This window comes from Pseudomonas sp. NFR02, assembly GCF_900119375.1.
GTDB lineage: Bacteria > Pseudomonadota > Gammaproteobacteria > Pseudomonadales > Pseudomonadaceae > Aquipseudomonas > Aquipseudomonas paracarnis.
Genome location: NZ_FPJJ01000005.1, coordinates 1 through 57671, shown reverse-complemented (window position 1 = coordinate 57671; position 57671 = coordinate 1). Strand labels below are relative to the sequence as shown.

Below are 57671 nucleotides of genomic sequence, written 5' to 3'. Positions count from 1 at the left end.
CACAATGGCGACATGGCCCACGCCGACACTGTGGGTCATGACGACAGCCTCGCTTCACATCACCCTCATTACCGAAACCTTCCCGCCGGAAATCAACGGGGTGGCCAATACCCTTGGCCGCCTGTGCGAGGGTTTGCGCTCACGCGGCCATCAGGTCGAACTGGTGCGCCCACGTCAGAACACCGATAAGAGCCGATCAAGTGACGATCAACTGCTGCTGTGCCGCGGCTGGCCATTACCCGGTTACCCAGGGCTGCAATGGGGCCAATCGTCGATGCGAAAACTGCTCCGACGCTGGAGCCGGCAGCGCCCGGATGTGTTGTATATCGCCACCGAAGGGCCGCTGGGATTGTCCGCTTTGCGGGCGGCGCGGCGGTTGGGAATCAGCGTCGTCAGCGGCTTTCATACCAACTTTCAGCAGTATTCGAACCAGTACGGCTTGAGCCTGCTCAGTCGCGTGGTCACCCATTACCTGCGCTGGTTTCACAACCGCTCGAGCCTGACCCTGGTACCGAGCGCCAGTCAGCGTCTGGAACTGGAGCGTCGGCATTTTGAGCGCTTGGGGATGTTGGCCAGAGGCGTCGACAGCCAACTGTTCCACCCCGCCAAACGCGACAGCACTCTGCGCGAACGCTGGGCATTGAATAATGAGCAAATCGCAGTACTGCATGTAGGACGACTGGCTCAGGAAAAGAACCTGGGACTGCTCAAGCGCTGTTTCGAGACCTTGCAAGACAGATACCCACTGCGTCAGATGAAACTGATCATCGTTGGTGATGGGCCGCAACGAGCCATGCTGGAGAAAGACCTTCCCGACGCCATTTTCTGCGGTGCTTTGCGCGGTGAAGAACTGGCTCGTCATTACGCATCCGGTGATGTGTTCCTGTTCCCCAGCCTGACCGAAACATTCGGTAATGTGGTTTTGGAGGCCATGGCTTCAGGACTGGGAGTTGTGGCCTACGACCAGGCAGCCGCCACCCAGCATATTCGTCATGGCTATAACGGGGTGCTGGCGATGCCGGGGGATGAAAATGCGTTTTGCGATGCCGCCAATTGGCTGCTGGAGGACGCAGAAGGTTTACGCCGTATGCGCCTCAATGCCCGTCAACACGCAAGCCGCCAAGGCTGGCCAGCGATTGTCGAGCAATTCGAGCATCAGTTACGTGGGGTGTGCGGGGAGAGTTTTGACCTTCCAACGCAACCTTACGTGCGCTGAACAATCGGTCAATGATCAAACGCATGGCCAGCCTGCTACCGGCCACTCAAGTTTTGCCTGGTATTTAAACCGGGAACCAACGGTTGCGTAACGCCAATCATAGAGACCTGCCGATCAAGCAGGCCCTTTGAATATGGAGATAATGAACAATGCCAATTTATGGAATGGGTGTACGCAATGGCGTCAACATGCCAACCGCGGAGTGGACACGCCAGCAACAATGGCTGGATCAATCCCGTGCAGAACCGCCAACCTACGGCCAGCCTGGGCACAAAGATGGGCTCAAGACTGATCATCACAAAGAGCTGAATAAGCGGCCAGAGTATTAATCACTAAAGCAACAGAACTCCCTGTGCCCCATCACAGGGAGTCCGAGTCCTTACACTAAGGTCGTCAACGCCTCACGACTGAAGGGCAGGATGTCGCCTTCACGCCCTTCGCGCACCTTCACCGCCCAATCCGGGTCCACCAGCAATGCACGGCCCACTGCCACGAGGTCGAACTCATCGTTGTTCAGGCGCTCCAGCAGTTTCTCCAGACTGGCAGGCTGGGCGACTTTGTCGGTGTTGACCATGAACTGCAGGAACTCGCCATCCAGGCCCACGCTGCCCACCGTGATGGTTGGCTTGCCGGTGAGCTGACGCGTCCAGCCGGCCAGGTTGAGGTCCGAGCCTTCAAATTCCGGCTCCCAGAAACGACGGGTGGAACAGTGGAAAATATCCACGCCAGCGTCAGACAATGGCTTGAGGAACTCACCCAACGCTTCAGGGCTTTGTACCAGGCGCGCGGTGTAGTCCTGCTGCTTCCACTGGGAGAAACGCAAGATGATCGGAAAATCCGGGCCGACAGCGGCGCGGGTCGCCTGGATCAGTTCGATGGCAAAGCGCGAGCGGTTGGCCAGGCTGCCACCGTATTCGTCGGTGCGCTGGTTGCTGCCTTCCCAGAAAAACTGGTCGACGAGGTAGCCGTGGGCACCGTGGATTTCCACGCCGTCCATGCCGATCGCCTGGGCATCCTTGGCCGCTTGGGCGAAGGCGTTGATCACCTGCGTGATGTCCTGTTTGGTCATGCCGTGCACAACGACATTGCCGTCCTTGAGCTTTTCCATCGGGCCATAAGCCGGCACGCTGGCGTCAGGTTCAGTGCCGATACGGCGCACACTGCCCACATGCCACAGTTGCGGGACAATCTTGCCGCCTTCGGCGTGGACTGCATCGACCACTTTCTTCCAGCCGGCCAAGGCGGCTTCACCGTAAAAATGCGGCACGTTGGGGTAGCCGTTGGAGGCTGGGTGCCCGACCACGGTGCCTTCAGTGATGATCAAGCCCACACCGGCAGCGGCACGGCGACGGTAGTACTCAATGACTTTCGAGTTGGGTACGCCACCTGGGGAGAACGAGCGGGTCATGGGCGCCATGACCACGCGGGTCGACAATTGCAATGCACCGAGCTGGAAGGGTTTGAACAAGGCTTGGACGGGCATGGAGCGCTCCACGGCTAAGAAATTTATGACGTGGATAATATGGAGAGCAGAGCGTCTCTCAAAGCACTATTGATCTAAATGATTAAGGTATAGAAGCGCCCGAATACCTGTAGGCGTCAACTCAGGGCTTTTTCGATGGCCTGGATGATGGAGGGATCTTCTGGGGGCGTACGGGGCGAGAAACGCGCAAGTACCCGGCCATCCTTACCCAACAGGAATTTCTCGAAGTTCCAGGTGATATCCCCAGGAAACTCAGCGCCCTCGCCCGCCAGCAAGCGGTACAGCTGGTGCCGATCAGGGCCGTTGACCTCGATCTTGCTGCCCAGTGGAAAGGTCACGCCGTAGTTCAGGCTGCAGAACTGCTGAATCTCCTGCTCGGTGCCGGGCTCCTGGCCTGCAAACTGGTTGCATGGCAAGCCGAGCACTGTGAACCCTTGGTCCCTGTACTGCTGGTAGAGGTTTTCCAGCGCCGCGTATTGCGGGGTCAAACCACATTTGGACGCCACATTCACCACCAGCACGACTTGGCCCTTGAAAGGCGCCAGCGGTAGCGCTTGTCCGTCCAAGGCTTTGAGTTTCAGATCGTGGAAAGCACTCATGACGAACTCCAGATATCCCATGTTCTTTGCATTGCAGCCCTTCGGAGCTTACAACCCGAAAGGCTGCAATCATAGACGCCGGTGACGAAACTCGCCTGCAGGTTACTGAGCGGTCGGCCAGGGCAAAATCGGGATCGCCGTCACCGCATTCTGCGGGCTGCCTTCGATCAAGCGGTCGCTGTAGACCAGATACACCAGGGTGTTGCGCTTCTTGTCGAGGAAACGCACCACCTGCATGGTCTTGAACACCAGCGAGGTGCGCTCCTTGAACACTTCGTCGCCGTCCTTGAGTTCACCCTTGAAGTGGATCGGGCCCACCTGGCGGCAAGCGATCGAGGCCTCGGCACGGTCTTCGGCCAGACCCAGCCCGCCCTTTACCCCGCCGGTCTTGGCGCGGGACAAGTAGCACGTCACGCCATCGACCTTGGGGTCGTCAAACGCTTCAACCACAATCCGGTCGTTGGGGCCGACGAACTTGAACACTGTCGACACCTGGCCGACTTCTTCGGCCGAAGCCAGCAGCGGCATGGCCAACAGCAGGCCGAGCAATCCCTTTATCACGCGCATCGTGTATTTCCTATGGTTAAACCAGGATCAGGTTGTCGCGGTGAACCAGTTCCGGTTCCGCCATATAACCCAAGAGTCCGACAATGGCGTCGGAGGATTGTCCAATAATCTTCTGTGCTTCCAGAGCGCTGTAGTTGGCCAGGCCGCGCGCGATCTCGCGACCGTCTGGCGCAACGCACACCACCATCTCGCCACGGCGGAAGCTGCCCTGTACCAACTTCACACCCACCGGCAGCAGGCTCTTGTTGCCCTGGGACAAGGCCGATACGGCTCCCGCGTCCAACACCAAGGTGCCACGGGTTTGCAGATGCCCGGCCAGCCACTGCTTGCGCGCGGCCAACATGCCGCGTTCCGGCGACAGCAGCGTACCAATGCGCTCACCGGCCTTGAGGCGATCCAGCACGCGCTCCAGGCGCCCGCCGACGATGATGGTGTGGGCACCGGAACGCGCGGCCAGGCGAGCGGCGCGCAGTTTGGTCTGCATGCCACCGCGGCCCAGGGCACCGCCGACACTGCCGGCGACCGCATCCAGCGCCGGGTCGTCGGCGCGGGCTTCGTAGATAAGCTGGGCATCGGGGTTGTTACGCGGGTCGGCGTCGAACATGCCATCGCGGTCGGTGAGGATCACCAGCAGGTCGGCCTCTACCAGATTGGCCACCAGGGCGGCCAGGGTGTCGTTGTCACCGAAGCGGATTTCGTCGGTGACCACGGTGTCGTTCTCGTTGATGACCGGGATGACCTTGAGCTCCACCAGCGCGCGCAAGGTGCTGCGGGCGTTGAGGTAGCGCTTGCGGTCGGACAGGTCGTCGTGGGTCAGCAGCACCTGCGCCGTGTGGCGACCGTGCTCGGCAAAGCTGGACTCCCAGGCTTGCACCAGGCCCATCTGGCCGATGGCGGCAGCGGCTTGCAGTTCGTGCATCGCGCTGGGTCGCGCGGTCCAGCCGAGACGGCTCATCCCGGCGGCAACCGCTCCGGACGACACCAATACCAACTCAACGCCTGCCTCATGCAAGGCCACCATCTGCTCGACCCAGACGCTCATGGCTGCGCGGTCCAGACCCTTGCCATCCGCCGTCAACAGCGCACTGCCGATTTTCACGACCCAGCGCTGCGCACCTGTCACTTTGCTCCGCATCATCTTCAACCTTAGAGTGAGGGCCGCGCGACCCAGCGCTGCCCATAACGTTATACCCGGATACCAAAACGCCGCTCCAGGGAGCGGCGTTCAAGTTTATCGCAACGGATCAGTCACGCACGTAAATGATTTCCGGGCCATCTTCATCATCCACGTCTTCTTCGTCCCAATCATCGTCGCCGATGTCGTGGACTGACTTCACGCCGCTGCGGCGCAGGGCGCGCTGGTCGTCCAGGGCCTGCAACTGGGCACGGGCTTCGTCTTCGATCTGCTGGTCGAGTTCGGCGAGTTCGGCCTTGTACACCGGGTCGGCCGCCAGGCGGTCGGCACGGTCTTCCAGGTAACGCATGATGTCGCGGGTCAGGCGCTCGGTGCCTTCTTTGGCGATGGCCGAGATGACGTAGACCGGGCCTTCCCACTCCAGGCGATCAACGATCTCCTTGACGCGCTCTTCGTGCTCTTCTTCAAGGATCTGGTCGCACTTGTTCAGTACCAACCAACGATCGCGCTCGGCCAGGGCCGGGCTGAACTTGGTCAGTTCGCTGACGATGACTTCGGCGGCATCGGCGGCACTGGTGTCATCCAGCGGTGCCATGTCGACGAGGTGCAGCAGCAAACGGGTACGGGACAAGTGCTTGAGGAAGCGAATACCCAGGCCCGCGCCGTCGGAAGCGCCTTCGATCAAGCCAGGAATGTCGGCGACTACGAAGCTTTTCCAGCGGTCTACGCTGACCACGCCCAGGTTTGGCACCAGGGTCGTGAACGGGTAGTCGGCCACTTTCGGCTTGGCGGCCGATACCGAACGAATGAAGGTACTTTTACCCGCGTTCGGCAGGCCCAGCAGGCCCACGTCCGCCAGTACTTTCATTTCCAGCTTCAGGTCGCGCTGCTCGCCCGGCTTGCCCGGCGTGGTCTGGCGTGGTGCACGGTTGGTACTGGACTTGAATCGGGTGTTACCCAAACCGTGCCAGCCGCCCTGCACAACCATCAGTTTCTGGCCGGCCTTGGTCAGGTCGCCAATCACTTCCTGGGTCGCGGAGTCGATGATCGTGGTGCCGACCGGTACGCGCAGTACCAGGTCTTCACCTTTTTTACCGGTGCAGTCGGTGCTGCCGCCGTTGGAGCCACGCTCGGCATCGAAGTGCCGGGTGTAACGGTAGTCGACCAGGGTGTTGAGGTTTTCGTCGGCCATCATGTAGATGGAACCGCCGTCACCGCCGTCACCGCCGTTCGGGCCACCGTTTTCGATGAATTTTTCGCGACGGAAACTCATGCAACCGTTACCGCCGTCGCCTGCTTTTACTCGGATGGAAACTTCATCAACGAACTTCATAACAAAACGCCTCTCGCCGCATGGACGAGCTTAAGAAACCAAGACATAAGACTCTTGCAAAAATGAGCGCAGCGACCTCAATCAGCGACCGCAAACCAGCGCCTGAGCTCATCACAGACAGCTTTGCAAGAGACTCACTCCACAAACGAAAAAGCCCCGTCGCAAGACAGGGCTTTTCCAGCGATCTCGCAATTAAGCTGCGACAACGCTCACGTAACGGCGGTTGAACGCGCCCTTTACTTCGAACTTGATCACGCCTTCGATTTTAGCGAAGAGGGTGTGATCTTTACCCATGCCAACACCGTAACCGGCGTGGAATTGGGTGCCGCGCTGACGCACGATGATGTTGCCCGGAATGATTTTCTGGCCGCCATACATCTTCACGCCAAGGCGTTTGGCTTCTGAGTCGCGACCGTTACGGGTACTACCACCAGCTTTTTTGTGTGCCATGAGTCAATTCTCCTAGTGAGGAATTAGGCTGAAATTAAGCCTGAATACCGGTGATTTTGATCTCGGTGTACCACTGGCGGTGGCCCATACGCTTCATGTGGTGCTTACGACGACGGAACTTGATGATGCGGACTTTATCGTGACGACCTTGGGAGATCACTTCAGCCACAACGGTAGCGCCAGCAACAACTGGAGCGCCGATGTTCACGTCATCGCCATTGGCGACCAACAGAACGCGATCAAAAGTAACGGATTCGCCAGTAGCGACTTCCAGTTTCTCGATCTTCAGGTATTCACCTGGGGCGACTTTGTATTGCTTGCCACCAGTAACAATTACTGCGTACGACATGGTATTTCTCCGATAATCCTGCTCACCCAGCGCTTTATAAGAAGAGGTATTGGCTGGCATGGCTGCATGGGATGGACGTCCCGAATGCAATTGCGTAAGGCAGGTGCTGCCCAGGAAGTTCAGGGTGCGCGATTGTACGCAAGCTATGGGAGGCTTGCAAGGGGCCGTCTATCGCGCCTTGACACCCGGGGGTCAGGGTCCTAGCATGCCGCGCAACCCTTCTGGAGCGACTGTCGCTGATGCAACCCCAAGCTTTCTACCGCGCGGTCGCGGACGATTTTAGCGCCGTCGACGGCATCATCAAACAGCAGCTGACGTCTAAAGTGCCGCTGGTCTCCAAAATTGGCGACTATATTACGTCGGCGGGCGGCAAACGCCTGCGTCCTTTATTAGTGTTGCTGTGCGGCAAGGCCCTGGGCCGCCAAGGCGATGACCTGCGCCTGCTGGCCGCCACGATCGAATTCCTGCACACCGCCACCTTGCTGCATGATGACGTGGTCGACATGTCCGGCATGCGCCGTGGTCGCGAGACTGCAAACGCGATGTGGGGCAATGCGCCCAGCGTGTTGGTGGGCGACTTCCTGTATTCGCGCTCGTTCGAAATGATGGTCGAGCTGGGCTCGATGCCGGTGATGAAGATTCTTTCACAGGCCACGCGCATCATCGCCGAAGGCGAAGTGTTGCAGCTGTCCAAGGTGCGCGACGCCAGCACCACCGAAGAAACCTATATGGAAGTAATTCGCGGCAAAACCGCGATGCTCTTCGAAGCCTCTACCCACAGTGCTGCCGCGCTGTGTGGCGCCACCGCCGAACAGGCCGAAGCCCTGCGTACCTTTGGTGATCATCTGGGCGTGGCGTTCCAACTGGTGGATGACCTGCTCGACTACAAGGGCGACGCCGAAACCCTGGGCAAGAACGTCGGTGACGACCTGGCCGAGGGCAAGCCGACCTTGCCGCTGATCTACACCATGCGCGAAGGCACGCCGGAACAGGCCGCCCTGGTGCGCAAGGCGATCCAGAAAGGCGGGATCGAAGACCTGGAAGCCATCCGTGCCGCTGTAGAAGCTTCGGGTTCCCTGGAGTACACGGCGCAACTGGCGCGTGACTACGTGGCGCGGGCGATCACATGCCTGCAAGCGCTGCCGGCCAGTGAATACCGGGATGCCCTGGTTGAGCTGAGTGAGTTTGCGGTCGCCCGTACTCACTGATTCCGCGCTGTTTGATGTGGGAGCTGGCTTGCCTGCGATGACTGGAGTGAACTCACTGCCGCTATCGCAGGCAAGCCAGCTCCCACATTAGGACGAGTCCAACCCCATCCGCGTTTAAAACCCTATATAATGTGCGACTTTTAGCCATCCCTGACTTTCTAGGAGCTTTAGTGAGCACGTTGCCTCCCTGCCCGAAATGCAATTCCGAATACACCTACGAAGACGGCGCCCAGCTGATCTGCCCGGAATGCGCCCATGAATGGTCCGCCACTGGCGAGGCCGAAGTGGCTGGTGATGAAACCGTGAAGAAAGACGCTGTGGGCAATGTCCTGCAGGACGGCGACACCATCACCGTGATCAAGGACCTCAAGGTCAAGGGCACTTCCCTGGTGGTCAAGGTCGGCACCAAGGTCAAGAACATCCGCCTGTGCGACGGCGACCACGATATCGACTGCAAGATCGACGGGATCGGCCCGATGAAACTCAAGTCCGAGTTCGTACGCAAAGTCTGATCCTGCTGCATTCCATCCCGCGCCCGCCGCGGGATGGCGTTTCGCCCTCTGCGTTGATCGAACGCAATACCCACACAGAAAAACCCAGAAACTGCCAATAGACGCTTGCTATTCTACGAATAAGAATTATTCTCATTGAAACCCATCAAGGAGAACGACCATGACTTATTTGATAGATGCCTGGCTGGATCGCCCCCACCCTTACCTGCGAATCCTGCATCGGGAAACCGGTGAAGTCTGTGCGGTGCTTGAGGAAGAAGCGCTGAACGAGCTACAGGACCAAGGCGATCTGGACGTGAATGGCCTGAGTTCCAGTGAGCCTGGGGTGCTGAAGGAGGTGGTAAGGAATCTGTTTCTGTTCTGCTATGCACGAGCGTTGCGCCCGGCGACCGACTTGAATGGCAAGTTCCATCCATGAAGAAACTGGCAAATGCCTGTTGGGGCGAACGCGTTCGTCCCAACAGGTAATCAGCAGGTCTTACAGAACGTCGAGCAGCTCGACGTCGAATACCAGAACGCTGTGCGGCGGGATGCTGCCAACGCCTTGAGCGCCGTAAGCCAGTTCGCTCGGCACGTACAGGCGCCATTTGCTGCCGGCATTCATCAGTTGCAGGGCTTCGGTCCAGCCGGCGATCACGCCACCCACCGGGAATTCCGCAGGTTGGCCGCGCTCGTAGGAGCTGTCGAACACAGTGCCGTCGATCAGGGTGCCGTGGTAGTGGGTGCGCACTTGGTCTTCACGGGTCGGCTTCGCGCCGGTACCGGCGGTCAGCACTTCAAATTGCAGGCCGGAAGCCAGGGTGGTGATGCCATCACGCTTGGCGTTTTCTGCCAGGAAAGCCAGGCCAGCGCCCGCAGCAGCTTCAGCCTTGGCAGCGGCTTCGGCTTGCATGATTTCGCGGATTACTTTGAAGCTGGCTGCCATTTGCTCTTGGTCAACACGGCTTGGCTGGCCTGCAAACGCGTCGGTCAGACCGGCCAGGATTGCGTCCAGGCTCACGCCCGGTGGCGGGTTGTCGCGCAGTTGGTCGCCCAACTGACGGCCGATACCGTAGCTGACGCGGGTTTCGTCGGTGGACAGATTAACTTCGGACATGAAGAGGCTCCGCTGTAGGACACCACGGTTTCCCGCGCTGCCCAGAACTAAAAGGGCCCGCAGACTAGCACACAAGAGCGGCCCATGATCAGCCCCACCCCGGCATCGCATTAGCGTGCCGATGACCCTTCGTCGCCCGGCAATAAAAGTATTTCAGAATTGTCCCTTGCCGCCGATACAGCCCTACACATCTTGGCTGGCTCAAACAACAACACACCGTCCAGCAGACAGACATCACTCTTCAAGGAGCTTTCGATGAACAGCTGGTTCGGTAACATCAGCGTCAATCTCAAACTCGGCCTGGGCTTCGGCCTGGTGTTGGTCCTCACTTCACTCCTGGCGCTCACGGGCTGGACCAGCCTCGGCGGCTTGATCGACCGTAGCAATTGGATGAGCGATATCACCCAGCTCAACGCCTCGCTGACCAAGCTGCGCATCGTGCGCTTGCAATACATGCTGGCCAATGGCGACGAAGCCGTGGCGCAGAACGTACAGACCAGCCTCGATGCCTTCGCCGCTCAGCAACAGAAGCTGCTGGATAGCTTCAAGAGCCCGGAAAACCTCAAGCTGCTCAATGACCAGAAAGCCGTCATTACCGCCTACCGCCAGTCCTTGAACAAAATGCGCGAGGCCTACCGCAATGGCAACGCTGCGCGCGACGTCATGGGCGCCAAGGCCGATATCGCCAACGCGCAAATCAATGCGCTGCAAACCAGTGTGCAACAGGCGCCGGATAGCCCGGAACGCTTCACGCAATTTCTGGCCGTGACCCAAGCCAAGAATGAGTTCCAGCAAGCTCGCTACGAAGTGCGCGGCTATACCAATAGTCCCAACGCAGAAACCGAAGCCCGCGCTGCGGCGCAACTGGAAAAAGCCGTCGCCGGTTTGAAGGACCTCAGCGCGGCGTTCGGTACCGGTCAGCAAAGCGCATTGTCGGCCCTGGAAACCGCCCTCGGTGCCTACCGCAGCGCCGTGCAGAGCTACAAGGCAGCCAACGCCAACATCGTCACCGCCCGCGCCGAAATGACCACCCAGGGCGCCGATATCGTGACCATCAGCGACAAGCTGTACGACATTCAACTGGAACGTCGCGACGCTGAAAGCACCCAAGCCCGCAGCCTGCAATTGATCAGCACCTTGCTGGCTTTGCTGGTTGGCGTAATTGCCGCCTGGGTCATCACCCGACAGATCACCCGCCCGATCCAGGACACCCTGGCGGTGGTAGAGCGCATCGCTTCGGGCGACTTGAGCCACAACATCCAGGTAACCCGTCGTGATGAGCTGGGCGTGCTGCAACAAGGCATCCAGCGCATGGGCACGACCCTGCGCGAGTTGATCAGCGGCATCCGCGATGGCGTCACTCAGATCGCCAGCGCCGCCGAAGAGTTGTCAGCGGTGACCGAGCAGACCAGCGCCGGCGTGAACAGCCAGAAGATCGAGACCGATCAGGTCGCTACCGCCATGCATGAAATGACGGCCACTGTGCAAGAAGTCGCGCGCAATGCCGAGCAGGCTTCCCAAGCCGCTTCCGACGCCGACGGCCAAGCCCGCGAAGGCGATAAAGTGGTGGCTGAAGCCATCGCCCAGATCGAACGCCTGGCGGCCGAAGTGGCGCGCTCCACCGACGCCATGACGCACCTGCAACAAGAGAGCAACAAGATCGGCAGCGTGATGGACGTGATCAAGGCCGTGGCCGAACAGACCAACTTGCTGGCACTTAACGCCGCCATTGAAGCTGCGCGTGCCGGGGAAGCCGGCCGTGGCTTTGCCGTGGTCGCCGACGAAGTGCGTGGCCTGGCGCAACGTACACAGAAGTCCACCGAAGAAATCGAAGGCCTGGTGGCCGGCTTGCAGAACGGCACCCAACAAGTGGCCAGCGTGATGAACAACAGCCGCAGCCTCACCGACAGCAGCGTCGAACTGACGCGCAAGGCTGGGGTATCCCTGGAAAACATCACCCGCACCGTGTCGAATATCCAGTCGATGAACCAGCAGATTGCAGCGGCCGCCGAACAGCAAAGCGCCGTGGCGGAAGAGATCAGCCGCAGTATCGTGAATGTGCGGGATGTGTCCGAGCAGACCGCGACTGCCAGTGATGAGACGGCCAAGTCGAGTGTGGAACTGGCTCGATTGGGTAGCCAGTTACAGCAGATGGTCAGTCATTTCCGGGTTTAAAAAACCAAAAAAAGCCGCCTCAATTTAAGCCGAGGCGGCTCCACTTCTCAGACCTTATTGGTCATCAAAGCTGTCCCGCAGGAATGTCCACACGTGATAAACACGTAAAGCATTCACTACGAGGTTCCACGTACGTCGTGCAAACTTAGACATACTCGGCCCTCCTAGAGTTGGGCCTTACCTCCAGCGCACTTACCGGAACACGTGAGCCTTTGGACGCGGGTCAATGCGTCCTTTGAGGTGGCCGGGCTAGTGGGCCTTCCGCATCAATCCGGCACGGATTACTAGCCCGTGGCGGTCAGTCCAGAATTCGCGCGCGTACCCGGCCCCCCAAAAGCGACAAACGCAGAACGGGGAAGATCCTAACCAACATTCCCGTCTAAGGTGTGTCTAACAGTGGTCAAATATCCAGTATCGCCGATAGATTCATTGCAAGCTTTTGCAGTCAAAATCAGGCAAGAGAAGATGCCTAAAGGATCCATGCCGGCCATCGTTCCGTCTTGCGTGACGACGTGACCGGCAGTTAGTATCCACCTGCGGGTCAATGCGTCCTTTGAGATAGCAAACCCCAGCCACTCACTGGGTTTGCAATAAAAAACCGCCCTACTAAGGCGGTTTTTTTTGCCTGCCATTTACCCTTCAGACCTCGCTGTCCTCGACAAACACCAGCCGATTCCCAAACGGGTCACGGATACTCATCTCCCGCGAACCCCAGGGCGTGTCCTCAACCCCAGGCTTGGCATATCGGTACTCTTTGCCCAGCAACTGCTGCTGATACGCATCGACCCCTTGGGCCTGAATTCGCACCGCCGCCCCCGGTGAAGCATCACCATGATGCTCGGACAAATGCAGCACGCATTCCCCCAGCGAGACCTGAAGGTACAACGGGAAGTTCGCCTCGAAACGATGCTGCCAATCGACCTTGAACCCCAGGAAGTCGACGTAGAATTCCAAGGCTTTGACCTCGTCGAAAATCCGCAGAATGGGGACGACTTTTCCTAAGTGCATGGCGACAGCTCCGTATAAAAGAAGCCCCACTATAGAGCCGTAAACCCACCACGCAAATCCCCGCTACGCGCCAGGAACCGGCCTGCTCTCGCGCCGTTCGCCTGCCCATCGCGATAGCTCAATACGCCATTGACCCACACGCCATCAATCCCTTCAGCTGCGCGCTGCGGTGCGGTGAAATCCGCCACATCCCGCACCCGCAGGGGGTCGAACAACACCAGGTCAGCCCAGTAGCCTTCACGGATCTCGCCACGCTCGGCCAGCCCAAAGCGCGCCGCCGACAAGCCGGTCATCTTGTGCACCGCCGTGTGCAAAGGGAACAAGCCGACATCCCGACTGAAATGCCCGAGTACACGTGGGAAGGCCCCCCACAAGCGGGGATGAGGAAACGGGTCTTCAGGCAAGCCGTCCGAGCCCACCATCGACAACGGATGCGCGAGGATGCGCCGAACGTCGGCTTCATCCATCCCGTAATACACCGCCCCTGCCGGCTGTAAACGGCGAGCGGCCTCCAACAGCGAAACGTTCCACTCGCCAGCGATGTCCTGCAAATCGCGCCCGCCCATGTGCGGGTGCGGTGTCGACCATGTGATGGTGATGCGAAACGCGTCGGTGACCTGTTTGAGGTCCAGGGTCGAGGAACTGGCAGCATAGGGATAGCAATCACAGCCCACCGGATGATTTTCCGCTGCAGCTTGCAGAGCCGCCAACAACTGCGGACTGCGCCCCCAATTACCGGCACCCGCGCATTTAAGGTGGGAAATAATCACCGGCACCCTGGCATGTCGGCCGATCAGAAACGCCTCATCCATTGCCTCCAGTACCGGCTCGAACTCGCTGCGCAAATGCGTGGTGTACACCGCACCGTAGGCCGTCAGTTCTTCAACAAGCTGCAACACCTCATCAGTCTCGGCGTTGAATGCGCTGGCGTAGGCCAGGCCTGTGGATAACCCAAGGGCACCGGCCTCCAGGCTCTCTTGCAACTGCACGCGCATGGCCGCGATTTCATAGGGCGTGGCGGTGCGATGCAGGTCATCCATATGGTTGCTGCGCAGCGCCGTGTGGCCGATCAGGGCGGCAACGTTCACTGCCGGATCGGCGCCTTGCACTGCGTTGCGATAATCGCTGAACCGCGGATAACAGAACTGCTCACGCTTGCCCAATAAGTTCATTGGGTCCGGCGGGTCGCTGCGCAAACTCACCGGCGAGGCGCTGATGCCACAGTTGCCGACAATCACCGTGGTCACGCCTTGGCTGAGCTTGGGCAACATCTGCGGCTGGCGGATCACCACCGTGTCATCGTGGGTGTGCACGTCGATAAAACCCGGCGCCAATACGCGGCCATGGGCGTCGATGACTTGCTCGGCCCGGGCTGTGGACAAGTCGCCAATCGTGCGGATGCGCCCTGCGTGCACGCCCACATCGGCGATATACCCTGGGGTGTTACTGCCATCGATGATCAGCGCCTGGCGAATCAGCGTGTCGTACGTCATATCAGTCTCCAAGCGGCAGGCTGCCAGGGCCGCCGCGGTAATCATCCAGGGCCAGCTTGATCCGGCGCAGGCGTTCCTGGTTGTCGTCCGGCAGGGCCAGCGCCAGCTCGGTGGCGAGCAGGTCGATGGCCAGCAGCATGCCGTAGCGGGCGGCGGTGGGTTTGTAGATAAAACTGGTTTCCGCCGGTTGCAGCGGCAGCAGGACATCCGCCAATTCGGCCAGGGGAGAGTCCGCGAGGGTGATGGCAATGATCCGTGCGTCGTAGTTGCGCGCCAGTTTCACCACATCCAGTAATTCAGGTGTGCGGCCGGTGAGGGAACAGACAATTAAGGCATGTTGCGTGCCCAGGGTCGCAGCCGTGACGCGCATCATCACCGGGTCATGGCAGGCCGCAATCGGGTAGCCCAGACGCACCAGGCGCACCTGCAATTCATCGCTGCACAGGCTGGAGGGGCCGCCCATGCCGAACGCATGAATCATCCGCGCCTTGCCCAGCAAACTGACCGCATCGACAAAGCTGTGCTGGTTAAAACCTGACAAATGCTGGCGCAGCGTCGCTTCGATATCGCCCAGAATTTGCCGATGAAAGGCCGACTGTTCCGGCAACCCCGCCGGGTCCAGGAAGCGGCTGCCCACACCACTGGCCTGGGCCAGTTGCAGGCGCAAATCGCGCAAGTCACGGCAGCCAACGCTGCGGGCAAAACGCGACAAGGTCGCGGTGCTGACCTCGGCCCGCTGGGACAACGCCTCCAGGCTGGCCGAGGCGGCAAAGCCCACATCTTCAAGCATCAACTTGGCGATACGCCCTTCGCCGGCGCTGAACGAGTCCTGGCGGGCGCGGATCTGGTAGAGGATGTCCATGCAGGCTCCGGTTATAGAATCAGGCTCATAACACCAGGGACAAGCCGTAGGTCAGACCGAAGGCGACCAGCGAAATCAGGGTCTCCAGTACGGTCCAGGTCTTGAAGGTCTGGATGACCGTCATATTGAAGTATTCCTTGATCAGCCAGAAGCCGCCGTCGTTAACGTGGGAAAAGATCACCGAGCCCGCACCAGTCGCCAGCACCAGCAATTCAGGGTGTGGATAACCCAGGCCCAAGGCGACCGGCGCGACCACCCCGGACGCGGTGGTCATGGCCACCGTGGCCGAGCCGGTGGCGACGCGCATCAACGCGGCGAACAGCCAGCCCATCACCAGCGGCGACAATTGGAACGCATGAGCCAGGCCAAGGATTTCATGAGTAACACCAGCGTCCACCAGGATGCGATTCAACCCACCGCCCGCGCCCACCAGCAAGGTAATGCTGGCGGTCGGCGCCAGGCATTCGTTGGTGAACTTGAGGATCGACTCGCGGTTGAAGCCCTGGGCCAGGCCCAAGGTCCAGAAACTCACCAGGGTCGCCACCAACAGGGCGATCACCGAGTTGCCGATAAACAACAGGAACTGGTTGAAACCGCTGCCCGGCGTAGAAATCACGTTGGCCCAGCCGCCGATCATCATCAACACCACCGGCAACAGGATGGTGCCCATGGTCAGCGCAAAGCTGGGCAGGCGTGTACGCGGTTCACGCTCGATAAACTGGCGCTCCAGCGGGTTTTGCGCCGGCAACTGAATGTGCGGCACGATGAACTTGGCGTAGACGGGCCCGGCAATGATCGCCGTGGGGATGCCAATCAGGATTGCATACAGCACCGTTTGCCCGACCGAGGCGTTATAGGCCAGCACCGCCATCATTGCCGCCGGGTGCGGCGGCACCAACGCATGCACCACCGACAGGCCAGCGACCATCGGCAGCCCGACCATCAGGATCGACACGCCCACGCGCCGCGCCACGGTAAAGGCAATCGGCACCAGCAACACAAAGCCGACTTCGAAAAACAGCGGCAGCCCCACCAGGAACGCGATACACACCATCGCCCAGTGGGCATTGCGCTCACCGAAGCGGTTGATCAGCGTGCGCGCCACCTGCTCGGCGCCACCGGACTCGGCCATCATCTTGCCGAGCATGGTACCCAGCGCCACCACCAGGGCGATATGCCCCAGGGTCTTGCCGACACCCGCCTCGTACGAACCCATGATGGTGTCCGCTGGCATTCCGGCCATCAGCGCCAGGCCGATGGACACCAGGGTAATCACGATAAAGGGGTTGAGTCGGTAGCGTGCAATCAGCACGATCAATGCAATGATGGCGATGGCAGCGTATGCCAACAGCCCGAAGCCCGGTGATGCGGCCATGCGGTACTCCTCGGAAAGGGTCACGTCGAATTGGTTGTGAAACTCATAAATCATTCCCGAGGAGCATTTTCAATTTTTATGAAAGTAATTTTCGCCCACGGATAAGCGCTGTCGCTTGGGGATATGCCCGACGTGGGTGGATGAAAATTCGGAGGGTGTTCTTACATGAAGATCAGTGAAGGCGGAAACTCAAACGCCGCCCTTGAGTCATAGACTGCGCATCCATTGCCCAGGAACCCGCTCATGATTCGCACCACAATTGCCGCCAGCGTCCTGCTCTTGTGCAGCAGCGCTTATGCCGCCGACAACCCTGCCTTGAAAAAATGCATGGACAGCGCCAATACCACCGCCGACATGGTCAATTGCAACGCCAGGCAAACCAAGGTGCAGGACGACCGCCTGAACCGTGCCTACAAAACCGCCCTCGCCGCCCAGGAAGGCCCGCGCAAACAGCAACTGCAAGACGTGCAGCGCCTGTGGATCAAATACCGCGACGCCAATTGCGCCTACGCAGGCAGCGCCACCGGCGGCACGATTGATCAGGTAAACGGCTCAGGCTGCGTGCTGGACATGACCCAGACCCGCGCCCAGGAGCTGGAAGACCTGGTCGGGCCGTAATAACAACCTCGCTCCTACAGAAGAAGGCGTCAGTCGTGATGAACCTTGGCGCGCTTGAGCAGTTTTTTGCAGCGCTCGGATAAATGCAGTACCCGCAGGTGCTTGCCAGCCTTGGTGTAGCGCTCGCGCAGGGTCATCAGGGCGGCAATCGCCGAATAGTCGACAAAGCTCAGGTGACGGCAATCCAGCGTGACCTGAGCAGGGTCGTTGGCCGGATCGAACTGATTCAAAAACGGCGTGGTTGAGGCAAAGAACAACGTGCCGTGCAGCCGATAGAGCTTGCTGCCATCGGCCTCCAGGTGTTCATCGGCGTACAGTTCCCGCGCCTGCTGCCAGGCGAAGTTCAGCGCGGCGATGACGATACCGCACAGCACAGCGGTGGCCAGGTCAGTGAACACCGTAATGATCGTCACCGCCATGATCACCAGCACATCATTGAGCGGCACCTTGTTGATCACCCGTAGCGACGCCCAGGCGAAGGTCTGTTGCGACACCACGAACATCACGCCCACCAACGCCGCCAGCGGGATTCGCTCGATCAGTGGCGAAAGAAACAGAATGAACAACAGAATCATCACCCCGGCAAACGCCCCGGAGAAACGCCCACGCCCGCCCGAGCTGAGGTTGATCACGGTTTGCCCGATCATCGCGCAACCACCCATGCCGCCAAACAGACCCGAGACCATATTCGCCGCGCCCAGGGCCACGCTTTCGCGGTCAGGATAACCACGGGTCTCAGTGATTTCGTCGGTGAGGTTGAGGGTCAGCAAGGTTTCCAACAGGCCAACCATCGCCATCAAAAACGCGTAGGGCGCGATGATGCCGAGGGTTTCCAGGGTCCAGGGAATCTGCGGCAGCGCGAAGGTCGGCAAGCCACCGGCGATGTGCGCCATATCCCCCAAGGTACGGGTCGGCAAACCGAGCAGGTACACCGCCAGGCCCACACCCAGAATCGCCACCAGCGCGGGCGGCACGGCACGGGTCAGGCGCGGCAGCAGGTACACAATGGCCATGGTGACTGCCACCAGCCCGGCCATCACGTACAGCGGCGTGCCGCTGAGCCAGCTTTCGCCGCTCTTGAAATGCTCCAATTGCGCCAGCGCAATGATGATCGCCAGGCCGTTGACGAAGCCGAGCATTACCGAATGCGGCACCATGCGCACCAGCTTGCCCAGGCGCAACAGGCCGAAAGCGACCATGATCAACCCGCCCAACAATACCGTCGCCAGCAAATACTCCACACCGTGTTGCACCACCAGCGCGACGATCACCACCGCCATCGAACCGGCGGCGCCCGAGACCATGCCTGGCCGGCCGCCGAACAACGCGGTTAGGGTGCAAATGATGAAAGCACCGTAGAGGCCCATCAGCGGGTTGAGATGAGCCACCAAGGCAAAGGCGATGCATTCGGGCAGCAAGGCGAAAGACGTGGTGAGGCCGGCCAGGGCGTCGGCGCGCAGACGGGTGAGGTTCATGGAGTACCAGGGAGTTGCGGGGGATAAGGCGGGGAATGGTACGGAATTGCGGCGGGTGGGGCTAGTGAAGTGTCAGGTCCGATATACCGAGTCGCACCTTTCGCGAGCAAGCCCCCACATTTGGATCTGTGAATAGATTCAAATGTGGGAGCGGGCTTGCTCGCGAAGGCCGCACCGCGGTGCTAAGCGAACATCACACCATCTCGTCGCGAATCCACTCCACCACCGAAGTACGCTTGGGCACCCAACCCAACAGCTCACGAGCGTGCTTGCCGCGCACTCGGCTATTGGAGCCCAAGCCATAGTTGGCCATTTCATACCCCCACTCGGCCTCAGCCTCGGCCAATGGCCAATCCTGTGGTTTGCCCAGGTTCAGCGCTTGGGCAATCGCCGTGGTCATGTCGATGAATGCTGCTTCGCTGCTTTCCACGAAGTAGAACGTACCCGGGACGTTTTTGGTCAGCGCCAGCAGATACAGGGCGACCACGTCTTCAATATGCACGTTGGACCAGATGTTCTGCCCGCTGCCCACATGGCGCACTACCCCGCTTTTGCGCGCCTGCTTGAGCAAGCGCGGCAATTGCACGCTGTCACGCTTCACGCCCAGGCTGTGGCCGTAGATCAGGGTGTTGCAGATCACCGCCGAATTCACGCCGTCATTGGCCGCCGCGAGGATCAGGTTGTCGATGGCCACGCGGGCAGCCTTGTCGACGGTCGGCTCAGGCAGGTTGTCTTCAAAGTAGATGACTTCACTGGCTTTACCGCCCGACGCATCGCCGACGATGCTCGACCCGCTGGTATGCAGGAACGGCTTGTTCGAGCCTTTCAAGGCGGCCAGCAAGGTTTCCACAGCGGCGCGATGGTCGCTGCTGGCAGCGTTGATCACCGCATCGGCCTTCTGTGCCTGCTCGGTCAATACGGTTGCGTCGTCGAGGGTGCCGATCACCGGCGTAATGCCCAGGGCGGTCATTTCGGCGGCTTGTTCGGCGCTGCGCACGAGGCCGGTGACGTGATGGCCGGCGTTGACCAGGCCGGTGGCGATCGAACCGCCGATAAACCCTGCTGCACCGGTAACGAATACATTCATGGAGGTTGCTCCTGACTGGGTAAGTGATGCGCCCAGTATCCAGCTCCCACTGCTGCCGAATAAGCCCGTGCGGCCCAATTCACTCTTGCGCTCAGGTCACGAATCAGCGCGCATAGCGCGCCAGCTTGGCCTGAATAAAGTCCAGGAAACACTGGATGCGTAGTGCCAATTGCGAGTTGCGATAGAACACCGCGTGGATCGGCTGGCGATAACCGCTGTTGGACGCCTCCAGCATGGGCACCAGGCGGCCGGCGTCGATGTCAGCGACGGTCATGAAATTCGACAGGCAACAAATGCCCTGCCCCTGCAGCGCCAACTGGCGCAGGGTTTCGCCACTGGATGCACTGACGCCGGGCTGAATCAGCCAGCGGTCACCTTCGCCGTGACGCAGCGGCCAGTGGTTGAGGGTCTCGGTGTGGGTGAAGCCCAGCAAGGTGTGATCAGCCAACTCGGCAACGGTCGTCGGCGTGCCGTACTGCTTGAGGTAGTCGGGGCTGGCCAGGACATGCAGCGGCGTGCTGCCCAGGAACCGCGCATGCAGGGTCGAGTCGGCAAGGGCGCCGATGCGAATGGCGATGTCGGTGCTTTGCTCCAGCAGGTCGATGATCAAATCATCGCTGTTGAGCTCCAACTGGATATCCGGGTAGAGGCTGCGAAATTCAGCGATGTACGGCACGATCCCATGCAGCATGAACGGCACGGCGGCGTTGATACGCAGGCGCCCGGCCGGCTTTTTCTGGCGCGAGGACAGGCGCTCTTCCAGCTCATCCATCTGCGCCAGGATCAGCTTGGCCTGCTCGAAGAAGTACTTGCCCTCCTCGGTCAAGTCCATGCGTCGCGTGGTGCGGTTGATCAGCGTGGTATCGAGCTTGGCTTCCAGGCGCGACAGCGTGCGGCTGACCGCAGACGGCGTTTGCCCGACCTTTTCGGCGGCGGCAGAAATCGAGCCGCATTCAATCACGCTGACGAAGATCTGTAGCTCATCGGAACGGGCTTTCACGGGCAGTCCTTCATTAACGGCTGAAAAATGCCCGCTCATTATTAACCAGCCAGCAACAAATGGCCTCCCAACAACGCCATGCCGGTAAAAAATCCACGTTTGAACCACACGGCACTGATACGCCGACGCACCACCTGGCCCAGCCACATCCCCAGCAAGGCCGGCACCAGCGCCAACACCGACGCCCCCATTTCACCCCCGCCCAGCACACCGCGCCAAGCCAACCCGGCGGCAAGTGCCAACGTCGATACGGTGAACGACAGCCCCAGCGCCTGCACCAACTGGTCACGGCTCAAGCCCAGCGCCTGCAGGTACGGCACCGCAGGGATCACGAAGACACCGGTGGCCGAGGTAATGATGCCGGTGATCACCCCGCACATGGGGCCCAGCCAGCGCTCGGTTCGGGGCGCGACCTTGAAGGTCGGCAGGAATAACCCGCTCAGCGCATACACCAGTAAAGCCGCGCCCAGGGCACGCACCACCCAAGGTCCGCTACCCATGCCTAGCCACAAGGTGCCCAACCCGGTGCCGAGGAAAATCAGCAACAGCATCGGCCACAGGCGTTTGAGCAAGGCACCCAAGTGCCCGCCAAAGGACAGTTGCCACAGGTTGGTCACCGTCGAAGGAATGATCAGCAATACCGCAGCCTGCGCCGGCAGCATAGCCAGGCCAAGCATGCCCATGGCTACAGTGGGCAAGCCCAGGCCGATGACGCCCTTCACCGTACCGGCCAGCAGGAAGGTAGTGATGACCAGCGCTGTCAGTGCGGGACCGAGGTTTTGGTAGAAGGAGAGGAAGGTATTCATGCACCGATTGTGCAGGGCTGGAGAGTGGCTGAAAATTCGCCATATACTGAGCCAGCCTCTTGTTTTGCGTGAGGCTGATGACGCTATCGCAGGCAAGCCAGCTCCCACATTTGGAATTGTGAATACATTCAAGTGTGGGAGCTGGCATGCCTGCGATGAGGCCCTTCCAGTCACAGGGAAACTTCATGCACTTTGACCTCATCGACCTGCGCCTCTACCTGCACATCCTGGACAGCGGCAATATCACCGCCGGCGCGGCCCGCAGCCACCTGTCCCTGGCTGCCGCCAGCGCACGCATCCGAGCCATGGAGTCTTCACTGGGCATCGCGTTTCTCGAGCGCGGCCGCCGTGGCGTAACCCCAACACCCGCGGGCAAAGCCCTGGCCCGGCATGCTCGCCTGCTGTTGCAGCAGGCCGACCATCTGCAGCAAGACCTGGCCGAATATGCCAATGGCGTCAAAGGCCAGGTACGCCTGCTGTGCAACACCACCGCCCTCAGCGAATACCTGCCGGAGCTGCTCGCGCAGTTTTTGCGCGAGCATCCCAACCTCGATATCGACCTGCAAGAGTTGCCCAGCCTGCGCATCACCCACGCCTTGCGCCAGGGCACCGCCGACCTGGGGATTATTTCCGATGCGGTAGACACCCACGGCTTGCAGACCCTGGCGTTTCGCGACGACCCGCTGGTGCTGATCATGCCCCTGGACCACCCGTTGACCAACCCGAGTTTTATCGAGAGCCTGCAATACGACTACGTGGGCCTGGGGGCGAACAGCGCGTTGGCGGTTTACCTGGAAGAACAGGCACTGCACGCTGGCTTTCGCTTGCAGACGCGCATTCGCGCCGACGGTTTTGAGGGGTTGATTCGCATGGTCGTCGGCGGTGCGGGCCTGGGCATCGTGCCTCAGGCCGCCTTGGACCGCTGGCCGTCAGAACGCCGTTTCAAGGCCCACCTCCTGCAAGAGGAGTGGGCCTGCCGCACGTTGCTGTTATGCGCACGCTCGTTCGAGCAACTGCCGGGTTATGCCAGGGCTTTGTTCGACGCCTTGGCCCTGCCCTTGCGGAAGAACCCGTAATACACAGCCGACAGAATCAGCAGGAACGGCACGCCAAACACCAGTGTCATCTTGAAGGCGTCGGTGAAATAGGTGGTGATCATCACCGCCCCCATCAGCACCAACCCCAGCAACGTGCTGTAGGGAAACAGGCGCAACTGGAACGACAACTTCGCCCCGCCATGACGCTTGCGATAGCGGCGGAAAAACAGGTGAGTGAGGAAGATCATGAACCAGGTGAAGATTGCGCCGAACATCGAGATCGCCATCATCAGGGTGAACGAGCTTTCCGGGTACACCACGTTAAGCAACGTCGCCAGGGCAATGCCCGAGCTGGACAGCAGCAATGCGTTGAGCGGGATGCCGTTCTTGCTCAGCGCGCCCATGGACTTGGGCGCAAAACCAGCGCGCGACAGGCTGAACATCATGCGCGTGGTGATGTAGAGCTGACTGTTCATGGCCGACAGCGCCGCGATCAGGATCACGAAATTCATCACCCCGGTGGCACCGGGAATGCCGATAGTCTGCATCACTGTGACAAACGGGCTCTGGGCCTGGCCGGCCTGGTTCCACGGTACGATGGCGAGCATCAGCGCCAGGGTCAGCAGATAGAACACCACCAGCCGCACGATGGTAGCGCGGAAGGCTTTCTTCACCGCCTGCTCCGGGTCGGCGGCTTCACCGGCGGCCACGGCGATCATCTCGACACTGAGGTAGCTGAAGATCGACACGATCACCGCGATCCACATGCCACTCAAGCCATGGGGGAAAAAGCCGTCGTGGGCCGTGTAGTTCTGCACGCCGTAGTCGGGGTTACCAGAGCCGAACACCACATACACCGCCAGTATGATGAAACCGACAATAGCGCTGATCTTGATCGTCGAGAACCAGTATTCGAAGTTGCCGAAGGTCTTCACGCTGATCGCGTTGAGCAGGATCAGCACACTGGAAAACGACACGATCCACACCCACTCCGGCACGTTGGCAAACCAGTACTTCATGTACATCGCCACCGCCGTGACCTCGGCCCCCACCGCCAGCACAATCGCCGCCCAGTAGGCATACCGCACCAGGAACCCGGCCAACGGGCTGATGTAGAACTCGGCATAGGCGCCAAAGGAGCCGGAGGTGGAATGGGCCACCGTCATCTCCGCCAGGCAGCCCATCAGCAGCAAGGTAATCAACGCGCCGATGGCGTAGCTCACCAGCACGCTCGGCCCGGCATAACCGATGGCGTAGGCGCTGCCCATGAACAGCCCGGTGCCGATGGCGCCACCGATGGCGATCATGCTCATCTGGCCGGAAGTGAGCTGGCGCCTCAGGCCCAGTTCACGGTGGGTAATCTCTGCAAAGCCGTTGTCTGGCGTGGTCACGGGTGTGCCCCTTTATTATTGTGATGGTGGCTGACGCTGAACCTGTTGGAGCTGGCTTGCCTGCGATAACGGTAGTGAATGCACCGACGCTATCGCAGGCAAGCCAGCTCCCACATTTGATCTGTGTTGCCCTTAAGTAACGCTGTTGCGGACTTTGAATTGCGGCTGGTCCCAGGTGGCGTTGTCGAGAATTTCACCGAGAATTTCCACGGCGTCCCACACCTCGGTAAAGCTGGTGTACAGCGGCGTGAAACCAAAGCGCATGATCCGCGGTTCACGGTAATCGCCGATCACGCCTCGGGCGATCAAGGCCTGGATCACGGCGTAACCTTCGGGGTGTTCAAAGCTGACGTGGCTGCCGCGCCGGGCGTGTTCACGCGGGGTGATCAGCTCCAGGCCGTGGGGGGCGCAACGGCTTTCGACCAACGCAATGAACAGGTCAGTCAAGGCCAGGGACTTAGTCCGCAGGCGCGCCATGTCGGTCTGGGCAAAAATATCCAGGCCGCATTCCACCATGGCCAGCGAGGTAATCGGTTGGGTACCGCAGAGGTAGCGTGCAATGCCGGCGCTGGGGGCGTAGGTGGACTCCATGGCGAACTGGCGGGTATGCCCGAACCAACCCGACAACGGCTGGCGCACCACATCCACCAACGCCGGGTTGACCCACACAAACGCCTGGGAGCCCGGTCCGCCGTTGAGGTATTTGTAGGTGCAGCCAATCGCATAATCCGCATTGGCCTGATGCAGGTCGACAGGCACCGCGCCCGCCGAATGCGCCAGGTCCCAGATGCTCAGCGCGCCGCACTCGTGGCTCAGTGCGGTCAGCGCCGCCATGTCGTACATATAGCCGGTCTTGTAGTTGACGTGGGTGAGCATCACCACCGCCACGTCCGCATCAATGGCCTGGGGCAGTTCGGCCGGGCTGTTCACCAGGCGCAGGGAATAGCCTTGTTGCAGCAATTCGGCCAAGCCTTCGGCGATGTACAAGTCGGTGGGAAAGTTGCTCGCTTCGCTGACGATGACCTTGCGCGCAGGTGTACGTTGGCGCTGCACACTCAAGGCGGCGCTGAGCACTTTGAACAGGTTGATCGAGGTGGTGTCGGTGATCACTACCTCGCCGTCACGCGCACCAATCAATGGCGCCAGGCGATTGCCCAGGCGCTGGGACAACTGCGCCCAGCCAGCGCTGTTCCAGCTACGAATCAAGCCGTTGCCCCACTCCTCGGCGATCACCTGTTGTGCGCGTTCCAGCGCCGCCACCGGGCGAGCGCCGAGGGAGTTGCCGTCGAGGTAGATCACGCCCTCGGGCAAGGCGAATTGGGCACGCAGGGGGGCCAAAGGGTCCTGTGCGTCGAGGGCTTGGCAATGGCTTCGAGTGGTCATGGGTCGTCCTGGTTTTTATAGGTGAGGATGGACCAAATAATGAACGAACTTTTAGAGAATTTTCGTGCAAAGTGGTGGGTAAACGGCTATTTAAGCTGTAGGAAATTCGAATTTAACCTCCAAATACGCGGATATCTTCCAAGCATGATTCTCGACGCCACCGACCTGCGCCTCCTGCATTTCCTGCAACAGGATGGCCGCATCAGCAACCAGGAATTGGCGGAAAAAGTCGCGCTGTCGCCGTCTGCATGCCTGCGCCGTTTGCGCCTGCTGGAGAGCGAGGGAATCATTAGCGGCTACCGCGCGGTATTGAACGCCGAGCAGTTGGGGATCGAGCTGGAAGCCATCGTGCACCTGTCGTTGCGCCAGGATGTGGAGGACTGGCATGAGACGTTCATCAAGAAGGTGCAAGGCTGGCCAGAGGTGGCGAGCGCCTATGTGATCACCGGCGCCAGCAACTATGTGCTGCGGGTGCAGGCGCGTAACCTCAAGCACTTTTCGGACTTTATCGTGAACCACCTGAACCGCACGGCGGGGGTGATGGATATCCGTTCGGAGATAGTGCTGCAGAAGATCAAGGACCGGGATGAGGTGTTGGACCTGGTCCTACGCAAGTAACCGCACCACCATAGAAACCCTGTGGGAGCGGGCTTGCTCGCGAATGCGGTGGATCAGCCAGCCCATGTATTAACTGGCACACCGCATTCGCGAGCAAGCCCGCTCCCACATTTCCAACCGTATTCAGTCCTCGAGGGCGCGTACGCGTTGCATACGTTTCTGCTCGACCGGCGCGGCGGCAGGCTGCAACTCAAAGTCAAAATCAATCTGCGCAAACCGTCCTTGCACGCCAAATTCCCGCGCCAGTTGCGGATCGTCGCTGAAGCGGATCTCGGCAATCAGTTCATCGCGGGTGGCATAGGCGAAGTCATCGTGCAGGTACGGGTCATCCGACAGGTTGATCTGCGTGGTCAGGTGCCGGTGCCCAGGCGCCGAGATGAAGAAGTGGATATGCGCCGGCCGCTGCCCGTGGCGCCCGAGTTGGTCGAGCAACTGTTGCGTCGGCCCGCTCGGCGGGCAACCGTAGCCCGAAGGTACGATGCTGCGAAAACGGTAGTTGCCCTGGGCGTCGGTCTCGATACGGCGACGCAGGTTGAATTCAGATTGATTCGGGTCGAACCACGAGTAAGTGCCGCCGGTATTGGCCTGCCACACATCGACAATCGCCCCCGCCAATGGCTTGCCTGCGGTATCGCGCACTTGCCCGCGCATGAACAACGGCACCGCGTCGTCCTGACCATCATCCAGCCGTGCTTCGTATTGGGACAGCGGCGCGCCGGCCACATACAACGGGCCTTCGATGGTGCGCGGTGTACCGCCGGACTTGCCTGCCTGCTCATCGGCGGCGTCCATCAACAGGTCCAGATAATGCTCCAGGCCCAGGCCGGCAGCGAGCAGACCGGCCTCCTGGTTTTTGCCCAGTTCATTGAGGTAGTTGACCGCCTTCCAGAATTCTTCCGGGGTCACTTCCAGGTCTTCGATGATGTTCACGGTGTCGCGCAGGATCCGGTAAATCAGCGCCTTGGTACGTGGGTTGCCCGCGTCATTGAGGTTGCCGCTGGCTTCTTCGAGAAACTGTTGGGCGTGGGCAGTCTGGGACAGGCGGATGGACATGGTGCATTCCTCATCTTGTAGTTATAGGTGCAAGCCGGCTCAGCGGTCGTCCGCATGGATCGACGACGGATGGCGGCACAGCGCGTTCACTTCGATGGCCATGTAGGGGAACAACGGCAGTTGCATCAGCAGGTCGTGCAGCTCCTGCACGCTGTCGACATCGAACACGCTGAAGTTGGCGTAATGCCCGGCGATGCGCCACAGGTGGCGCCACTTGCCCTCCTCTTGCAGGCGCTGAGCCAAGGCTTTCTCCTCGGCCTTGAGGCTGGCGGCACGCTCGGGGTGCATATCGAGGGGCAGGTTCACGGTCATTTTTACGTGGAACAACATGGCAGAGGCCTCTTAGTGTTTGTCACGGCGAAAGAACGCCAGGCGCTCTTCATCGAGCGCCAGGCCCAGGCCCGGCGCGCTGGAAACGTGCAGCTGGAAATCGCGGTACACCGGTGGCTCGGTGAGGATGTCTTCGGTGAGCAACAGCGGGCCGAACAATTCGGTGCCCCACGCCAGGGTGTTCAGCGTGAGAAAGGTATGGGCCGAGGCCAGGGTGCCAATGCCGCCTTCGAGCATGGTGCCGCCGTACAGGCCGATGCCAGCCGCTTCGGCAATCGCCGCCGTGCGCAATACAGCGCGAGGGCCACCGTTCTTGGCGATCTTGAGGGCGAACACCGTGGCCGCGCCTTCACGGGCCAGGTTAAAGGCGTCTTCCACACATTCGATAGATTCATCGGCCATGATCGGCACCGGGCTCGACAGGTTGAGCCGGGCCATGCCGCCACGGTTGTTGCGCGAGATCGGTTGTTCGATCAGATCGATACCGTGGTCGCCGAGCACCTTGCATGCCCGCAGGGCCACGGCCTCATCCCAGGCCTGGTTGACGTCGACGCGCACACTGGCGCGCTCGCCCAGGGCTTTCTTGATTGCGATCACATGGGCCAGGTCGCGGCTGACTTCACCGGCGCCAATCTTCAATTTGAAGAGGCGGTGACGGCGCAGGTCGAGCATTTTCTCGGCCTCGTTGATGTCCTGTTCGGTATTACCGCTGGCCAGGGTCCAGGCCACCGGCAACGCATCACGCACACGCCCGCCCAGCAGCTCGCTGACCGGCAGCCCGAGGCGTTTGCCGAGCGCGTCGAGCAAGGCGCTTTCGATACCGGACTTGGCAAAGGTGTTGCCGCGAATACTGCGTTCCAGGCGCAACATGGCCGCATTGACGTTGCTCGCGTCCTGACCGATCAATAGCGGCGCAAAGTGGCGGTCGATATTGATTTTGATGCTGTCGGGGCTTTCATTGCCGTAGCTCAGGCCGCCAATGGTGGTGGCTTCGCCGATGCCTTCAATGCCGTCGGCACAACGCAGGCGGATGATCACCAGGGTCTGGTTTTGCATGGTGTGCATCGCCAGCTTGTGCGGGCGAATGGTGGGCAGATCAACAATAAGCGTGTCGATCGATTCGATGGCGCAAATCGGCATGGCAATACCCGTTGGGTTCTTTATAGATTTGCGTCGATTCTGTGCCGCATTTTTTTGGGGTTCCAATATAGAATTGGTCTGGTGCGATACCCTCAAGGTATGAAAGGAGTCAATATGGAACTGCGTCACTTGCGCTATTTCCAGGTGCTGGGCGAAACCCTTAACTTCACCCGGGCTGCCGAACGCCTGCACATCGCCCAGCCGCCCTTGAGCCGGCAGATCCAGCAGTTGGAGGATGAACTGGGGGTGGTGCTGCTGGAGCGCAGTCGGCCTTTGCGCCTGACCGAAGCCGGGCGTTTTTTCTATGAGCACGCCAATGTACTGCTCGAACAACTGGACAAGGTCTGCGACACCACTCGGCGCATCGGCCAAGGCGAGAAAACCTGGCTGGGCATCGGCTTTGCGCCGTCGACCTTGTATGGCGTGCTGCCGGAGCTGATTCGGCGCCTGCGCACCCACGACGCCCTGGAGCTGGAGCTGGGTTTGTCGGAAATGACCACCTTGCAGCAGGTCGAAGCGCTCAAGGCTGGCCGCATTGACGTGGGCTTCGGGCGTATTCGCATCGACGACCCGGCCATTGTCCAGCGCGTACTGGTGGAAGACCGCCTGGTGGCGGTGCTGCCCAGCGGTCACCCGTTGCTGGGCGCTCCGGCCACCCTCGCCCAGTTGGCTGCCGAACCCTTCGTGCTCTACCCCGGCAACCCGCGCCCCAGTTATGCCGACCATGTGATCGCGCTGTTCGACGCCCATGGCTTGAGCGTGAAGGTGGCGCAGTGGACCAACGAATTGCAGACCGCTATCGGCCTGGTGGGCGCCGGTATGGGCGTGACGCTGGTGCCGGCGTCGGTGCAGGTGCTGCATCGGGCGGATATTGGCTATACGCCGGTGGTGGAGGCGACGGCGAGTTCGCCGATCATCCTCAGCCGGCGGGTGAATGACCGGTCGCCGGGGCTGACTCATTGCCTGCAACTGGTTGAGGAGTTGATCTGAGATCCTCCAGGCACCCCATACTCCATGTGGGAGCAGGCAAGCCAGCTCCCACCTGTTGATCCTCACCCGGGTTCAAGTAATGCGCAGGCGCTTGCGTTGCAATGTCTGGCTGGGCGACTCATCGAACAGCTTGCGGTATTCCGCCGAAAACCGCCCCAGGTGCGTAAACCCCCAGCCCAGGGCGATTTCAGAAATAGTGCGCATTGAGCCCTGCTCCAGAATTTCCTGGCGCACCGCCCCCAGCCGATGCTTCTTCAGATACGCCATGGGCGACAGTGCGAAGTACTTGCGAAACGCATCGAACAGTTTGAACCGCGACACGCCCGCCGCCGCTTCCAGGTCTTCCAGGTGCAGCACTTCACGGGCGTTGTCGTGGATGAATTGCCGCGCACGGATCAAGTAGTGCGGCAGTTTTACCCCCAACACCTCGCGCAACTCTTCAGAGTAGTTATTCGGTTGGGCCAGGATCAGCCCCTTGATCAGCGAGCTTTCCAGGTCACGGGTAAACGCCGCCTGCTCGTACAACTCGCTGCTGCATTCCAGTTCGGCGATGAAGTATCGCGCCATGCGCCACCACGAGGCCGGTGCTCCGTCCACAGCATCCATCACCGACTCAAACCGCAGCGGTGCATCGATGGGCCGTTGCAGCAAACCTTCCAGTGACTCGCTCATCGCCGCGCGGGTGATCACCACCTGCAACTTGCGGCAGTCACCGGAAATCGCCAGCACCTGATGCTCATTGGGTGAAATGATCACGCCCTGGTCGCGGTTGGAACTGAGGCGCTCACCGTTCTTGCTCAGCTCCTGCTCGCCCACCAGCGGCAGGCTCAAGCTGTAGCTGCGAAAGTGCTCGGCGTCTTCGATGTCGATGGTCACATCGGTACCGTATTCGATCACGCCCAGGGTGGTGGCGCGGGACTTGAACACGTTGGCGCTGTGGTGAAAGCGCAGGCGCTCGGGGGTGGCCGTCGCCAGGCGATGGGGCCCGCAGATGCCGGACATCCAGCTGCGCGCGCCTTCCAGGTCGAAGCGTTGAATATGAATATCGCGTGTCTGGCTACTCATCAGGGTGCACCCACGGCGGTTAGGCATTTGCGCGCTCTGGCGGCGCGTCGTTGAACCTCGACAGCAAGTTCCAGGCCACGCCAGCAGCGTGGCCACTGGGTGGATAGTAACGGTCGACTATGTGGATAAATCCCAGGGCTTTACGACCATCGCCCACCATCACAGTAGCGCATGCCGTCACCTGCGCGCACCGCCATGGGTATTTGCTGCCCAACTTTGCGGCCTGCGTTCCCCCATTAAGCGGATAGCCCGCCACCGCATCGCAGCCGCTTAATGGCTCACCGTTTAGCCATGATCAAAAGGTGCCTCCCATGAGTGGTGCAAGAACCGTCGAGCAGTGGAAATCCTTTATCGAAAGTTGCCTGGACTTTCGCCCGGCGGATGAAGTGTTCCGCATCGCCCGCGACATGTTCACCGAGCCCGAGCTGTTCGACCTGGAGATGGAACTGATCTTCGAGAAGAACTGGATCTACGCCTGCCACGAAAGCGAACTGGCCCATAACCACGACTTCGTGACGATGCGCGCCGGGCGCCAGCCGATGATCATCACCCGCGACGGCGAAGGCCGGCTCAACGCGCTGATCAATGCCTGCCAGCATCGCGGCACCACCCTCACCCGCGTGGGCAAGGGCAACCAGTCCACCTTCACCTGCCCGTTCCACGCCTGGTGCTACAAGAGCGATGGCCGACTGGTGAAGGTCAAGGCGCCGGGGGAATACCCGGAAGGTTTCGACAAGGCCACCCGCGGCCTGAAAAAAGCGCGCATCGACAGCTACAAGGGCTTTGTGTTTATCAGCCTGGACGTGAACGGCACCGACAGCCTGGAAGATTTCCTCGGCGACGCCAAAGTGTTCTTCGACATGATGGTGGCGCAATCGGCCACCGGAGAGTTGGAGGTGCTGCAGGGCAAGTCCGCCTACACCTACGACGGCAACTGGAAGCTGCAAAACGAAAACGGCCTGGACGGTTATCACGTCAGCACCGTTCACTACAACTACGTGGCCACCGTGCAGCATCGCCAGCAGGTCAACACCGAGAACGGCGCAGGTTCCAGCACGACGCTGGACTACAGCAAGCTCGGCGCCGGCGACGCAAATACCGACGACGGCTGGTTCGCCTTCAACAATGGCCACAGCGTGTTGTTCAGCGACATGCCCAACCCCAGCGTACGCTCCGGGTACGCCACCATCATGCCGCGCCTGGTAGAAGAACACGGCCAGCAGAAGGCCGAGTGGATGATGCACCGCCTGCGCAACCTGAATATCTACCCCAGCCTGTTCTTTCTCGACCAGATCAGCTCGCAGTTGCGCATCATCCGCCCGGTGGCCTGGAACAAGACCGAGATCATCAGCCAGTGCCTGGGGGTCAAGGGTGAGTCCGACGCCGACCGCGAAAACCGGATTCGCCAGTTCGAGGACTTCTTCAACGTTTCGGGCATGGGCACGCCCGATGACCTGGTGGAGTTTCGCGAAGCCCAGCGCGGTTTCCAGGGCCGCCTGGAACGCTGGAGCGACATCTCACGTGGCAGCCATCGCTGGGAGACTGGGCCGACGCCCAACAGCGAAGCCATTGGCATCCAACCAGCCATGACCGGCACCGAGTTCACCCACGAAGGTTTGTACGTCAACCAGCATCGCAACTGGCAGCAGTTCCTGCTCAAGGGCCTGGAGCGACAAGCGCTGACACTGCGGGAGGTGAAGTGATGAATGCGCAATTGCAGTACCAGATCGAGCAGTTTTTCTACCGCAAATCCGAACTGTGCGACGCCCAGGACTGGGATGCCTATGTGCAGTTGTTCGACCCGCAGAGTGAGTTTCACCTGCCGCAATGGGACTCCGAACACGTCTACACCAAAGACCCTAAACGCGAAATGTCGTTGATCTACTACGCCAACCGCTCAGGCCTGGAAGACCGTGTGTTCCGCCTGCGCACCGGCAAAGCCGCCTCTGCCACGCCGATGCCGCGCACCTTGCACCTGATCAATAACGTACGCATTGCCGAGCAGGCCGACGACACGTTGGAGGTGCGTTTGAACTGGCACACGCTCTTCTATCGCCTCGCCACGTCCGAGCAGTTCTATGGGCATGCCACGTACCGCCTCAAGCCTGCGGGCGACAGCTGGCTGATCATGCGCAAGCACGCCTTGCTGCTCAACGACACCATCAACTCGGTGCTGGATTTCTATCACCTGTAATGGTGCCGCATCCCTTGTAGGAGCGAGCTTGCTCGCGCCTACAAGGGGTTCATACCTATCCACGGAGTCATGTGAATGAATCACAAAGTGGCCTTCAGCTTTGCCGATGGCAAGACCCTGTTCTTCCCGGTGGGCGCCCATGAAATCCTGTTGGACGCGGCCCTGCGCAACGGCATCAAGATCCCGCTCGATTGCCGCGAAGGTGTGTGCGGCACCTGCCAGGGGCGTTGCGAATCCGGTGAGTACACCCAGGACTACGTCGACGAGGAAGCGCTCTCCAGCCTCGACCTGCAACAGCGCAAGATGCTCAGTTGCCAGACTCGGGTGAAGTCCGACGCCACCTTTTATTTCGACTTTGATTCGAGCCTGTGCAACGCCCCCGGGCCCGTGCAGGTACGCGGCACGGTGAGCGCGGTGCAGCAGGTCTCGACCAGCACCGCCATCTTGCAGGTGCAACTGGACCAGCCACTGGATTTTTTGCCGGGCCAATATGCGCGTCTGTCGGTGCCCGGCACCGATAGCTGGCGCTCCTACTCCTTCGCCAACCGGCCGGGTAATCAGTTGCAGTTCCTGGTACGCCTGCTGCCCGACGGAGTCATGAGCAACTACCTGCGTGAACGCTGCCAGGTAGGTGATGAAATGCTGATGGAGGCGCCCTTGGGTGCGTTTTATCTGCGGCATGTCACCCAACCGCTGGTACTGGTGGCGGGCGGCACAGGGTTGTCGGCGTTGTTGGGCATGCTCGATGAACTGGCCGTCAATGGCTGCACGCAACCTGTGCATCTGTATTACGGCGTTCGCGGCGCCGAAGACTTATGTGAAGCGGCACGTATCCAAGCCTACGCGACGAAAATCCCGAACTTTCGCTACACCGAAGTGCTGAGCGACGCCTCAGCCGAGTGGACGGGCAAACGCGGCTACCTCACCGAGCATTTCGACCTGGCCGAATTGCGGGACAGATCGGCGGATATGTACGTGTGCGGCCCCCCTCCAATGGTCGAATCCATCCAACAATGGCTGGCGGATCAGACACTTGATGGCGTTCAGTTGTATTACGAAAAGTTTACGCAGAGTAATATCTGACCCTCAGCAGTTCTGAGGGGCCGATGCGGCGTGCAATCACCCTTGAGAAAAACAAGTAGAAGGGAATGTTAATGGCGGATGACATGGTTAACCCGGTGGGCCTCAAGCGCGGCCTGAAGAACCGGCACATTCAGCTGATCGCCTTGGGAGGTGCGATTGGTACAGGCTTGTTCCTCGGCTCGGCCGGGGTACTCAAGTCGGCGGGGCCGTCGATGATCCTGGGTTATGCGGTAGCCGGGTTTATCGCGTTCCTGATCATGCGCCAGCTCGGCGAGATGATCGTCGAAGAGCCGGTGGCCGGTTCCTTCAGCCACTTCGCACATAAATACTGGGGCGGTTACGCAGGCTTCCTGGCGGGCTGGAACTACTGGGTGCTCTACGTGCTGGTGGGCATGGCCGAGTTGACGGCGGTGGGCAAGTACATCCAGTTCTGGTGGCCGGAGATCCCAACCTGGGTCAGCGCGCTGGTGTTCTTCGTCGCGGTGAACCTGATCAACACCCTGAACGTGAAGTTCTTCGGTGAAGCCGAATTCTGGTTTGCGATCATCAAGGTGGTGGCGATTGTCGGCATGATCGTGCTCGGCTGCTACCTGCTGTTCAGCGGCACCGGCGGCCCGCAAGCCTCGGTCAGCAACCTGTGGAGCCACGGTGGGTTCTTCCCCAATGGCGGCATGGGGCTGTTGATGTCCATGGCCTTCATCATGTTCTCGTTCGGTGGCCTGGAACTGGTCGGCATCACCGCCGCCGAAGCCAGCGAACCACGCAAGGTGATCCCCAAAGCGATCAACCAGGTGGTGTACCGCATTCTGATTTTCTACGTCGGTGCGCTGACCGTGCTGTTGTCGCTGTACCCATGGGATCAACTGCTGCAAACCCTCGGCGCGTCGGGCGATGCCTACAGCGGCAGCCCGTTTGTGCAGATTTTCTCGCTGATCGGCAACGACACCGCCGCCCACATCCTCAACTTCGTGGTGCTGACCGCGGCGTTGTCGGTGTACAACAGCGGCGTGTACTGCAACAGCCGCATGCTGTTCGGCCTGGCCGAGCAAGGTGACGCGCCCAAGGCGCTGATGAAGCTCAACAAACAAGGCGTGCCGCTGCGGGCCCTGGCGATTTCGGCGCTGGTGACCATGCTGTGCGTGGTGGTCAACTACGTGGCGCCGCACAGTGCACTGGAGTTGCTGTTCGCGCTGGTGGTTGCTTCGTTGATGATCAACTGGGCATTGATCAGCCTGACCCATATCAAGTTCCGCAAGGCCATGGGCGAGCAAGGCGTGACGCCGTCGTTCAAGACCTTCTGGTTCCCGTTCAGCAACTACCTGTGCCTGGCGTTCATGGTGATGATCATTGGCGTGATGCTGGCGATTCCGGGGATTCGCGAGTCGGTGTATGCGATGCCGGTGTGGGTGGGGATTATCTACATCGCCTATCGGTTTCGGATCAGAAACGGGAAGGTTGCCGTGGCGCAGTAACCCCTGTGGGAGCGGGCTTGCCCGCGATTGCGGCGTGTCAGCCAATGGATGAGCCGACTGATACACCGCCATCGCAGCGATGCGGCGACCCGACAAGCCAGCTCCCACAATTGACTGTATTTCACCTAGAAAAAAGCCCCGGTAATCCGGGGCTTTTTTATTAGAGCGTGGAACGTACTCGCCAGAGTTCAGGGAACAGTACCGTGTCGAGCATCTTGCGCAGGTACCCCACGCCTTCAGTACCACCAGTACCCGGCTGGAAGCCGATGATGCGCTCCACCGTGGTGACATGCCGGAAGCGCCACTGGCGGAACGAATCTTCCAGGTCGATAAACTTCTCGGCCAACTGATACAAATCCCAGTAACGGCTCGGGTCACGATACACCTCGCGCCAGGCCGCTTCCACCGATTCATCGTGCACCGTGGCTGCGGTCGGGTCGCGCTCGGCGCGCTTGGGATCAATCGCCAGCCCCGCCTTGACCATCAGGTTTACGGCCTCGTCATACAACGACGGCGTGGCAATCGCCACCTGCAATTGCTGCAGCAACTCCGGGCGATGAGCATGGGGCCGCAGCAGCGCCGGGCTTTTGTTGCCGAGGATGAATTCGATCTCGCGGTACTGAAACGACTGGAACCCCGACGACTGCCCCAGGAACGGGCGAATCGCCTTGTATTCCGACGGGGTCATGGTCGCCAGCACCGCCCAGGCGTGCACCAGTTGATCGAAGATCCGCGACACCCGCGCCAGCATCTTGAACGCCGGTGGCAGCTCACCCAGGCGCACATGTTCGCGGGCGGCCTTGAGTTCGTGCAGCATCAATTTCATCCACAGCTCCGAGGTCTGGTGCTGGATGATGAAGAGCATTTCGTTGTGATCCGGCGACAGCGGGTGCTGGGCGCTGAGGACTTTGCCCAGGTCCAGGTAATCGCCATAGCTCATGGACTCGGAAAAATTCAGTTCGGCGTTATGCCATTCTTCCGGCGGTTGGTAATCAGCTGAGAAAGGACATTGGCTCATCGCGTGGGCTCCTTGAGCGGGCGGAGAATGGCGCGCACGGGGCTCGCGTCCAGGTTGGCGAAGCGCAGCGGCAGCGCGATCAGTTCATAGTCGCCCTCCGGTACGTCATCGAGCACGATGCCTTCGAGGATCGCCATGCCATGGCGCGCCACGGCGTTGTGCGAATCCATGGTCTTGGATTGCTGCGGGTCCAGGGACGGCGTATCGATACCGATCAGGCGCACCCCCAGGCTGGCCAGCAACTCAATGGTCTGGGGGGCGATGGCGGTGAAGTTCGAATCCCAGTCGGTGAGTGGCGCTTGTGGATAAGTGCGCAGCAGCACGCGCTCCGGCAGGTTATCCACACGCCCTTGCAACTGATGGGGCTGCACCAGAGCGCCGCTGCCCAGGCAATGCAATACCCGGCACGGGCCCATGTACACATCCAGCGATACCTCGCCAATCGGCGCCCCATCGGCGCTGTAATGCAGCGGCGCATCCACATGGGCACCGGTGTGCGGCGACAGGGTGACGCGCCCCACATTTACCGGACACTCCGGGCCGAACTGCCACACGCGCTCTTCCTGGAACGGTGTATCGCCCGGCCAGGTCGGGGTGGCCGTGCTCAAGGGCGGGCTGATATCCCACCACGTTTTTATTGGTTTCATTGCAAGGCTCTCACGGGGTACTGGGGTGAATGATACGAGGGCCAGCTCTGAATTTTCTTGCGAATTCTGGCGCGCCACGGGAAATATTTCGCAGTTACTGCGAGGAAACAGCGGTTTGATGCACAGATCTGTCGCTCAGATACACCAAGACCTCCTGTGGGAGCCGGGCTTGCCCGCGATAGCGGAGTGTCAGGCAATGGAGATGCTTGTTGTGCCAGCGTCATCGCGGGCAAGCCCGGCTCCCACAGGGGACTGCGGTGTTCAGGTGACTGCGCTTCTGGGCATCCCAATGTCGAGTTCAGACCACTGGCGCAACGCCCGAGGCCTTAGGGTTGAGCTTTCCCTTCCCTGCCTCGGAGTCATCATGACCAAGCCCATCACCGTACTACGCGACACCCACCCACTGCCGGTCCTGGATGCCTGCAAATGGGAAAAGCTCGAAGGCGACCCGCACACCGTCAACCTCAACGCCTACACCAGCGAAGACGGCAGCAAGATCATGGGCACCTGGATCTGCACACCGGGCAAGTGGTACGTGGAATACGTGAAGTGGGAATACTGCCATTTCCAGGAAGGCTACTGCGTGATCACGCCTGAAGGCATGGAGCCGATCCACTTGCGGGCTGGGGATATCTTTGTGGTGGAACCGGGGATGAAAGGAACGTGGGAAGTGGTCGAGACGGTGCGTAAGTATTTTGTGTTTGCCTGACCCAGCAAAACCTGTGGCGAGGGAGCTTGCTCCCTCGCCACAGGTTTTTATTTGGGCTTGCGATAGCTGTTGATGATCGCCGAGAAGTCCTTGCCCCCTTCCCCACGCTGGCTCATCGATTGATACAGCTGCTGGGCCACTGCGCCGAGGATCACCGGCTGGTGCACCTGGCGTGCAGCTTCGGTGGCCAGGCCTAAATCCTTGAGCATCAGGTCGGCACCAAAACCACCGGTATAGCCACGCGATGATGGCGCGGTCTCGATCACGCCTGGCCAAGGATTGTAGGTATCGGAACTCCAGCAGCGCCCCGTGGAGCTGTTGATGATGCCGGCCAGCACTTGTGTATCAATGCCAAGTGCATCGCCCAGGGCCATGGCTTCACTGACGCCGACCATGCTGATACCCAGCAGCAGGTTGTTGCAGATCTTGGCGATTTGCCCAGTGCCGACATCGCCGCAGTGCACGATATTGCGGCCCATCTGCGCCAGCACCGGTTGCAGGGTGGCGAACAGTTCCGGGTTGGCGCCAACCATAAAGGTCAGCGTCCCGGCCTGGGCACCGCCGGTGCCACCGGAGACCGGTGCATCGGCCACGGCCACACCTTGTTTCGCCGCCGCTGCCGCGACATCACGGATGGTTTGCGGATCGATGGTGCTGCAATCCACCGCTGGGATGCCTTTGCCGATGCCCGCGAGCACGCCGTCGTCGTTGAGCCACACGCTGCGCACGTGGGCGGCGGCCGGCAGCATGGTAATCACCAGTTCGGCGCCCTGGGCCGCATCACGCGGCGAGCTGCTTATGGTGCCGCCCAGTTCGGCGAGTTCCTTGAGTACCGCCTGGTTCAGGTCGAACAGGTTAAGCGCGTGCCCAGCCTTGATCAGGTTGCGGGCCATGGGCGCACCCATGTTGCCCAGGCCGATAAATGCAATCTTCATGATCGTCTCCCAGGTTCAGCGCAGGTTAATGGTGGTGTTGACGCCATCGTTGACCGTGTCATCGTCGAACCAGCGGCTGGTGACGGTTTTGGTCTGAGTGTAGAACTGCACCACTTGCTTGCCGTAAGGGCCCAGGTCGCCGAGCTTGGAACCGCGGGAGCCGGTGAAGCTGAAGAACGGCACTGGCACCGGGATGGGGATGTTGATGCCGACCTGGCCCACATCGATTTCGCTCTGGAATTTACGCGCCGCCGCACCGCTCTGGGTGAACAGACCTGTGCCGTTGCCGAACGGGTTGGCGTTGACCAGGGCGATGGCTTGATCGAGGGTGTCGACTTCCAGCACCACCAGCACCGGGCCGAAGATTTCCTCGGTGTAGATGCGCATGTCGGTGGTCACGCCCGAAAAAAGAGTCGGGCCGACAAAGTTACCTTGTTCGAAGCCCGGCACCTTGATATCGCGGCCATCCAGCTCCAGCTTGGCGCCTTCTTTCACGCCGCTTTCGATCAGTTCAAGGATGCGTGCCTTGGCGCGCTTGGAAATCACCGGGCCGACATCCGTGCCGGCTTCGCTGCCTGCATTGACCTTGAGCTTTTGTGCCAACGCCTTGAGATCTGGCAGCCACTGCTTGGCCGCACCCACCAGCACCACCACCGAGGTGGCCATGCAACGCTGGCCCGCCGCGCCGAAACCGGCGCCGACCAGGGCGTTGAGGGTGTGCTCGCGGTTGGCATCCGGCAGCACCACCGCGTGGTTCTTGGCGCCCATCATCGATTGGACGCGTTTGCCGTGCTTGCCTGCCAGGTCATAGACATGGGTGCCGACGGCCGTCGAGCCGACGAAGGACACCGCCTTGATGTCTTTGTGGGTGCACAGTGCATCTACCACGCTCTTGCCGCCGTGCACCACGTTGAGCACGCCCGCCGGTACGCCGGCTTCCAGCGCCAGCTCCACCAGGAGCATGGTCGACAACGGGTCTTGCTCGGAAGGCTTGAGTACGAAGGTGTTACCGCAGGCAATCGCCATCGGGAACATCCACAGCGGAATCATCGCCGGGAAGTTGAACGGGGTAATGCCGGCGCATACGCCGATAGGCTGGCGCAGGGTGTAGGTATCCACGCCGCCGGCCACGTTCTCGGCGAACTCGCCCATTTGCAGGGTGCCGATGGAACAGGCGTGTTCGACCACTTCCAGGCCACGGAAAATATCGCCCTCGGCATCGGCAATGGTCTTGCCCTGCTCGGCGCTGAGGACTACAGCAATGCGCTTGGAATGTTCGCGGATCAAGGCTTGCAGCTTAAGCATGATGCGCATGCGCGCGCCGATCGGTGTCAGCTTCCAGGTCTGGAAAGCGCGATGGGCAGCGTCAATGGCGGCGTTGACTTCATCGGCAGTGGCGAACGGGACTTTGGCCAGCACTTGCTGGGTGGCCGGGTTAACGATGTCTTGCCACTCGGTGGTTTTGGACTCGACCCACTCGCCGTTGATCAGCAACTTGACCTGTTGCACGGAAATATCGGCAGATGCGTTCATATGGTCTCCAGAATCTTGTCGTTATGCAGAGAACCAAGGCGTTGAATCGCCTTGAAGAATGAGGCGTTCGGACTGTTTTTGGAGTATAGATGTGCAAATCTCTAATAAGAACGTACATAAAAGCCGGTCCAATATGCAAAAAAACATCACCTCCCTGGGCGCCCTGAACTGGGATGACCTGAAGTTTTTCCTCGAAGTGGCGCGCACCCGCAAGGCCAGCGTGGCCGCCAAGCGCCTGGCGGTGGACTACACCACCGTGTCGCGACGCATCAGTTCACTGGAAGTGTCCCTCGGCACGCTGCTGTTCGAAAAATCCCGGACCAACGGCTTCGTGCTCACCAGCGAAGGCCAGCGGTTGCTGGGTTATGCCGAATCCATCGAAAGCACACTGCACATGGCCTGCGAACAGGTGTCCGGGTCCGGCGTGGCACTGTCGGGCCATGTGCGCATGGGTTGCACCGAAGGCTTCGGCAGCTTTTTCGTCACCCCGCAACTGAGCCATTTCGTCGACACTTATCCCGCGATCTCGGTGGACATCCTGCCCCTGCCCCACTTCATCAGCCTGTCCAAGCGCGAAGCCGACATCGTCATCGCCCTGGAACGCCCGGAACACGGACCGTATGTGTGCTGCAAACTGTGCGACTACAAACTGCAGCTGTACGCCACCCAGGACTACCTCGACCAACACCCGCCGATCCGCACACCTGCGGACTTGGCCGAGCATCCATTTATCAGCTACGTGGATGACCTGGCGTTCAGCTCGGAGCTGCTGTACCTGGCCAACGTCGTGCCCGGCGCCAGCGCGAGTTTGCGCAGCACCAGCGTGATCGCGCAGTACGTGGCGGCGCAGCAAGGCCGGTCGATGGCGATATTGCCGTGCTTTCTGGCAGCGCAGGACCCGCGGTTGTTGCCGGTGCTGGGGGAGCAGATCGCGATTACGCGACAGTTCTGGATGTATTGCCGGGAGGATTTGAGGAAGTTGAAGCGGATTACGTTGTTGTGGGATTACATCCGGGAAGTGACGGAGCAGAATCAGGGGTTGTTGATGGGGGAGACGCGGGAGATCAGGTTTGCGGATTAAAGCGCCATCAACGACGATTCGCTTTAAATTGCAGGACGTTTCCTAGAGAATCCCTGGCCTATTGCGCCATAGGATTTGAGTGTCTAGCCTCCTCGGGTCGCTGCAAAACAGCGGCTGGGTTTAGCGACCCGAGAAACGTAGGTTCAACGCCCTAAATCACCCTGGCTAGCCATTTTGCTCGCCTTATCGTGTTATGGCGGCTGTGCGCGGGAGACCTTCGGGTCTACCGGGTTCCTAGGTTACCGGTTCGCTAACCCGCGCACAGCTGCCACCTTTCCATGTTTAGCGACATGCCGTGGCGGTTTCTACTTATTAACCTAAGGAAAAACCATGTCCAAGATCGTTCCCGATCCACCGCTTTCCTCCATCATCACCCTCGGCGTAGTCACCTTCGGCGACTACGGCGAAAACCAAAAACCACTGTTCCGCGTTAATTCCGGCATGCCGATTGAGGAAGCATTGGAACACGCCTCCACCCTACTTTTTTACTCCAAGAAACTCGCGATGGAAGCCGCCATGGATGTGCGCGGTGAGCAATATGCATGGGCTGCGCATTATCTGTGTGAGATGGGCAAGGCCGTGGTGGATGACTTAACGCAGGCGATGACGCCGGGCCGTTAAGCGAATACCGTTTGAATGCGGGAGGAGCCTTGCTCCTTCCCACATTTAAACCGCGCCAGCCCCGGCAATTTGCGGATACCGAGCCTGAACTTCGCGCAGAAACTCACCCGCGCTGTTCTTGAGCCATTCAATCAGCCGAGCAATATCCGGCTCCGACTGACGCCCGTTTCGACAAATGATGTAGTAGGCCGCAGGGGACATCATCACAGGGCTATTCAACGCAACTAACGCACCGTCTTCCAGTTGGTCATACACCAACGCAGTCCTGCCCAGCGCAATCCCTCCGCCCTTCACCGCCAGGCTGATCGCCAAGCTCGAATCCGGAAATCTCGGCCCATGGTGATAAGGCGGCGCCGCCAGCCCCTGAAACGCAAACCAACTTTCCCATCCCGGACACACCTGATCGTCCACCCGATGAATCAGCGGATTGCGGGCGACATCCTCCAGCGCGATATCACCCTTCAACCGCAGAAACTCCGGCGAACAAACGGGGAACACCGCATCGCGCATCAGTAATTCGACATGATGATCCGGGTAGTCGCCGTACCCCATCACCACCGCGACATCATATTGATGAGCCTCCAGGCTGGCGCGGTTCATGTCGGCGCTGGTCAACACCAGATCTAGATTGAATGAGGCCTCAGTGTGAGAACCGTGCATCCTGGGGATCAGCCATGTCGAACAGAGAGAAGACGTGCATGAGAGGTACAGCGGTTGGGATTTACCGGGGTTGAGTGAATGCAGCACCCCATCCAGCGATTTGAAGAAACCATCGGTAACCGGCAACAAAGCCTGCCCTGCCACCGTCAGTTTGACGCCACGCGAGTGCCGCTCAAACAACGACACGCCCCACCACTCCTCCAAGCCCGCAATTTGATGGCTAATGGCACTGGCGGTGAGGTTAAGCTCAGACGCTGCACGCGCAAAGCTACCGGTTTGCGCAGCGCTGACGAACGCTTGAAGCATAGGAGTGGGTGGCGGACGCTGGGCCATCAGGTGCTCACTTTGATCAAGATGATCCCGCAAACAATGACGAACGCCGAAAGCATCCGTCGCCAACCGAACCGTTCATGAAAGAACAGCGCGGCAATAATGGCGCCGATAATAACACTGGTTTCCCGCAGAGCTGAGACCTTGGCCACCGCGTCCAGCGACAAGGCAAACAACACCAATCCGTAAGACGCCAGGTAAAAAACACCGCCTAATAGCCCAACTCGCCAGTGCCCACGTATCGCACGAGCCAAGGTTGAACGCTCTTTGGAAAACGCCAGCATCGGGATCGGGATACTTTGGAACACTGTCAGGTAAATAATGTACTGCAGCACCGTCTCACTGGCTCTTACACCTTTAGCATCCACCACCGTGTAAGACGCAATAAACGCACCGGCGCACACCGCCATCAGGATCGGCTTGAATATCTGCGCCGTCATCCTGCGCACAAAGGTCAAGCTGATAATCCCCACACAAATCAGCAACACTCCCGTCAACGCCTGGGAGGACAACTGTTCATGCAGCAGAAAGTAAGAAAACAGCACGACCAATACGGGCGGCACCCCACGCATCACCGGGTAAACCTGACCGAAGTCACCCGTTTCGTACGCTTTAATCAAAAATAGCCGGTAGACCGTATTGAGCACCACAGAGACGAGTATATAGCCCCATACCTCCAGGCTAGGCACACTGACAAACGGCAACGCCAGCAGGCATATCACTAGCGCGGTGCCGTCGACCATGGCCAAGGTCATGAAGCGACTGCTACCGGCGCGAACTACGGCATTCCAAGTGGCGTGCATAAAGGCAGAGACCAAGACCAACGTGATCGCAATATCGGAGGTGTCCATGGGGCTCGGCTTATGGCGGATATGGGAGGACTTACGTTATGAATACCGAAGCATCATTGTTTGCGTAACCACAGCCGTAGCATATAACGATTCAGATCACTCAAAGGCTCAGCATCATTGATCTCGGAACGAGGAGCGTTCATATCAATGAAGTTCGTACGCGTATGCAGAAACTTGTTATCGGCTGAAATAAGCACTTGCCCTGGCTCCAGCAGTACTCGATGCTGAACCGATGACTGATCGAGAACAGTATCCAGAAAGTCCAGTGCCTGGGTTTGAGCTGCTGTTAAAGGCACTCCTGCCTTAAGGTGAGCTGACTCAATGTAGACTCGAAAGTATCTGATCAGTGGAATACCCTCACTGGAAAAGTAGAGGATGGGGGCTTTAAACAGTTGCTCATCCTCTGACATGCCGCGATTCTCAAAAAAGAAGTCGCATTTGAGCTCTTCCAATACGTCTGGGAACGCCATCAACTCCGCGTATACCGCGCTTGCATCGATGAGAATGCTCTCACCTCCTAAAAGTGCTTTCTGTCCACAGGCCAGGATCAAGTAATCGATAGGCAGCGGGTCGCTCACACCACCGTTATGTATATAGGCGCCTTGACGGGTCTGATGGTATCTCGCACCTGCCTCAATGCTTTTGCCACCTCGGTCATAAACCTCAATCACTTTATGACCAAGATGATTCTGTACCATTGGGACACCGAGTAAGGAACTGAATGTCCACACCAGAGATTTGAACGTTGAAAGTTTATCCACCTTAAAGCCATCGAGAATCAAGACATGACTTTCATGATCGATCATATTTCGTATTCTATTCAGCTCCTCTCTCAGCACGCTTGACTGTAAAGGATTAATGTAAGCGACCTTGGTATCGAATCTAACACCTTGACTTACAGTCTCGAATAACTCCCTTACCGTCAATAGCTCAGCAAATGCATCTTTTGAAAGCCTGACTTTAGATACTCCCTGGCGAAAATGACTGACATTTATATTCATCGCAATCCTGTACGGTAGTTACTCATAGCGTCCATTTAACTAAGCCCACCATTTGCGAAAAAGCGAAACTTCATCAGCCCAGCCATTAAAATTCGTCATGACAGGTTTTTCCTACAGAGAAAACTCCTAATGGTCGTTGGTAGGTTTTCGCGGCGACCAATACGCATGGGCCGCGCATTATCTGTATGAGAGGGGCAAAGCCGTGGTGGATGACTTGCCGCAGGCGATGACACCGAGCCGTTGAGCGAACAATCTCGCGAGCACACCGCAGAACAAATGTGGGAGGGGGCTTGCTCCCGATATAGGTGTGTCAGTCACCAGTTGTATTGGCTGACACACGGCTATCGGGGGCCTCCTCCCACAATAGATTGCGTTTCGGGTTGAGGCGGGCGAATTGCCTTAGTCCGCGATTACTACAATTGACACCCGGCGATTCTCGGTGCGGCCTGCTGTGGTCGTATTCGGCGCCACCGGCTCGCTGCTGCCCAGGCCGCGCAGTTGGATGTTTTCTTCTTTCATGCCCACGCGGGTCAGCACCTTGCCCACGCTTTTGGCGCGGCGCAGGGACAGGGCCACGTTGTAGGGTTCTTTGCCGGAGGCGTCGGTGTGGCCGTCGACACGCACACGCTCGATACCCGCGCCTACCAGGGCCTGGCCGATGCGTTCGACGATGTCGGTGCTGGGTTTGTTGAGGGTTTCGACGTCACTGCCAAACAGCACTTTGCCGGACAGGCCGAAGGCCCAGCCTTCATCGGTCAGCTCGAAGCCTTGTTGTTTGAGCACGGCGACTTGCGCCGGGGTCAGGCCTTTGGGTGGCGTCTGGCAGCCGCTGAGGGCCAGGAAAGCGACGAGTAAAGAAACAAATAAAATGCGTGTGTTAGCGAACAAGGGAATCAACTCCTGTGTTGAACGTTGACGACGGGATGCTCCGACTCCGCCGTTTGCTGGCCGCCCGAGGACAATCGTTTGGCCTGGTACATCGCCGCGTCGGCGGCGTTGAGCAAGGTGCCGGGAGTGGCGCCATGCTCGGGATAAATGGCAATACCGATGCTGAGGGAGGTCAACACCTGGGTATCACCTGGCAGGGGGATCGGCATGTCCATGCTGGCAATGATTTTGTCGGCGATGCGATGGGCGTCTTCGGCCTTGTGCAGGGGCGCCAGTAATACCGCGAATTCATCACCGCCCAGGCGCGCCACCAGGTCGTCCTCGCGCAGTTGCGCCCGCACGCGGTCGGCAACGGCCACCAGCACGGCATCGCCAGCGGCGTGACCGAAGCTGTCGTTGATGTCTTTGAAGCGGTCGCTGTCGAGGAACAACACCGCCACCCGCTCGTTGACCTTGGCGGCGCTGCGCAAGGCGCGGATCAGCCGGCCTTCGAAGAACGCGCGGTTGGGCAGGCCGGTGAGGCTGTCGTGGCTGGCCTGGTGGGCCAGGGTTTCGTTTTCGCTTTGCAGGTGGCTTTGCCAAGCCTCCATCTCACCGAGCAGGGCATTGAAGTCGCTGCCCAGGCTGTCGAGCTCGGCGATCTGCGCCGAGGGTACGCGGCGGTCGAAGTCTCGTTCGCTGCGGGCGGCGTGGGCGACGGCGGCCAAGCGTTGCAATGGCACGGTGATGCCATTCAATAGACGCCGCGACAGGTGCAATGCCACCCAGGCGCTGAGCGCTGTGCAGATCAAAATCCCGACCAGACCGCTGAGCAAAAAGCGCAACAGGCTGCCACCGTGGCCGACCAGGTGGATGCTGCCGACAGTTTGCCCCTGGCGCAGAATCGGCTGGCTGATGGGCTGTTCGAGCAGGGCGTGCGCTATTTGCAGCTCGACCCGTGACAACATGCCGGTTTCCGGGCGAACCCAGCGCGCCAGCAGCTTGCCGTTGATATCAAATACTTCTGCCTGGGCCACTTCTTCGGTGGAGGCAATCAGGCTCAGGGCTTCGGTGGCCGCCGCGCTATCGTTGAACACCACGGCCGCTTCCACGGTGTAGTTGATGGAGCGGGCGATCAGGTGCAGGTTGTGCTCGGCGTATACCCGCAGGGCCAGCACGCCGAGCAGGGTCAGGGAAACACTGGCCAGGGTCACCGCTACCAGCGCCAGGATCATATGCCCGCGGGCAATCACCGAACGCAGGGTCGGCCGCACTTTATCGCGGCTCATGAGCCAGGCGCTCGACGGCGAGACAACTGCAACACACTGGGATGGATACGCACGCCGCTGCGGGCGACGGAATCCAGATTGACCTCGAATGACACCTGCTCATCGCTGACCCGCAGGCAGAACAGGCTGCCCACCGTGCATTGGTCGCCCCCTTCGCTGATGCTGAGCACAGGGTGACCAATCAACGAAGTAAACAGGCGGTTGCGTTCGTCAGGCGTGATTTTGCCGATGTAGATGGCGTCGCAGGCATTGACGATATCCGGATGATCGACCAGCAGGCGCCGCACCCGCACCGGACGACCGGTGGCCTGGGTAGTGCCTTTGACCAGGTCATCGGTGTACTGAGTCGGCCCGACAATGCACAGCCGCAATTGCGCAGGCTCCACCGGCCACCGCGCGTAGCTGAGAATACCCAGCACGACCTGGGTGACCGCCTGGGCGCGCTGCTCGGCGAGGCTGGGCGTCTGCGCCCATACCTGCGGCGCGAGCAGGCACAGAACCGCCACCCGCAACATGCGTCTCCAGCTCAAACTGCGCTCTGTGGGCGAGACAGCCACGTTCATGCAGCACTTCTCTCAGGTATTTTCCAGGGTGATGCCGCAACGATAGCACAGCGGCGGGAACCCCCGCGCAGCACGGCTGGCACGGGGCCTACTATTTTTTCAGAAAAATCAGACATCTGAATCAGAAATATTTCATGACCTATCAGTCAGTTTTTTCCGGTGCGGCGTCCAACTCCAGCATCAACCCGCTCAAACGCTTGACCTTTCGCCGTACCGCCTCTTCAAACACGCCACCCCGGGGCTCGATCAAGCTGAACCAGCGCTTGGCGCGGGTAATACCGGTATAGATCAATTCTTTGGTCAGCACCGGGTTCAAAGCATCCGGCAGGATCAGCGCCGTATGGATGAACTCCGAGCCCTGGGATTTGTGTACGGTCATCGCATACACGGTTTCGACATCATTCAAGCGGCTGGGCAGCACGAAACGTACGCCACCCTGGCCATCGTTACGTGGGAAGGCCACGCGTAGCACGTGGGGGCCGCCATCGCTTTCGGGCAGTTTCAGCGCGATGCCGATGTCCCCGTTCATCAGGCCCAAGCCATAGTCGTTACGGGTCATCAAGACCGGACGGCCCTCGTACCACTGCTCGTCGCCTTCGATCAGGCGGACTTTGCGCAGGGCCGCGGTGATGCGCTGGTTCAGCCCTTCAACCCCCCAGGGCCCTTTGCGCACGGCACAGAGCAATTGGAACGCATCAAAGGCTTGCAACAATTGTTGCGCCCAATAGGTCCAGGCCGGGTCATCGCGCGGCGTATCCAGAGGTGGACGTGCCGATTGCAGCAGGTTCAGGTAGTAGCGATAACCCTGGGCGCCGTCGCCCTGCCCGTCCAGCACCAAGCGCTCAAGGGCGTGGTCATGCTCGCCCTTGAGGCTTAGGCAAAACAGGTCGTCATGACGGCGCGCGGCCAGCAACTGACGAGCCTCTTCGGCATTCTGCTGGTTGACCCAGCGCGCCAGTTGGCCGATGCCGCTGCCTTCGCCGAAACGACGCGAATAGCGCAGCATCACCACCTGCTGGGCCAGGGGATGACGGGCATCGAGGTCTTCTTGCAGGCCGCTGGCACTGAGGTCTTCGCCGCTGACCGCTTGCAGCCATTGCAGAGTCTGCGGGCTGTACCAGCCGGCTTCGGCGTCACGGCACAAATCGCCGAGTACCGCACCGGCCTCCACCGACGCCAACTGGTCCTTGTCGCCCAGCAATACCAGACGCGCATGGGGCGCCAAGGCATCGAGCAGGTTGGCCATCATTTCCAGGTCAATCATCGAGGCTTCATCCACCACCAGCACGTCCAGCGGCAATGGATTACCCAAGTGATGCCGGAAGTGGCGGGTGCCCGGACGGCTGCCCAACAGGCGATGAACCGTGGTGACCTGGGTCGGGATTTTTTCCCGCACGTCGTCGGGCACTGTCAGTGACAGCACTTGCTGGCTGATGGATTCGGTCAGGCGCGCAGCGGCTTTACCGGTGGGCGCAGCCAGGCGAATACGCAACGGGCTGCCGGACTCCACAGCGGGTGCCTGCAACAACGCGAGCAGGCGCACCACGGTGGTGGTCTTGCCGGTGCCGGGGCCGCCGGTGACGATACTGAAGGCGCCGCGGGTTGCCAGGGCACAGGCAAGCTTTTGCCAGTCAATTACACCGTCGGGCGCCGGTTGGTCGAACAGGCGGTTGAGGCGTTGTGGCAAATCGGCAGCTGCGGGCTCCACGTTCGCAAGGCGCAGGCGCAGGGCGCGGTCGATACGTCGCTCGTAGGTCCAGTAGCGGCGCAGGTACAGGCGCTTGCCAGACAACACCAACGGACGACTCTGGGCCGCGTCGCTGCCATCGACCGCCAGCGCTACCAATGGGCTGCACGCCAGGGCATGGCACCAATGGGCACCGTCCAGGTCGTGCAGCAATTGCGACGGCAGCAGCATGGCGCCAGTGTGCAGGTCGCCTTCGGGCGGCAATGACAGGGCGAAGTCCGGCGCCTTGAGGGTTTCGAACAGGTCAAGGCAGACGTGACCATGGCCCAGTTGATGGCTGGTCAAGGCGGCCGCCAACAAGACCAAGGGGTCGGCCTGGGCGTCAAGCTCATGCAGGAAGCCGACGAAGGCTTTGTCCAGGGCCCGCAACCAGCCACGCTCGACCCAACGCTCAAGCAACTGCACCAGGTCGGTGGCGCGACTCAGCGGTGCCAGCTCCTCTAGCGGTAACGGCGACAGGCTCATAGCAACACTCCTTGTTCCCAGACGGGCTCGACCTTGGGCGGGATAGGCTTGCCCTGGAACAGCAGATCCAGACTTTCGATCAGCTCGCGGGGCGGCCGGGTAAAATACGCCCCCTGGCTCACCGACTGGGTGCCACGCAGAAACAGGTACAGGGCGCCGCCGACGTGCTGGTCGTAGTCATAATCAGGCAGGCGCGCCTTGAGCTGGCGGTGCAGGGCCAGCAGGTAAAGTACGTATTGCAGGTCGTACCGATGCTCAAGAATCGAGTGCTCCATGGCTTGCTGGGTGTAGGCCGAATCGTCGGGGCCGAGCCAATTGGATTTGTAGTCCGCCACGTAGTAGCGGCCATCGTGTTCGAACGTCAGGTCGATAAACCCCTTGAACATGCCGTTGAGCAGCACCGGCTCAGCGGCCACACGGGAAACACCGCCGTGGGTGTGCTGGCACACCAGTTTGTCGAGGGCCAGCACATCGACTGTGTGACTGGCGAACCAGAACTCCATTTCGATCTGGTACTGCTGAAGGCCGCTTAAGGTCACGTGGTCGTTGTACAGCGGCAACGGCGTTTGCAACAGATGACCCAGCCAGCCGCTGAGGGTGACGATCCAGCCTTCCCAGTTGCGGCGGTTACAACGTGCGCCCACGGCTTTTTCGATGGCCTCGGGCGTCACGTTGAAACCCTCTTCACCGGCCCACTCCAACAAGCCGTGGAGGAAGGTGCCTGGATTAGGACCGCGTGGGAAACGATGAATATCACCGCCGGACGCCACCACTTCCCGTGGCGCATCGGGGTCGAGGCGTTCGTCATCGAACAGTTTCTGGGCCTGGGGGCTTTCCGGTGCTTCAAGACTGGCGGCGCTCATGCTGTCGCCAATGCGCAAGGCACTGTAGGAAGCAATCCACCAGTTTTCCGTGGCCTTACGTTCAGGCAGCAATGGTGCGAGCAGGGTCGCTTGATTGCGCGGCGGGTGGAACAGGATGTCTTGGGCGTCCGGCACATGGTCATAACCGATGGCCGCGCAGCCTTGCTGCAAGTCCAGCAACCAGCGCGCCAGACCCGCTGATTCGCCTAACGACGCGCCAGCACCAAGCAAATAGCCCAACGCCGACAGGTGCAAGACCGAGCTGCTGTTATTGCCGCGCTTGAGGTCGGCGATGCCTAGCCAGCAGGCGTGTTTGGCGCGGGTCAAGGCCACATAGAACAAACGCAGGTCTTCGGCCAGGCGCTCATCGTCGGCTTGGGCGATCAGCTCGGCCGTGGGTCGCAGGCTGACGTGGGACTTGCCCTGTCCATCGTGGTAATGCAGCGGCAAGCGACTGCCGTCCACAGGCTTGGCCGAACAGATGAACGGCAAGAACACCAGGTCGTATTCCAGGCCCTTGGATTTGTGGATGGTCACCACTTTGACCAGTTGCTCGTCGCTTTCCAGGCGCAGGATCTGCTCTTCACCGGCCTGTCCCGACAGCGCCAGATGCTCGGCCAAATGACGGATCAACGCCTGCTCGCCATCCAGTTCCGAGGCGGCCTGTTGCAACAATTCACTGAGGTGCAACAGGTTGGTCAGCACCCGCTCGCCATCACTGCGGGCGATGAGGGTTTGCGGCAGCTTGAAGTCGTGGAGCAGGCGACGCAGCATCGGCAACACGCCTTGGGTACGCCAGATGGCACGGTAGCCACGGAACTGCATCACCCGTGATTCCCACGCCAGTTCGTCCTGATTCAGACGCTCCAGCTCCGATAGGGACAGGTTCAGGGTGACGCAGGCCAGGGCGGCACGCAGCGGGCGTTCGACATCGGGTTCGGCGCAAGCCTTCAACCAGGCCAACAGGTCATGGGCTTCCTGGGCGGCAAACACCGAGTCTTTATCCGACAGGTACACACTGCGCACGCCACGGCAGGCCAGTTCCGCCCGTACGGCTTGGGCTTCCTTGCCATCGCGCACGAGGATGGCGATGTCTGACGGCAACACGCCCTTGAGGTTACCCTCTTTTACAAAGCCCGCCGTGCCTTGCTGCCCACCGTTGAGCAGCGCAACGATTTGCGTGGCGCAGGCGGCGGCCAGGTGTTGACGGTAAACCACGTTGGAAATCGGCTGGTCGGTGGGCAGGTGCCAAAGGTTCATGGCCGGCATTGGTTGGCCGTCGACCTGCAGGTGTTCGCTGCGGCCTTGGGACAGCACCGGGTGAAACGGCACCGGGTTATCCCCATTGGGCTCACGGAACAGGAACGCACCACGACCGGTTTCCGCACGCTGGAACACGTGATTCACCGCCTCGACCATCGCATGGCTGGAGCGGAAGTTGGTGCCCAGGGTGTGATGACGGCCGGTGGTGGATTGCCGGGCGCGCAGGTAGGTGTAGATGTCGGCGCCGCGAAAGGCGTAGATCGCCTGCTTGGGGTCGCCGATCAGGAACAGGCCGCTGTCGAGGTGGTTTTCTTCGATGCGGTAGATGCTGTCGAAGATGCTGTATTGCACCGGGTCGGTGTCCTGGAATTCATCGATCAGGGCCACCGGGAATTGCTCGCGGATCACGCTGGCCAGGCGCTCGCCACCGTCTGCCTGGAGGGCGGCGTTGAGGCGGATCAGCATGTCGTCAAACCCCATCTCGGCGCGGCGACGTTTCTCTTCCTCGAAGCGTTTGCCGACCCAGCCGGCAGCGTGTTGCAGCACCGCCGCGTCGGGCGTTGGCAAGGCGTCGAGGCTGGCTTTGAGGCTGGCCATGGCCTCGATGCCAGGGTGCTGCGGCGGCTCGCCTTTCCACGCTTCGGCCATGCCGTCAGGCGTCAGGCGGGTGAAGCCGGTGCCGATGTCCAGTTGTTCCAGGGTTTCGTCAGCGGCCCAGGCGCTGATCTTTTCGAACCAGGGCTCGAAGTAGCGCGCTTGCATCTTGCGCCCATCGACCGCCTTGGCGGCCACGGCTTGCAGGCAGATATCCCGCAGCTCGGCGGCCCATTGTTGCCAGGGTGCCTTGAGAGCAACCAGCGCGGCACGACGTTCTTGCAGGCAGGCGGTGATCAGTTCGGCTGGCTCGCGGGTTTCGTCGGTGGGCCGCCCGCTGCCGAACAACGCACGCACCCGTGGCATCAGCGCCGCGGGGCCGCCCCAATGGTTGCGCACCCAGTTGAGGGCATCGTCGTGCATTGGGTAGCAGAACAATCGCCAGTAGTCGCGCAGCACTTCGCCCAGCAGGTCGCTATGGTCAGTTTCCAGGGTCTGGGTGAACAGGCTGCCGCTGTCGAACGCATGTTCGCGCAGCATGCGCTGGCACCAACTGTGGATCGTCGAGACGGCGGCTTCATCCATCCATTGGGCGGCGATGTCCAGCCGGTTAGCGCAGGCGGGCCATTGCTGCGGTTCATATTGCTCACGCAGGTCGGCAATCAGCGCATCAGGCTGCTCGATTTCGTCACGGAAAAAGCGCGCGGCTTCGGCCAGGCGGATGCGGATGCGTTCACGCAGCTCCTTGGTGGCGGCGTCGGTGAACGTCACCACGAGGATTTGCGGTGGCAGCAGTTCGCGGCCGAAACCGGACTCACCACCGCCGTGGCCGAGCACCAGGCGCAGGTACAAGGCGGAGATGGTGAAGGTCTTGCCGGTGCCGGCACTGGCTTCAATCAACTGGCTGCCTTTGAGCGGGAACGCCAGGGCCAAGGGTTTGCCGATCATGCGTCAGCCTCCGTGCTGGAAAGCGATCGCCAGGGGGCGTTGATCAGCGGGCGATACAGGGTTTCGCACCAGCCTTCGAACTCTTCACTGGCGACCAGGGCCGCGTAGTCGGGAAATTGCCGCGTAAGGGCAGGCGTTTCGCGGCGTTCGCCGTCTGTAGTGATGCCATCGCCTTCATAGGCTTTGCTCGCTGCCGCTTGGGCCTTGGCGGGGTCAGTCTGGCCGAGCCAGGCGAACGCGGTTTTCACTGCGACCGGTAGCGGCGCGCTCATTCCCGTGTGCCAGGCCAACAGCAGGTTACCGAGGATGTCCTCGGCGCCGGCCTTGTCCAGTGGGGCCAACAACAAGGTGTCGTCACTGGCTACCAGGCCGGTGCTCAAGGGCAGGCCACAGGCGCAGGCCACCACGTGATTGACCCAAGGGCGGATGAGGCGGTGCCACTTGCGTGTCTTGATCGAGCCAATACTGTTGGGGATGGTGGTGACGCTTAACAGTCCGCCATCACTGCGTCGGTGCAGACCGCTGATCCAACCTTCCAGCTGGATACCTTGGTACGCAAAGCTGATCGGTTCAGCGCCAGTATGCGGGGTGGGCCACAGCGCTAGAAGGTGTTGATAGCGTTGCACCAGGTCCGGCAACGGCTCGATCAACTCGTTACGCAGGCATTCACCGAAACCGACCATCGGCAGCAGGCCGCTGCCTTGCAGGCGCAGGGCCTGGGCGTTGAGCGCCTGATCGAGTTGGTCGGGTTGGGTGAGTGCCGCGTTCAGCAGGCTGTCGCTTAAGCTGTAGCGTTGCAATGCGTCCAGCACGAAGGGTTCTTCATCAGCCAGGGGCACTTCAGCGGCTTCGAAGAATACTTTCAGGCGCTGGCTGAAGAAGTGTTTGACCGGATTGCGCAGGAAGTCCTGTAACTGGCCAAGGCTCAGGGGTTCTTCCTGTTGGTGAGGGGTCAAGCCTTGCTCTTGGGTGATGACCGCCGGTGCCTGATGCAGCAATTGCCATTCGCGGGCATAGCTGAACAGCGAATCGCCTTCGTGGAAGTAGCGTGCGCTGAAGGGTTGCAGCGGGTGCTCTTGGGTCATTGCGTCGAGCAGCGGCTGATCATTGTTGGCGTGCTGCCAGCCGCTGGCCAAGTGGTCGCGCAGTTGGCCGATCAGTACCGAGGCCGGGCGATCACTGTTGTCACGGATGCTGCGGCCTACCCAGCTGATATACAGCTGGTCACGGGCTGACAGTAGCGCTTCGAGCAGTAAGTAGCGGTCGTCTTCACGGCGAGAACGGTCGCCGGGGCGGTAATCGCTGCCCATCAGGTCAAAATCCAGGGGTGGCTGGGCCCGCGGGTAATCGCCGTCGTTCATGCCGAGCAGGCAGACCAGCTTGAACGGGATCGCACGCATGGGCATGAGCGTACAGAAATTGACCGCTCCCGCCAGGAAGCGCTGGGACAGGCGCCCTTGATCCAATCCGGCAAGCCATGCCTCACGTACTACCGTAAGGGGTAACTCGTCTTGCAAGCCGACGGATTCGCAGGTTTCCAGCCAGGTTTCTCTTAGCTGTTCGAGCTGGCCCAGCAGGTAGTCATCGTGCTCGCTGCTGGGCAGGAAAAACAGCTGCATCAACCGTTGTAGACGCTCGCCCCAGGCCTGTGGCGCGGCGGGTTCCGATAGCGCTTGATGGGCATCGTGCAAGGCGTCGAGCAAGCCGACCAGCGGGCCGATCAAGGCCGCATCGAGGCCACCGATTTCGTCATAAGGTTCAATACCGTCGCAGGCCGTGCCGGTGCCGACGGCATAGCCCAGCAGCATACGGCGCAGGCCGAATCGCCAGCTGTTCTGCTCCAGTTCCGCGGGCAGGCCCAAACCGGCGCGTTGCTCGGCATTCAGGCCCCAGCGGATGCCGGCCCCTTCGATCCAGCGATGCAAGGTGGGCAGGTCACGCTCTTTGATGGCGAAGCGTTCGCGCAGGGCCGGGACGTCGAGCAGATCGAGGATTTCGCTGACGGGGAAGCGGCTGTCGGGGAGTTTGAGCAGGTGCTCCACAGCAATCAACAGCGGGTCGCGGCCACGTTGACCTTGGTCTGTGAGGGTGAAGGGGATAAAGCGTGGGTCATGGCGTTCGAGCTGGCCGAAGACCGCGCGAATATGCGGTGCGTAGCTGTCGACGTCGGGGACCATGACGATGATATCCCGAGGGCGCAAGGTGGGGTCGGCGCTGAAGCGATGAAGTAATTGGTCGTGGAGGATTTCTACTTCGCGCTGGGCGCTGTGGGCGATATGGAAACGGATCGAAGTATCGCGTTGCAAGTCGACAGCGGGCCACCGTTCACGGGTTTCATTCAACGGGCGCAGTTCAAGGATATCGTCCTGGAGTTGGTTGAGCAGCGTGGTGGGTTCGCTGTCGCTGAACAGGTCGATACGACCGTCGCGAAATGCGGCGCGGTAGCTGTTGGGATCATCGTAGCTGTCCAGCAGACTGATGTAATCACGGCCCTGCTTGCCCCAGGCAGCGAGCAGCGGATGGGCGTGCTGGTGCAAAGTTTGTGGGTCGATAGTGACGGGCATGCCCGCTTTGCGCGTCTGGCGTTTGTATTCGTTACGCAGCAAGTCTTTGTCGGCGACGATGTCCGACCAATGATGGCGGCAGGGGTTATGCACGCAGAGCAGGACCTGGCTGAAACGGGCCAGACCCGCCAAGGCTTCCAGCGCCTGGGCCGGCAGCGATGAGATGCCGAAGACGATCACCCGGGGAGGCAAGCCGGGCGGTGCTTGTTCAAGGCTGTTGATGCGCTCGATGAAACGCTGATGTACACCGGCCCGACTTTCGGCCATGCCTGCTTCACCCACATCCAGCAGCAGCGCGCGCCACAGCTCGGCTTGCCAGCAGTTGGCTGGGTTGAGCGGTTTGGACTCACCTCGACCATTGCGCAGTTGATGCCGGCCTGCGGCCCAATCCTCCAGCCAGTCGGCACGGTAGACCTGGTATTGGTCGAAGAGGTCAGCCAGGCGCTCGGCGAGTTGGTAGCGTTTGCGCAGGTCGGTGTCTTGCGTCAGGAAGCGTTGCAGAGGTTCGAAGTGCGGTTGGTCGATCAGCTCGGGTAACAGACGCATGAGGCGCCAGGTCAGCGGGGCTTTATCAAGCAGGGACTTGGGCGGGATTTCGTCGCGGCCCAGGACCATGCGATAGAGCTGCCACATAAAGCTGCCAGGCAGTTGTACGTCGATGGCTGCGGCAATGCCACAGCCGCCCATATCATCTTCTTGCGGATCTTCAGCCAAGGCCAGCTTCAGCCACTGGGCGATGCCGTTACTTTGTACCAGGGCGATTTCGTTTTCCAAAGGCGCCAGTGGGTAACGGCGCATCCAACTGACCACCAGGCTGCGCAGTTCGTCCAGGCGGTTGCCGTGAACCACCATGAATCCAGGGCTGAGGGACGTCGCGTCCGGCATAACGGCTTCCTTGGGAAAAGCAAAATCGAGGGGTGGACTTTAGCACTGTGGCGCACGGGGCGGGCACAGCCTGACAGGCGTGCGGGGACAAGGCGGACACTTTTCGAGCGCCCAAAACAAAACCCCAACTGCTTTCGCAATTGGGGTTTCGGAATTTAATCTTGACGATGACCTACTCTCACATGGGGAAACCCCACACTACCATCGGCGATGCATCGTTTCACTGCTGAGTTCGGGATGGGATCAGGTGGTTCCAATGCTCTATGGTCGTCAAGAAATTCGGGTACTGAGTCGTGGCCAGTTGGCCTCGCTTCAGCAAATTGGGTAGGTGATAGATCTTGGTGTTTTGTGAGCGTCGAACTTTCGGTTCATCTTCGTCTTCACACACCGCAATCTGGTCTCTCTCGAGTTCGCAAATTGCTTGGGTGTTATATGGTCAAGCCTCACGGGCAATTAGTATTGGTTAGCTCAACGCCTCACAGCGCTTACACACCCAACCTATCAACGTCGTAGTCTTCGACGGCCCTTCAGGGAACTCAAGGTTCCAGTGAGATCTCATCTTGAGGCTAGTTTCCCGCTTAGATGCTTTCAGCGGTTATCTATTCCGAACATAGCTACCCGGCAATGCCACTGG

Annotated in this window: 51 protein-coding genes, 2 rRNA genes and 2 pseudogenes; 18 read left to right on the top strand and 37 right to left on the bottom strand. The window is 60.2% G+C overall.

The window, feature by feature from the left end; all coding sequences use genetic code 11:
* The first annotated feature begins 37 nt into the window (after positions 1-37).
* Positions 38-1216, top strand: a complete 1179-nt coding sequence (locus tag BT199_RS16200; RefSeq protein WP_019817477.1) for a glycosyltransferase family 4 protein — start codon at positions 38-40, stop codon at positions 1214-1216.
* A gap of 379 nt (positions 1217-1595) precedes the next feature.
* Here the strand turns inward: BT199_RS16200 and BT199_RS16190 are convergent, their stop codons facing one another.
* From BT199_RS16190 to rplU, 7 genes are all read right to left on the bottom strand, one after another.
* Complete coding sequence (locus BT199_RS16190) at positions 1596-2699, bottom strand: NADH:flavin oxidoreductase (protein WP_014719887.1); 1104 nt, start codon at positions 2697-2699, stop codon at positions 1596-1598.
* A 116-nt stretch (positions 2700-2815) separates the two neighbouring features.
* Positions 2816-3298, bottom strand: coding sequence for a glutathione peroxidase (locus BT199_RS16185; RefSeq protein ID WP_014719888.1), 483 nt, complete (start codon positions 3296-3298; stop codon positions 2816-2818).
* Between the two features lie 102 nt (positions 3299-3400).
* On the bottom strand, positions 3401-3865 hold the full coding sequence (locus tag BT199_RS16180; RefSeq protein ID WP_014719889.1) for a CreA family protein: 465 nt from the start codon (positions 3863-3865) through the stop codon (positions 3401-3403).
* A 16-nt stretch (positions 3866-3881) separates the two neighbouring features.
* Positions 3882-5000: a glutamate 5-kinase gene (proB, locus tag BT199_RS16175; RefSeq protein ID WP_019817476.1), complete on the bottom strand. Its 1119-nt coding sequence runs from the start codon at positions 4998-5000 to the stop codon at positions 3882-3884.
* Positions 5001-5109: 109 nt separating this feature from the next.
* Complete coding sequence (cgtA, locus tag BT199_RS16170; protein WP_003194084.1) at positions 5110-6333, bottom strand: Obg family GTPase CgtA; 1224 nt, start codon at positions 6331-6333, stop codon at positions 5110-5112.
* Between the two features lie 192 nt (positions 6334-6525).
* Entirely contained in the window at positions 6526-6783 is a 258-nt protein-coding gene (gene rpmA / locus BT199_RS16165; RefSeq protein ID WP_003176049.1) for a 50S ribosomal protein L27, read from the bottom strand.
* Positions 6784-6817: 34 nt separating this feature from the next.
* Complete coding sequence (gene rplU / locus BT199_RS16160) at positions 6818-7132, bottom strand: 50S ribosomal protein L21 (protein ID WP_007950961.1); 315 nt, start codon at positions 7130-7132, stop codon at positions 6818-6820.
* Between the two features lie 239 nt (positions 7133-7371).
* Between rplU and BT199_RS16155 the strand changes: the two genes are divergently transcribed.
* The 3 genes from BT199_RS16155 to BT199_RS16145 all read left to right on the top strand — a co-directional run bounded on the left by BT199_RS16155 (position 7372) and on the right by BT199_RS16145 (position 9270).
* Positions 7372-8340: a polyprenyl synthetase family protein gene (locus tag BT199_RS16155; RefSeq protein ID WP_014719891.1), complete on the top strand. Its 969-nt coding sequence runs from the start codon at positions 7372-7374 to the stop codon at positions 8338-8340.
* A 170-nt stretch (positions 8341-8510) separates the two neighbouring features.
* Entirely contained in the window at positions 8511-8852 is a 342-nt protein-coding gene (locus tag BT199_RS16150) for a zinc ribbon domain-containing protein YjdM (RefSeq protein ID WP_014719892.1), read from the top strand.
* Positions 8853-9012: 160 nt separating this feature from the next.
* Positions 9013-9270: a PA4570 family protein gene (locus tag BT199_RS16145; protein WP_005791321.1), complete on the top strand. Its 258-nt coding sequence runs from the start codon at positions 9013-9015 to the stop codon at positions 9268-9270.
* 60 nt (positions 9271-9330) lie between these two features.
* Here the strand turns inward: BT199_RS16145 and BT199_RS16140 are convergent, their stop codons facing one another.
* On the bottom strand, positions 9331-9948 hold the full coding sequence (locus BT199_RS16140; protein WP_014719893.1) for a BamJ family beta-barrel-assembly machinery protein: 618 nt from the start codon (positions 9946-9948) through the stop codon (positions 9331-9333).
* 255 nt (positions 9949-10203) lie between these two features.
* On the opposite strand from BT199_RS16140, the pseudogene BT199_RS27725 reads away from it, so the two are divergent.
* Positions 10204-11220: pseudogene (locus tag BT199_RS27725) on the top strand (methyl-accepting chemotaxis protein); the annotation flags it as partial.
* Between the two features lie 39 nt (positions 11221-11259).
* Entirely contained in the window at positions 11260-12123 is an 864-nt protein-coding gene (locus tag BT199_RS27720; RefSeq protein WP_370706066.1) for a methyl-accepting chemotaxis protein, read from the top strand.
* Between the two features lie 639 nt (positions 12124-12762).
* Here the strand turns inward: BT199_RS27720 and BT199_RS16130 are convergent.
* Genes BT199_RS16130 through BT199_RS16115 form a run of 4 tightly spaced genes read right to left on the bottom strand, consistent with a single transcriptional unit; the run spans position 12763 to position 16915 of the window.
* Positions 12763-13131 carry a glyoxalase superfamily protein gene (locus BT199_RS16130; RefSeq protein WP_014719894.1) on the bottom strand — a complete coding sequence of 123 codons (369 nt, stop codon included), beginning with the start codon at positions 13129-13131 and terminating at the stop codon, positions 12763-12765.
* 29 nt (positions 13132-13160) lie between these two features.
* A complete protein-coding gene (locus tag BT199_RS16125; RefSeq protein ID WP_014719895.1) occupies positions 13161-14624 on the bottom strand; it encodes an N-acyl-D-amino-acid deacylase family protein in 1464 nt (487 codons plus the stop codon).
* Position 14625: 1 nt separating this feature from the next.
* Positions 14626-15486: a MurR/RpiR family transcriptional regulator gene (locus tag BT199_RS16120; protein WP_072434992.1), complete on the bottom strand. Its 861-nt coding sequence runs from the start codon at positions 15484-15486 to the stop codon at positions 14626-14628.
* Positions 15487-15511: 25 nt separating this feature from the next.
* Positions 15512-16915, bottom strand: a complete 1404-nt coding sequence (locus BT199_RS16115; protein ID WP_020302507.1) for a GntT/GntP/DsdX family permease — start codon at positions 16913-16915, stop codon at positions 15512-15514.
* Between the two features lie 189 nt (positions 16916-17104).
* Here BT199_RS16115 and BT199_RS16110 point away from each other — a divergent pair, with 189 nt between their 5' ends.
* Positions 17105-17479 (top strand): lysozyme inhibitor LprI family protein, encoded by a 375-nt coding sequence (locus tag BT199_RS16110; RefSeq protein ID WP_032902520.1) that lies wholly within the window; start codon positions 17105-17107, stop codon positions 17477-17479.
* Positions 17480-17508: 29 nt separating this feature from the next.
* Here BT199_RS16110 and BT199_RS16105 read toward each other — a convergent pair whose 3' ends face one another.
* From BT199_RS16105 to BT199_RS16090, 4 genes are all read right to left on the bottom strand, one after another.
* Positions 17509-18954, bottom strand: coding sequence for a SulP family inorganic anion transporter (locus BT199_RS16105; protein WP_072434990.1), 1446 nt, complete (start codon positions 18952-18954; stop codon positions 17509-17511).
* A 193-nt stretch (positions 18955-19147) separates the two neighbouring features.
* Positions 19148-20041, bottom strand: a complete 894-nt coding sequence (locus BT199_RS16100; RefSeq protein WP_072434988.1) for an NAD-dependent epimerase/dehydratase family protein — start codon at positions 20039-20041, stop codon at positions 19148-19150.
* Positions 20042-20144: 103 nt separating this feature from the next.
* Entirely contained in the window at positions 20145-21041 is an 897-nt protein-coding gene (locus BT199_RS16095) for a LysR family transcriptional regulator (RefSeq protein WP_014719901.1), read from the bottom strand.
* Positions 21042-21082: 41 nt separating this feature from the next.
* A complete protein-coding gene (locus BT199_RS16090) occupies positions 21083-21847 on the bottom strand; it encodes a sulfite exporter TauE/SafE family protein (protein ID WP_014719902.1) in 765 nt (254 codons plus the stop codon).
* A 185-nt stretch (positions 21848-22032) separates the two neighbouring features.
* On the opposite strand from BT199_RS16090, the gene BT199_RS16085 reads away from it, so the two are divergent.
* Positions 22033-22923, top strand: coding sequence for a LysR family transcriptional regulator (locus BT199_RS16085; protein WP_072434987.1), 891 nt, complete (start codon positions 22033-22035; stop codon positions 22921-22923).
* On the opposite strand, the gene BT199_RS16080 is transcribed toward BT199_RS16085, so the two are convergent.
* Positions 22869-24275 carry an amino acid permease gene (locus BT199_RS16080; RefSeq protein WP_014719903.1) on the bottom strand — a complete coding sequence of 469 codons (1407 nt, stop codon included), beginning with the start codon at positions 24273-24275 and terminating at the stop codon, positions 22869-22871. The two genes, BT199_RS16085 and BT199_RS16080, sit on opposite strands and share 55 nt — an antisense overlap.
* A gap of 132 nt (positions 24276-24407) precedes the next feature.
* Positions 24408-25658 (bottom strand): kynureninase, encoded by a 1251-nt coding sequence (gene kynU / locus BT199_RS16075; protein WP_072434986.1) that lies wholly within the window; start codon positions 25656-25658, stop codon positions 24408-24410.
* A 144-nt stretch (positions 25659-25802) separates the two neighbouring features.
* Between kynU and BT199_RS16070 the strand changes: the two genes are divergently transcribed.
* Complete coding sequence (locus tag BT199_RS16070; protein WP_003194103.1) at positions 25803-26276, top strand: Lrp/AsnC family transcriptional regulator; 474 nt, start codon at positions 25803-25805, stop codon at positions 26274-26276.
* 123 nt (positions 26277-26399) lie between these two features.
* Here BT199_RS16070 and catA read toward each other — a convergent pair whose 3' ends face one another.
* The 3 genes from catA to BT199_RS16055 are packed head-to-tail and all read right to left on the bottom strand — an operon-like array spanning position 26400 to position 28799.
* Positions 26400-27329: a catechol 1,2-dioxygenase gene (catA, locus tag BT199_RS16065; RefSeq protein ID WP_072434984.1), complete on the bottom strand. Its 930-nt coding sequence runs from the start codon at positions 27327-27329 to the stop codon at positions 26400-26402.
* Positions 27330-27368: 39 nt separating this feature from the next.
* Positions 27369-27659: a muconolactone Delta-isomerase gene (gene catC / locus BT199_RS16060; RefSeq protein ID WP_072434982.1), complete on the bottom strand. Its 291-nt coding sequence runs from the start codon at positions 27657-27659 to the stop codon at positions 27369-27371.
* 12 nt (positions 27660-27671) lie between these two features.
* Positions 27672-28799, bottom strand: a complete 1128-nt coding sequence (locus BT199_RS16055; protein ID WP_072434980.1) for a muconate cycloisomerase family protein — start codon at positions 28797-28799, stop codon at positions 27672-27674.
* Positions 28800-28913: 114 nt separating this feature from the next.
* Here BT199_RS16055 and BT199_RS16050 point away from each other — a divergent pair, with 114 nt between their 5' ends.
* Positions 28914-29789 (top strand): LysR family transcriptional regulator, encoded by an 876-nt coding sequence (locus BT199_RS16050; protein WP_020302516.1) that lies wholly within the window; start codon positions 28914-28916, stop codon positions 29787-29789.
* A 72-nt stretch (positions 29790-29861) separates the two neighbouring features.
* Here the strand turns inward: BT199_RS16050 and BT199_RS16045 are convergent, their stop codons facing one another.
* A complete protein-coding gene (locus BT199_RS16045) occupies positions 29862-30854 on the bottom strand; it encodes an AraC family transcriptional regulator (RefSeq protein WP_014719909.1) in 993 nt (330 codons plus the stop codon).
* A 311-nt stretch (positions 30855-31165) separates the two neighbouring features.
* Between BT199_RS16045 and antA the strand changes: the two genes are divergently transcribed.
* The 4 genes from antA (at position 31166) to BT199_RS16025 (ending at position 35603) form a co-directional block, all read left to right on the top strand.
* Complete coding sequence (antA, locus tag BT199_RS16040) at positions 31166-32557, top strand: anthranilate 1,2-dioxygenase large subunit (protein ID WP_072434979.1); 1392 nt, start codon at positions 31166-31168, stop codon at positions 32555-32557.
* The gene (gene antB, locus BT199_RS16035; RefSeq protein WP_072434978.1) at positions 32557-33048 is read left to right on the top strand and encodes an anthranilate 1,2-dioxygenase small subunit; all 492 of its coding nucleotides are present in this window, start codon (positions 32557-32559) and stop codon (positions 33046-33048) included. The genes antA and antB overlap by 1 nt, the downstream gene beginning before the upstream one ends.
* Positions 33049-33123: 75 nt before the next feature.
* Positions 33124-34131, top strand: coding sequence for an anthranilate 1,2-dioxygenase electron transfer component AntC (gene antC / locus BT199_RS16030; protein WP_072434976.1), 1008 nt, complete (start codon positions 33124-33126; stop codon positions 34129-34131).
* Between the two features lie 71 nt (positions 34132-34202).
* On the top strand, positions 34203-35603 hold the full coding sequence (locus tag BT199_RS16025) for an amino acid permease (protein ID WP_044274391.1): 1401 nt from the start codon (positions 34203-34205) through the stop codon (positions 35601-35603).
* Positions 35604-35763: 160 nt separating this feature from the next.
* Here the strand turns inward: BT199_RS16025 and kynA are convergent, their stop codons facing one another.
* Positions 35764-36621, bottom strand: a complete 858-nt coding sequence (gene kynA, locus BT199_RS16020; RefSeq protein ID WP_072434974.1) for a tryptophan 2,3-dioxygenase — start codon at positions 36619-36621, stop codon at positions 35764-35766.
* Complete coding sequence (kynB, locus tag BT199_RS16015) at positions 36618-37268, bottom strand: arylformamidase (protein WP_020302521.1); 651 nt, start codon at positions 37266-37268, stop codon at positions 36618-36620. The genes kynA and kynB overlap by 4 nt, the downstream gene beginning before the upstream one ends.
* A gap of 364 nt (positions 37269-37632) precedes the next feature.
* Here kynB and BT199_RS16010 point away from each other — a divergent pair, with 364 nt between their 5' ends.
* Positions 37633-37977 carry a cupin domain-containing protein gene (locus BT199_RS16010; RefSeq protein ID WP_019817873.1) on the top strand — a complete coding sequence of 115 codons (345 nt, stop codon included), beginning with the start codon at positions 37633-37635 and terminating at the stop codon, positions 37975-37977.
* 47 nt (positions 37978-38024) lie between these two features.
* Here the strand turns inward: BT199_RS16010 and mmsB are convergent, their stop codons facing one another.
* Complete coding sequence (gene mmsB / locus BT199_RS16005) at positions 38025-38912, bottom strand: 3-hydroxyisobutyrate dehydrogenase (RefSeq protein ID WP_072434972.1); 888 nt, start codon at positions 38910-38912, stop codon at positions 38025-38027.
* A gap of 15 nt (positions 38913-38927) precedes the next feature.
* Positions 38928-40445 (bottom strand): CoA-acylating methylmalonate-semialdehyde dehydrogenase, encoded by a 1518-nt coding sequence (locus BT199_RS16000; RefSeq protein WP_014719917.1) that lies wholly within the window; start codon positions 40443-40445, stop codon positions 38928-38930.
* Between the two features lie 133 nt (positions 40446-40578).
* On the opposite strand from BT199_RS16000, the gene BT199_RS15995 reads away from it, so the two are divergent.
* Both BT199_RS15995 and BT199_RS15990 read left to right on the top strand, forming a co-directional pair.
* On the top strand, positions 40579-41526 hold the full coding sequence (locus BT199_RS15995; RefSeq protein ID WP_014719918.1) for a LysR family transcriptional regulator: 948 nt from the start codon (positions 40579-40581) through the stop codon (positions 41524-41526).
* Positions 41527-41856: 330 nt separating this feature from the next.
* Entirely contained in the window at positions 41857-42147 is a 291-nt protein-coding gene (locus tag BT199_RS15990) for a DUF3077 domain-containing protein (protein ID WP_034133670.1), read from the top strand.
* 45 nt (positions 42148-42192) lie between these two features.
* Here BT199_RS15990 and BT199_RS15985 read toward each other — a convergent pair whose 3' ends face one another.
* Genes BT199_RS15985 through BT199_RS15975 form a run of 3 tightly spaced genes read right to left on the bottom strand, consistent with a single transcriptional unit; the run spans position 42193 to position 44989 of the window.
* Positions 42193-43140, bottom strand: coding sequence for a LysR substrate-binding domain-containing protein (locus BT199_RS15985; RefSeq protein WP_072434970.1), 948 nt, complete (start codon positions 43138-43140; stop codon positions 42193-42195).
* A complete protein-coding gene (locus BT199_RS15980) occupies positions 43140-43988 on the bottom strand; it encodes an EamA family transporter (RefSeq protein WP_003194121.1) in 849 nt (282 codons plus the stop codon). Before BT199_RS15980 ends, BT199_RS15985 begins: the two co-directional genes overlap by 1 nt.
* Before the next feature lie 53 nt (positions 43989-44041).
* On the bottom strand, positions 44042-44989 hold the full coding sequence (locus BT199_RS15975) for a TauD/TfdA family dioxygenase (protein ID WP_072434968.1): 948 nt from the start codon (positions 44987-44989) through the stop codon (positions 44042-44044).
* A 148-nt stretch (positions 44990-45137) separates the two neighbouring features.
* On the opposite strand from BT199_RS15975, the pseudogene BT199_RS15970 reads away from it, so the two are divergent.
* Positions 45138-45233, top strand: a pseudogene (locus BT199_RS15970) (DUF3077 domain-containing protein); the annotation flags it as partial.
* A gap of 155 nt (positions 45234-45388) precedes the next feature.
* Here the strand turns inward: BT199_RS15970 and BT199_RS15965 are convergent.
* The 8 genes from BT199_RS15965 to BT199_RS15930 all read right to left on the bottom strand — a co-directional run.
* Positions 45389-45877 (bottom strand): outer membrane lipoprotein YfiB, encoded by a 489-nt coding sequence (locus BT199_RS15965; protein WP_014719919.1) that lies wholly within the window; start codon positions 45875-45877, stop codon positions 45389-45391.
* Positions 45878-45882: 5 nt separating this feature from the next.
* Positions 45883-47145 carry a diguanylate cyclase DgcN/YfiN gene (locus BT199_RS15960; protein WP_020302524.1) on the bottom strand — a complete coding sequence of 421 codons (1263 nt, stop codon included), beginning with the start codon at positions 47143-47145 and terminating at the stop codon, positions 45883-45885.
* Entirely contained in the window at positions 47142-47708 is a 567-nt protein-coding gene (locus BT199_RS15955) for a regulatory sequestration protein YfiR (RefSeq protein ID WP_014719921.1), read from the bottom strand. The genes BT199_RS15960 and BT199_RS15955 overlap by 4 nt, the downstream gene beginning before the upstream one ends.
* 142 nt (positions 47709-47850) lie before the next feature.
* Complete coding sequence (gene recD, locus BT199_RS15950; protein WP_072434964.1) at positions 47851-49920, bottom strand: exodeoxyribonuclease V subunit alpha; 2070 nt, start codon at positions 49918-49920, stop codon at positions 47851-47853.
* Positions 49917-53588, bottom strand: coding sequence for an exodeoxyribonuclease V subunit beta (gene recB, locus BT199_RS15945; RefSeq protein WP_072434962.1), 3672 nt, complete (start codon positions 53586-53588; stop codon positions 49917-49919). Before recB ends, recD begins: the two co-directional genes overlap by 4 nt.
* A complete protein-coding gene (gene recC, locus BT199_RS15940) occupies positions 53585-57037 on the bottom strand; it encodes an exodeoxyribonuclease V subunit gamma (protein ID WP_072434960.1) in 3453 nt (1150 codons plus the stop codon). The genes recB and recC overlap by 4 nt, the downstream gene beginning before the upstream one ends.
* 159 nt (positions 57038-57196) lie before the next feature.
* Positions 57197-57312: ribosomal RNA gene (gene rrf, locus BT199_RS15935) — 5S ribosomal RNA — on the bottom strand.
* Positions 57313-57469: 157 nt separating this feature from the next.
* A 23S ribosomal RNA gene (locus BT199_RS15930) occupies positions 57470-57671 on the bottom strand; the annotation flags it as partial.

Coding starts and splice junctions, on each gene's coding strand:
- BT199_RS16200 (WP_019817477.1), top strand. CDS start 38: ATGACGACAGCCTCGCTTCACATCACCCTCATTACCGAAACCTTCCCG.
- BT199_RS16190 (WP_014719887.1), bottom strand. CDS start 2,699: ATGCCCGTCCAAGCCTTGTTCAAACCCTTCCAGCTCGGTGCATTGCAA.
- BT199_RS16185 (WP_014719888.1), bottom strand. CDS start 3,298: ATGAGTGCTTTCCACGATCTGAAACTCAAAGCCTTGGACGGACAAGCG.
- BT199_RS16180 (WP_014719889.1), bottom strand. CDS start 3,865: ATGCGCGTGATAAAGGGATTGCTCGGCCTGCTGTTGGCCATGCCGCTG.
- proB (WP_019817476.1), bottom strand. CDS start 5,000: ATGCGGAGCAAAGTGACAGGTGCGCAGCGCTGGGTCGTGAAAATCGGC.
- cgtA (WP_003194084.1), bottom strand. CDS start 6,333: ATGAAGTTCGTTGATGAAGTTTCCATCCGAGTAAAAGCAGGCGACGGC.
- rpmA (WP_003176049.1), bottom strand. CDS start 6,783: ATGGCACACAAAAAAGCTGGTGGTAGTACCCGTAACGGTCGCGACTCA.
- rplU (WP_007950961.1), bottom strand. CDS start 7,132: ATGTCGTACGCAGTAATTGTTACTGGTGGCAAGCAATACAAAGTCGCC.
- BT199_RS16155 (WP_014719891.1), top strand. CDS start 7,372: ATGCAACCCCAAGCTTTCTACCGCGCGGTCGCGGACGATTTTAGCGCC.
- BT199_RS16145 (WP_005791321.1), top strand. CDS start 9,013: ATGACTTATTTGATAGATGCCTGGCTGGATCGCCCCCACCCTTACCTG.
- BT199_RS16140 (WP_014719893.1), bottom strand. CDS start 9,948: ATGTCCGAAGTTAATCTGTCCACCGACGAAACCCGCGTCAGCTACGGT.
- BT199_RS27720 (WP_370706066.1), top strand. CDS start 11,260: ATGGGCACGACCCTGCGCGAGTTGATCAGCGGCATCCGCGATGGCGTC.
- BT199_RS16130 (WP_014719894.1), bottom strand. CDS start 13,131: ATGCACTTAGGAAAAGTCGTCCCCATTCTGCGGATTTTCGACGAGGTC.
- BT199_RS16125 (WP_014719895.1), bottom strand. CDS start 14,624: ATGACGTACGACACGCTGATTCGCCAGGCGCTGATCATCGATGGCAGT.
- BT199_RS16120 (WP_072434992.1), bottom strand. CDS start 15,486: ATGGACATCCTCTACCAGATCCGCGCCCGCCAGGACTCGTTCAGCGCC.
- BT199_RS16115 (WP_020302507.1), bottom strand. CDS start 16,915: ATGATTTATGAGTTTCACAACCAATTCGACGTGACCCTTTCCGAGGAG.
- BT199_RS16110 (WP_032902520.1), top strand. CDS start 17,105: ATGATTCGCACCACAATTGCCGCCAGCGTCCTGCTCTTGTGCAGCAGC.
- BT199_RS16105 (WP_072434990.1), bottom strand. CDS start 18,954: ATGAACCTCACCCGTCTGCGCGCCGACGCCCTGGCCGGCCTCACCACG.
- BT199_RS16100 (WP_072434988.1), bottom strand. CDS start 20,041: ATGAATGTATTCGTTACCGGTGCAGCAGGGTTTATCGGCGGTTCGATC.
- BT199_RS16090 (WP_014719902.1), bottom strand. CDS start 21,847: ATGAATACCTTCCTCTCCTTCTACCAAAACCTCGGTCCCGCACTGACA.
- BT199_RS16085 (WP_072434987.1), top strand. CDS start 22,033: ATGCACTTTGACCTCATCGACCTGCGCCTCTACCTGCACATCCTGGAC.
- kynU (WP_072434986.1), bottom strand. CDS start 25,658: ATGACCACTCGAAGCCATTGCCAAGCCCTCGACGCACAGGACCCTTTG.
- BT199_RS16070 (WP_003194103.1), top strand. CDS start 25,803: ATGATTCTCGACGCCACCGACCTGCGCCTCCTGCATTTCCTGCAACAG.
- catA (WP_072434984.1), bottom strand. CDS start 27,329: ATGTCCATCCGCCTGTCCCAGACTGCCCACGCCCAACAGTTTCTCGAA.
- catC (WP_072434982.1), bottom strand. CDS start 27,659: ATGTTGTTCCACGTAAAAATGACCGTGAACCTGCCCCTCGATATGCAC.
- BT199_RS16055 (WP_072434980.1), bottom strand. CDS start 28,799: ATGCCGATTTGCGCCATCGAATCGATCGACACGCTTATTGTTGATCTG.
- BT199_RS16050 (WP_020302516.1), top strand. CDS start 28,914: ATGGAACTGCGTCACTTGCGCTATTTCCAGGTGCTGGGCGAAACCCTT.
- BT199_RS16045 (WP_014719909.1), bottom strand. CDS start 30,854: ATGAGTAGCCAGACACGCGATATTCATATTCAACGCTTCGACCTGGAA.
- antA (WP_072434979.1), top strand. CDS start 31,166: ATGAGTGGTGCAAGAACCGTCGAGCAGTGGAAATCCTTTATCGAAAGT.
- antB (WP_072434978.1), top strand. CDS start 32,557: ATGAATGCGCAATTGCAGTACCAGATCGAGCAGTTTTTCTACCGCAAA.
- antC (WP_072434976.1), top strand. CDS start 33,124: ATGAATCACAAAGTGGCCTTCAGCTTTGCCGATGGCAAGACCCTGTTC.
- BT199_RS16025 (WP_044274391.1), top strand. CDS start 34,203: ATGGCGGATGACATGGTTAACCCGGTGGGCCTCAAGCGCGGCCTGAAG.
- kynA (WP_072434974.1), bottom strand. CDS start 36,621: ATGAGCCAATGTCCTTTCTCAGCTGATTACCAACCGCCGGAAGAATGG.
- kynB (WP_020302521.1), bottom strand. CDS start 37,268: ATGAAACCAATAAAAACGTGGTGGGATATCAGCCCGCCCTTGAGCACG.
- BT199_RS16010 (WP_019817873.1), top strand. CDS start 37,633: ATGACCAAGCCCATCACCGTACTACGCGACACCCACCCACTGCCGGTC.
- mmsB (WP_072434972.1), bottom strand. CDS start 38,912: ATGAAGATTGCATTTATCGGCCTGGGCAACATGGGTGCGCCCATGGCC.
- BT199_RS16000 (WP_014719917.1), bottom strand. CDS start 40,445: ATGAACGCATCTGCCGATATTTCCGTGCAACAGGTCAAGTTGCTGATC.
- BT199_RS15995 (WP_014719918.1), top strand. CDS start 40,579: ATGCAAAAAAACATCACCTCCCTGGGCGCCCTGAACTGGGATGACCTG.
- BT199_RS15990 (WP_034133670.1), top strand. CDS start 41,857: ATGTCCAAGATCGTTCCCGATCCACCGCTTTCCTCCATCATCACCCTC.
- BT199_RS15985 (WP_072434970.1), bottom strand. CDS start 43,140: ATGGCCCAGCGTCCGCCACCCACTCCTATGCTTCAAGCGTTCGTCAGC.
- BT199_RS15980 (WP_003194121.1), bottom strand. CDS start 43,988: ATGGACACCTCCGATATTGCGATCACGTTGGTCTTGGTCTCTGCCTTT.
- BT199_RS15975 (WP_072434968.1), bottom strand. CDS start 44,989: ATGAATATAAATGTCAGTCATTTTCGCCAGGGAGTATCTAAAGTCAGG.
- BT199_RS15960 (WP_020302524.1), bottom strand. CDS start 47,145: ATGAGCCGCGATAAAGTGCGGCCGACCCTGCGTTCGGTGATTGCCCGC.
- BT199_RS15955 (WP_014719921.1), bottom strand. CDS start 47,708: ATGAACGTGGCTGTCTCGCCCACAGAGCGCAGTTTGAGCTGGAGACGC.
- recD (WP_072434964.1), bottom strand. CDS start 49,920: ATGAGCCTGTCGCCGTTACCGCTAGAGGAGCTGGCACCGCTGAGTCGC.
- recB (WP_072434962.1), bottom strand. CDS start 53,588: ATGATCGGCAAACCCTTGGCCCTGGCGTTCCCGCTCAAAGGCAGCCAG.
- recC (WP_072434960.1), bottom strand. CDS start 57,037: ATGCCGGACGCGACGTCCCTCAGCCCTGGATTCATGGTGGTTCACGGC.